Consider the following 54,242-nt stretch of genomic DNA (forward strand, 5'->3'; position numbering starts at 1 on the left):
CAAGCTTGGCGCGATCGGGAACGGTGAAGAAGACGATATGACGGATCACGGGCAGTTCCTTGTGCACGAGCGAAGGCCACGCGCGATATCACGCGCATCCGCTCAATTCAATGAAGAGGCGGGATCTCCATCGAGGCTGCGTTGTCGCAGGCCACGCGTGCCAGCGTTTCCGCTTGAGGCCACGCATGATACTCTTTCTTTATGACAGACGAGGATCTCATTGCCCTTGCCCTCAGCCTGCCGGAAGCGGCGGAAAACTCGCATTTCGGAACCCGCGATTTTCGCGTTCGCGGGAAGATCTTCATGACCCTTCCGGATCCGCACTTCTGTGTTCTCAAGCTGATGCCCGACCAGCAGCAGATGGCTTTGACAACCATGCCGGAGCACGTCGCCCCCGTGCCAGGCGGCTGGGGTCTCAAGGGCTCCACCCGGCTCTTCCATCACCGCGCCGACATCGATGCGATCAGGGTGCTTTTACGGCGCGCCTGGCGGAACGCAGCGCCGAAATCTATGACTTTACCGGAGGATTAGGCAGCATATCGTCTTCGACCGTCAGCGGCCAGTCGACGACATAATCCTCGAAGTCGTCGAGTTCGACGTCGTTTTCGCTGACCGTGCGGCCCTGCGCGGAAACGCCGGCGATATGCACCGTCTCCGGATCTCCCGAGATCAGCGGATGCCACCAATAGAGATCGCGACCGTCTTTGACGAGGCGATAGGCGCACGTCGGCGGCAGCCATTCCAGCTCCGGCACCTTCTCCGGCGTGAGCTGCACGCAGTCGGGCACGAAATCCCAGCGGTTCGGATAGCTGGTGCAGCGACAGCTTTCACCGTCCATCAGCTTGCACCGGATCGAGGTGAAGTAGACGTCGCCGGTATCCCACTCCTCGAGTTTGTTGAGACAACAGAGGCCACAGCCGTCGCAAAGGCTTTCCCATTCCGACGGGCTCATTTCCGTCAGGCTCTTGCTCTTCCAGAAGGGTATCTCGTCTGTCATCATCATCCTCGCCACCCGACAAAAGAGGGAATTCGGGCTGCGGCATGCATGTCTCTTGTTCTTTTCTCTAAATCAACCAATTATTCAATTCGCCGTCCTATGAGATAATAGGCTTTGCATGCGCCACAAGGAGACATGCAGCCGTAATATGGTCGGGAAGTAGAGCGTGGAAGACCCATCCAATCCAGAAAACGGGCCGAAGATGGAGCCCGAGACGCGGAAGGACGGCGGGGCCGAGAAGCCCCGGCGGGGGAAACGCTATTTCTTCCTGCGGCTCGATTCATGGATCGACTCCACCCTGTGGAACGCAGGTTTTCGTCTCGCCGAAGCCTGGGAAGAGATCACGATCTTCTTCCGCCGGTTCCGCGTGCGAGGCTGGAAACGCATTATCTTCGAACTGCTCGGCGAAGGTCTGACGCTCGGTGCTGCCGGCTCCGTCGTCATGCTGATGCTCGCCATGCCGGCCTTCGAGGCAACCCAGGGCGACTGGCGCAATCGCGGCAACTTCGCCGTCACCTTCCTCGACCGTTACGGCAACGTCATCGGCCATCGCGGCATCATTCATGAGAATTCCGTGCCGGTCGACCAGTTGCCGGACTATTTCGTCAAGGCAGTGCTCGCCACCGAGGACCGGCGTTTCTTCGACCATTTCGGCATCGATGTGATCGGCCTGTTCCGTGCGGTGACCGTCAATGCGCAGGCAGGCGGCGTCGTCCAAGGCGGCTCGACGCTGACGCAGCAGCTCGCCAAGAACATCTTCCTCAGCAACGAGCGCTCCATCGATCGCAAGATCAAGGAAGCCTTCCTGGCGATCTGGCTTGAGGCCAATCTCTCCAAGAAGGAGATCTTAAGCCTCTATCTCGACCGCACCTATATGGGCGGCGGCACCTTCGGTGCGGCGGCGGCGGCGCAATTCTATTTCGGCAAGAGCATCACCGACGTCAATCTGGCCGAAGCGGCGATGCTGGCCGGCCTGTTCAAGGCGCCGGCTAAATATGCGCCGCACGTCAATCTGCCGGCCGCCCGCGCCCGCGCCAACGACGTACTTTCCAACCTCGTGCAGAGTGGGCTGATGACCGAGGGGCAGGTGATCGCCGCACGGCGCAATCCCGCCTCCGTCGTCGACCGCGCCCAGATCGAATCTCCCGATTATTTCCTCGACTGGGCCTTCGATGAAGTGCAGCGGCTTGCCACGCGCTTTCCGGATCGCTCGCTGATCGTCCGATCGACCATCGACATGGGCCTGCAGAAGGCGTCGGAGGATTCGATCCAGTCCAGCCTGATGGAATATGGCGAGCGCTATCATGCCAAGCAGGGCGCGAGCGTGATGATCGAAAACGGCGGCGCCGTGCGCGCCATGGTCGGCGGCAGCGACTACGGCGAAAGCCAGTTCAATCGCGCCACCAAGGCGCTGCGCCAGCCGGGCTCCTCGTTTAAGATCTACACCTATTCCGTAGCGATGGAGAACGGTATGACGCCGACATCCACCATCGTCGACGCACCGATTACCTGGGGTAACTGGAGCCCGCACAACTACGAGAACCGCTACGAGGGCAAGATCACGCTCACCCAGGCGCTCACGCAGTCGATCAACACCATCCCGGTGCGCCTGGCCAAGGAAAAATTCGGCATTCAGCCGATCCGCGACATGGCCAAGGCCTTGGGCGTGGAAACGCCGATCCGCAACGACAAGACCATTCCGATCGGCACATCGGAAGTCACCGTGCTCGACCAGGCGACCGCCTATTCAGTATTCCCGGCGGACGGCATGCAATCAAGACGCCATGGCATCGAGCAGATCACCGGCTATGACGGCAAGGTGCTCTATGATTTCAGTCGCGACGAAACGACGGCCAAGCGCGTTCTCAGCGAGAAGGCCAATTCCTATATGACCCAGATGCTGACGCAGGTTCCGGTGATCGGCACCGGCCGCAAGGCAGCTCTGGACAACGGCATCGTCGTCGGCGGCAAGACCGGCACCACGCAAGCCTATCGCGATGCATGGTTCATCGGCTTTACCGGCAACTACACCTGCGCCGTCTGGTTCGGCAACGACGACTACACGTCGACGAACAATATGACGGGCGGGACGCTGCCGGCCATGACCTTCAAGAAGATCATGGACTACGCGCATCAGGGCATCGTGCTGAAGCCGATCCCGGGGATCAGCGATCCGTTCCCCGTGCAGAAGCCGCAGACCGCTGCGGCCAAGAAGCCGGCGGATCCGGCAAGTGCCGGCCTGCCCCCGCTCGTGCGCCCACGATCCCTATCGGTGGATTCCACCAAGATCCTTCGCGATATCGGCGAAAGGCTGAAGGCCGCAGCTCCGCTCGCAGTACAAAAACTGGCAGCGGCGGAGTAGCAATTCGCCGGTGAAGGCGGCCGGCATGCCATGCCGCCTGATCTCAGCCGGATGGATTTCCATCGATGATGCGGAGCAGCGCATCTCTCGCCGAAATTGGCTGGCCTCCGCAGAGCCTGACGGGCGCTGACATCCGGCCGTCGATCCCGACTTTGGTTCGGCTAGAAACCGTCCGCAAACTCGACCCTTCGACGCCCTGCCCTTCCCCCTGCCGTCAGAATCAGGAATAAATCGATATCGATTTGTCACGAGGACGATCCCAGGGTGTTCCGAGTTCCCCTTCTTGTTGCGCTTTCGCTGCTGATCGCCTTCGGCGGCGGGATACTGTTCACGCTCCTTGCGCTGAATGCGACATCCGGTTTCGGCGCGATCAAGCTAGGCGCCTGGCAGGCATTCCCGGAAATGCAGACGGCAGATGCGGACCCCTATGCGAAATCGCACCGTGCGCGCGCCGGGCGGTTGCTTTACGGCACGGCCGAAGGATTGGTGTTTACCGCCTCCGGCGACGATACGGGCGCGCGGCTGACGGCAAATTGCAGCTATCGCATCAGCGGCCAGACGCCGCCGGCGCGGGTCTGGACGCTTTTCACCGCCGGTAATGACGGCGCACCGCTCGCCGGGCTTCCCGGACGTCCCTCGACGATCAACTCCTGGGTCGTGCTGCGCGCCCCGGACTCAAGCTTCAGCATCACCGTCTCGCCGAGTGCCCATGCGGACAACTGGCTTGCCCTGCCCGCCACAGGTAATTTCCGGTTGGTCTGGACGCTGCTGGATTCGCCGGCGGCCAGCAATTCCGGCCTGATCGACCTCACCATGCCGAAGCTCGAGAAGATTGGGTGCGGCAATGTTTAGGTTTGTTTTCGCCATCCTGACGGGCCTATTCGGCGCAGCGCTCCTGCATATCGTCATCATCCTGTCACTGCCGCACTTCTCCGACCGCGATGCATACACCCGCGTATCGGACGAAGGTGACGAGAATCACTTCTATATGCTTGAAGACAAGGATGACGATGCAGGGCTTTCCAACACCGACCCCTACATCCGCACCGCCGTTTGCGCTTATGACATCGAAGACAAGCCGGTGCATTTGACTGCGAAGGGCAAGGTGCCGTTCTGGTCGCTTGCCGTCTACGATGCTGCCTCGAACGAAGTGTTCAGCATGAGCGACCGCACCTCGGTCGGCGGCGCGCTCGACCTGCTGCTCGCCTCCCCCGTCCAGCTGACGGGCATACGCAAGGCTCTGCCGCCGGCTCTTGCGCAATCGATCCTGGTGGAAGCGCCGCGCGCACAAGGCTATGTGGTCTTGCGTACGGTGGCGCCACAGGCAAGCTTCAACAATGCGGCTAGAGAATTTCTGTCGGAGGCTGGCTGCGACGAATTCGGCGACGACTGAGGCTTGGTCAGTGACGAAGCTTGCGCTTCCAGTCGCGAGAGGCAGGTGGGCAAAGCAAACCCGCAGCAACCTATGGACGCGGGTTTGATGCTTCTTCCAGCCGGCGGGCGTTACTTGCCCTTAGCCCGCTTGGGCCCAGTTCCGGGACGGTGGGTAGGAGTATCCAGATGCTCGTAGCGCACTCCGGTAAACAGCAGTATCCGCGCTTCTACCGGCTCCCGCTGAGCGCGCGGCGGCAGGCGCGATCGCCAGTCTGAAAGGGATATTATCTTTGCCATTCTCGTCTCCATTTACGTCTTGAGACGGATGAACCTGCGACTGATTTCACCCTGCCCGCCATCAAAGCGGGCTAGCGCTTCCCTCTCTCAGCTCTATCCTTCCAGCTAAGACGAGGGACATTCACGCCTTCTCGCGGCATTCTCCGAACGCCTTGGCATGGGTGCCGATTGCGGTTCCATGCCCTACTTGCACCTGATTAGATTCTGCCAGCGGCTGCTTTCATCGGAATTCAGACATAGTGCAGTTAACAGAATGCTAATCTTCGTCGCACGTCACCCTTGCCATAGGTGATCATATGCTAGTAACGCCGTGACCGCGGCTTTGGTTTCACGAGCAGCCGAAAATTCCCAAAAGTCGATTTCGCGACGAAATCAAGCGATATCATATAGTTAAATAAATACGCACCCCTACCGACGGGTAGATTGGCGATACATTCGTTGCAAAAAAGCGTCATGCAAATATTATTTGCGATCACGAAAAATTAACGTATTGTAAGGTCGGCAATCGAGGGCGACGCATGTTTGCGACGGGCAACTCCATCTTCTCTCCAGAGGATATCACTGTCCTGCGCCACGCGCTCGATGAATGGTGCCTGGAGAGGCGGATCGACATCAAAAGTGCCGAAGCCCAGTTTGCAGCGACGGCCGCGCTCGGCCTTTTTCAATCCGGCTACAACACCCCGGAAAAGCTCCTCGCGGCATTGCGCGAGCATCGGGGCATCTAGACTGCATCCACACCGTTTCAGCTCTCGCCGGCATTGAGAACATCTCTCCGGGCAGCCGCCAGCAAGGTAAATGGGCCTGGCATCGACGAACCCCCATAGGTTGAAATCGAAATCGAATACTCCTGCGGAAAAAGTGTTTCGCGACAGGCTCTACTCCCTAGAAGCCACATCATCCAGCAAAATTCCGGCGCTCGCTCGCGCGCAAGCTTAACGCGCAATTTTTATTCGGATTTTAATAAAGTTTTCACGAACCATTAACCGAACCAGCCTTAGTCTCACGCGAAAGCCAGACAAGGACGGTCGTGTCTATCCCCATTTCGACAATCGCCGCCAAGGACGCCCCCGTTGAGGGAAGTGTCATTCGGCGCGAACGAAAAGTGGTGCGACAATATCGGCGGTCGACGATCCGGCTCCCCGCGTTTTTGTTCTGCGTTTCTGTATGGGTGTTGGCGTGCGTGACCGGTTTCGAGACCTTGAAGAGCCTGCGACTGTCCGCAAGAAGGACGTGGTTCTGATGGCGACGATCACCAGCTTCGAAGGCATGGGCCACCCATCCAGATCCGAACTTCGGCAGTTTGCGGAACTCTTCACGCCAGTATTCCAGGCCTCCTCCGACGAAGCGAAGCGCCAGGCCGTGGCCGCCCTGTCCCAATGTGCGACAGTGCCGCAGGCCGTTGCCCTCTTCATCGGCTGCCAGCCGATCGCCATCGCCGCCCCCTTCCTCACCAGTTCGCAGGCGATCGACGACGACACCCTCATCACCATCGCCCGCACGCAGGGCGCGGCCCATGCCCGCGCGATCGTCGGCAGACCGTCGCTGTCGCCCAAGGTCATCGACGCGCTCGTCGGCCTGCATCAGGCCGAACCGGATCGTGGCATGACTGCGCCGGACGCAGCAGCGAATGCACTTCCGCCGAAGGCCGATACGGCCGAAGCGGATAGGCTGGCGCGCGAGGAATCCTTACGCCTGCAGATCAAGCAGGTTGCACATCATCTGGCTCGCGACGACAGGGATCGCCTCGGCCTGCGCAGCCTCGACGAAATGCAGGAGGCTCTGCTCGTCCGCTTCGCTCGGGAACGCGATGCACAGCAATTCGCAAAAACGCTCGCCGACGCGTTGTCCTCAAGCTATTGGCTGGCGGAGCGCATCATGCTCGATACGTCGGGGCAGCAGCTGGCCGTGACTCTGGTCAGCCTTGGCATGGGCATTGCAGACGCCGTCTATTCGCTGGAGCGTTTCTACCCGCATCTGACGGAACGGCACGGCAGCGTCAGCCGCGCATGGCTGGTGCTCGACGGCATCGATGCGGAGGAGAGTCAGACCCGCGTCGAAGCATGGCGCCGTGCCGACAGCTACACTTATCTTCCGCAGGAGAAGCCAGCAGAGCGTCCGGCCACACCATTGTTCGGCGCAAAGTCCGGTACGATCCGCGAATTGAGAGTAGCAAACCGGCGATAGGGACTGCTCAATCCAGCGGATTGGCGCGCGAACCGACCAAAGGGACGATTTCGGCCGCATCGTCAGTCTCCAGCTCAACGATCCACAAATCCGGATCGAACTTCAGCTCGCGATCGAGGACCTCGCGGATTTCCGCCGGCTCCTTGCGGTCGCTCCTGATCTCGAAGAGGCGGCCTTCGTCCCCCTCCCCATCGAAAAAACTCTGCGGCGCCGGACCATAAAGGGTTTCCAATCCGTCGCGGAAGCGTTGGCGGATGAAGATCGCTCCCGCCTGCTCCTCGCCCTTTCGCTCGACCGCAGCGAAATCGCCCCGGGCAAACAGGCGGCGGGTCATGGCGGAAACGAAGATGTCGCTACGCAATCTCATAGCCGAGCTATAGCGGCGAGCGGCGAGCGAGGCAATTGAAGCGGAGGACTAAAGCGCGCCGATATCCTGCAGTTTCTTCAGCACGGCCATGTTCGGCTCTCCGGTCTCCGGCAGGCGATAGTGCTTCTGGAACCGGCGGATGGCGGCCTTCGTCTGCTCGCCGGCGACGCCGTCGATGCTGACATTGCTATAAGCGATATTGCTCAGGCCCTTCTGGATCTGCATGACCAGATTGACCTTGGTGACCGCATCGCCCGACACAGGCTTCGGCACGACGGTACCGGTCCTCATGTTTTTTTCGGAGTTCTGAATGGCGGCAGCGACCGGATCGATGGCGTCCGCCGTGGCCGAGACATTGATTGGACGCTGTGCGGGAATGGCCGCGATGCTTGCCTTGCTGCCGACGGCCTGCGGAGAACCGGCGGCATTGCTGGCTTTCAGGGCAGCCAGAAGCTCCGGCGTCGGTGCACCTGTCTGCGGCAAGCCGGACGCCTCCTGAAAGAAGAGAATGGCGGCTGTGGTGCGCGATCCCGGCACGCCGTCTGCTGCGCCATCATAGAGGCCGTGGCGGATAAGCTCGGCCTGCACGTCGGCAATCAGCTTCGTTGGCGCAGCGGAAGGCTGCGTGCCGGATGAATTCGCCGACAGTTTGCCGGCGGCAGGCGCAGCAGCAGTCGAATCCTGTCGTTCTATGCGGAAGGTCGTGACATTGCCGGCATCGGCCTGCTGTGCGTGGAGGAACGATTTGCGGCCGGGGATCTGATAGGGAGACGCGGGATCGCGGGTGCGCAACAAGGGCGACGGATGCGCGCCCGTCTGATACCAGAGCGCATTCGCCGTGACAAAGCCGAACACCCCGAGGAAGAGAGCGATGCCGCCGGCAATCGCAGGATGCCGGCCGACCGCGCCGCCGACCAGGCCCGCAAATACGCCTGCTCCGCGCAGACCGAGACCGCCCAGCGCGGTACCGCCACGCAGGCTGAGGCTGCCCAGGGCGACCACTCCGCGAGAAGCGAACCCAGGCTGCTTGCGTTTGCCTTTGCCTCTTCCCTTAGGCGATTTTCGCTTTTGCGGCGCCATCCATCCCTTCCTCTTTTCGCCCTTCACTCATCTCCACAGTATGTTTCAGGCGCGGCGGAAAATCGACGGGGCGATTGACATCCACAGGCTGTTGCACAGCCGAGACGCCCGAACCGTCGAACGGAATAAGGATCGTGATCACCGTGCCCTCGCCTGGCGAGCTGGCTATGTTGAAGCTTCCGCCATGCAGGGAGACGAGCCCCTTGACGAGCGACAGGCCGAGACCAGTGCCGGCATAGCGGCGCGTGTAATCGTTCTGGATCTGCACGAAGGGCTGCCCCAGCGAGGCCAACCGCTCGCTGGCGATGCCGATGCCGGTATCTCCGACGGAGAGCTTCAGCATGCCGTCCGCCAATGCAGCATCGACAGTGACCGCGCCACCGGCATCCGTGAACTTGATGGCATTGCCGACGAGGTTGATCAGGATCTGCTGGATTGCGCGCTGATCGGCGACAATGTCTCCAAGGCCGCGCTGGACGCGGCTCGACAAGGTCAGTCCCTTTTCCTTGGCCTGCAGCGCCAGCATGGCTTCGCATGTGGCAATGGAATCCTCGATCGGGAAGGCTTCCATCAGCAGTTCATAGCGGCCAGCCTCGATCTTGCTCATGTCAAGCATGGTGTTGACCACCGACAGCAGATGCGCGCCGGACTGGCGGATCAGGCCGACATATTCGCGCTGACGGTTGTTTTCCAACTTGCCGAAATATTCGCCGCTGAGGATATCGGAAAAGCCGAGGATGGCATTGAGCGGCGTACGCAGCTCATGGCTGACGGCGGCAAGAAAGCGCGACTTGGCGTCATTGGCCGATTCCGCTTCGGCCGTCTTGCGCGCAGCATCCTCGCGAAGCTGCTGATCCTGCGATATGTCGCGCAACTGGCTGACGATCGCCGTCAGGCGTCCTTCGGCATCGCGTCGCGCGGTCAGTTCCACGCGAGCATGGACGAATTGCTGGTCGCTACCGATAACGGCGGAGCGCTCCAGGCGCAGGTCGACACAGAATGCGTCCCTTCCCTGGCGAAGCACATCGATGGCCTGCAGAAACACGATCCGGTCCGATACGTGGATCTGCTCGATAAGACCGCGTCCCGTCGGATCGCGCATCCAGCTCAGGAATTCCGCCCGGTCACGACCACCGACGGTGGTGACGTTCCCTTGCGGATCGAGAAGCAAGACCAGGCCGAAGGCGGCTTCCAGCATCAGGTCGCGATGCTCGACGACGACGGCTTCGGCAGATTGGGAAGCGGGCCGCTGGCGCGACAGCGCGATGCTGCCGACCGCCGAAAACAGGAAAGCGGCGCAAACCGTGGCAACACCGGCAGGCAAAGCTACGGCGGGGCTGGTAATGAAGGAAAGCCCGGCAGGAACGGCAAAAAGCGCCACCGAGGAGGCAAGCGCAAGCCGCCGCAAGATCGTCAGCTCCTGCGCCCGGACCTCGCCATTTCCGCTCGTCCCGGAGAGCCAGCTTCCGCTCACCCGGTCTACGAAGGCTACAGCCCCGACAGCCATGTCACTCAATACGCGCACACTACAACCCGTCAAAACGGTCACTTATTGGACTGCACAATAGGCCTTCGCGACTTAAGGAAAGAATAAAGAGAGAACCCGCCGACCGGCCGAAAAGGCTCCAAAATCCCGTTTTGGCGCAGAATGCGAGACCTTTGTTTTTTGTGGTTAACAGCGGGTAAGCAGCGGATTTTATTCATATTTCCGGCGTGCGTTAACTTTTGTGACGAGCCCAAACTCCGCAAAGCCCTGCATATCAACAGGATCGTGCGAGACATGCTTAACAGCAATCGCTACAATTTGATCCAAATGCGGCTCGAATTCGGAAAGCTAAAATTTGAATCAAATTTGCCGAAAAAGCCGCGGAGTTTTGAAAAGCGATGTTGTCCTCTGCCGGATAGGGTTCAAGCCACATCGGACAGACCAGTCCGAATCGGCGATCGAGCCGAACGACAGAGAAGGTGGGCAAGGACATGTGGTTTCTGATTAGAGCGGGGTTCTGGTTTTCACTGGTTCTCATGTTTCTGCCGATCTTTGCCAAGCCAGAGGGTGCCCCCCGGCCGGCCGGCGAAGCAACGCTACAGGTTTCCGATGCGATTTCCGCTGCTTCCGGCGTCGTTCAATATGTCGGCGCCATGTGCACCGAGAAGCCGGATGTTTGCGTCAAGGGCGGCGAAACACTGACGGCCCTTGGATATCAGGTCGGCGACGGCGCCCGCGTTGCCTACGACATGCTCGGTCGTCACTTTAAGGATCAGTCTTCACGCTCCTCGGCCGATGCCGCAGCGCGCGTGAGCCCGGAACAGATCGCTGCCACGACTCAGCCGATGCCGGCAAAGCGCATTCTCGGGACCGAGACTGCCGACGTGGTCGTGACCGGAACGGTCCGGCTGCCCTCCTCGGTGCCGCTGCCAATGCCACGCCCGCGGACCTGATACTTCCCAATCTTGCCTCATTCTCGCCGCGGCCCGAACAAGGCCAGCGGCGTTCTTTTTTGCCGCGGGTTCAAATTGCCTGCCGTTTCGCCTATATCCATGGTCAATGGATAATCTGGACCGATACAATGACTGCGCTTGAGAAGATCATCGACGACTTTTCCTTCTTGGACGACTGGGAGGATCGCTATCGTTATGTGATCGAACTCGGCAAGGCGCTGCCCGACCTGCCGGAAGACAAGCGGACGCTGGAAAACAAGGTGCAGGGCTGCGCGAGCCAGGTCTGGCTCGTCACACAGGCGTCCGGCGATCCTGAGAATCCGATATTGATCTTCGAGGGCGATTCGGACGCGCATATCGTGCGCGGACTGGTGGCGATCGTGCTGGCAACCTATTCCGGCAAGCCGGCCTCCGAAATCGCCGCGCTCGATGCGCTCGACGTCTTCGGAAAAATCGGGCTGGTCGAGCATCTTTCGTCGCAGCGCGCCAACGGACTACGCTCGATGATCAAGCGCATCCGCGAAGAGGCCCGCATCCGGGCCGCTGCCTGAGCAATTACCAAAAACATGAAGTAGTTTTCCGTTCGCAACCAAGCGCGAACGGGAGTTTCGGCGCGCTCACAGAGTTCCGCAACATCTCACCGATTGGAGCCGCTCGCCCGGCGGCTATAGTCAAAACCCGGCCCGAAAGCCGGGTTTTGGGAGCCTTCTAAGGTTCTTAGCGACCGCCGCGCTTGCGGCGCTGGCCGAGGCCCATTTCCTTCGCAAGCCGGGAACGTGCTTCCGCATAGGCGGGCGCCACCATCGGATAATCGGCAGCCAGATCCCACTTCTCGCGGTATTCTTCGGGCGAGAGGCCATGATGGGTCATCAGATGGCGCTTCAGCGACTTGAAGCTGCCACCGCATTCCAAGCAAGTGATCTGGTCATCCTGGACCGATTTACGGACGGATACGGCCGGCTTCTGCTTTTCAACAACGGCAACGGCGGGAGCCGGGGCCGAAGTGCTGCTCAAGGCGGAATGTACGTCGGAAATCAAATTCGGAAGGTCGCTGACCGGTACGACATGGTTGCTGACATAAGCCGCGACGATATCGGCGGTCAATTCAACCAACAACTCCTGCCCGTTGCCAAGGGCCGCATCTGACATTGTGTTCTCCTGTTCATCGGCTTGCCTGCTGCGCCGCGGCTCCTTGGAGCGCGCAAGGCACAACGTTGCTATATGATCTGCGCTGAGCCCAGAAATCTGTTGATCACCAAGTTAGCGTAGCGCCGAGCAATCCGCATAAGCGTATTGCTCGTATTCGTAGCAGCCACCGGCAAAAAACGGTGCATAACGCCATGTTTCTTACCACAAGAAATCCACCCCTAGATTTCATGCGGAGAAAACCGCCTCGTACCGTCTGATATCCGTATTAGCGATCACGAAAGGTGATCTCCAATCCTTAACCGGAAGAAAGTTTTGCTCAGCTTTTTCTTAAGGAAAGTTAAAAGCATTGAGAGCTTAAACCCGGTTGAGACTAACGCAACATCAGAACTCTACTTGAATCTGAATTAGCACTCTTTACCCAAATGTCCAGTTTTTAATCCGAACATTTCTTCGTAAAAATTTCATCTACAAAAAAGCAGGTAACTAATGAGGCGAACTACCGTTGCTTATTCTTCAATCACTGCGTTTGTTAGCCCCTCTTTCTATACCCGCGTTTCGCGATTCGCCCCTGCATTAGTAGTTCATCTCGGATCGAAGGTGGCGTCAACCGATACCCAGCCTCGTGCGCTGCGCGTGCAAGAAGGTGCGCCGCAATCGGCGCAGTCAGTACAAAGAAGACAAATCCGGCCAGCGCCCGCACCAGGATCGACAAATCCTGCGAATGAATACCGACTGCAAGTAGTAGCAGACCAGAGCCGACAGTACCGGCCTTCGATGCCGCATGCATGCGACTGTAAAGGTCAGGCAAGCGAACGATACCGATGGCGGCAATAAGCGAGAACAATGCGCCTGCCAACAGAATGACAGCCACGACGATAGCCCAAACGAGATCCATTACCGCCCTCCCTTCTGCCGTCTGCCATGCTTGCGCGTTTTCTTGTGAAGCGATTCGTTTCCTTTGCCTCCTCCATCGAGGGGCTGCTTCGAGGCATCCGATTGCGCCTGAGTGAGAACGAACCTGGCGAAGGCGACGGTGGCGAGAAAGCCGACGAGGCCGAGCGCAATGGCAATATCAATATAGAGCATGAAGCCGGTCTTGATGGCGATGACTGCGATGAAGCCGATCGCGATGGCCACGAGCATGTCGAGTGCCAAGATCCGGTCCGGCAATGTCGGACCTGCCACGACACGATAGACCGTGAGCAGAAATGCAAGGCTGAGAATACCGAGCGCTACCATGGCGGCTGCGGAGACGATGGATGCCGCGATCATCGGAAGGCCTCCATGATCCGGCGCTCGAAGCCATCAGCAATACTTCGTTTGATGGCTTCCGGGTCGGAGCAATCGAGCGCGTGGACATACAGGGTCTTGCGATCGTCGGAGACGTCGACGGACAAAGTGCCCGGCGTCAGCGTGATCAGATTGGCGAGCAGCGTGATTTCGAAATCGCGGTCGACCGTCAAGGGGAAGGCAAAGATCCCGGGTTTGATGTCCATTTTCGGGCTCATGACGGCAACGGCGACCGCCCAGGCCGACTTGGCAAGCTCGCATATGAACAGCAATAGCAGGGCAAGGATCCGGCGAGTGCGGCCGAGGTAAAGCCCGCCGCCATAGGATGACCGCACGACGGCAAGCGCGATCGCGGCAAGGACGAAGCCAAACACCAGATTGACGAAGGAAGCACTGCCCGTGATGGCGACCCAGACGACGGCAAGCAAGAGGTTGAAGACCAACAGGATCATTGCGCGCGCCCTGCCTGCGGGAAGACGGAATGCAGATAGGCGGACGGCTGCTCGAGGCCGGCGGCGGCGAGCTGCGTCAGCTGCAAAAGCCTCTCCGGAAAGACACCGAAGCCGACGACAAGTATTGTCAGCGCGATAAGCGGCACGCCCGCCTGCCACCTGATCGACTCCGGAGCAGCATTCCCCTCATCGACTGCAGGCCGCCAATAGGCCAGCAGGAAAACCCGCCCAAAGGCGATCGTGGTCAGGAAACCTGCCGACAGGATCGCCGCGGCAAGCCACCAGGCACCTGTCGCGAGCGCCGCCTTCACCAGGACTACCTTGGGCCAGAAGCCGGAAAACGGCGGCAGGCCGCTGGCGGCAAAGAACAGCACCAATGAGAGCCCGGCGAACCAGCCGCTCCGCCGGTAAAGCCCGCCGAGCGAAACGAGCGAAAAGCTGCCGCCGAGCCGGGCCGCCTGGCCGGCAAGCAGATAGAGAGCCGTCATCAGCACCATGGAGTGCAACGCGTAAAAAATCGCGCCGCTGAGGCCATCGGCACCGCGGAGCGCGACGCCTGCGAGCATCGTGCCGATGCCGGAAATGACGATATAGCCCAGTAGGCGGCGAATGTCGGTCGACCCGAGCGCGCCCAGCACCCCGGCCAGCATGGTGGCGATGGCAACGACTGTTATCATCAGGCCAAGCTCCGTGCGCTCGACCGGCAGCAGCATGACCAAGACCCTGATGAGCGCATAGACGCCGACCTTGGTGAGCAGACCTGCGAACAGGGCCGAAACGGTGATCCGCGGCGTATGATAGGAGGCCGGCAGCCAGAAATTGACGGGGAAAGCCGCCGCCTTCATGCTGAAGGCAAGCAGGAACAAGCCGGCCAGCGTCATCATCGGCGCGGTGTTGCCGCCTGCCCTCGCCTTCATGGCAATATCAGCCATGTTGAGCGTGCCGAAGACGGCATAGAGATAGCCGACGGAGACGAGAAAGAGCGTGGTGGCGATGAGGTTCAGCACGGCATATTTCAACGCGCCGTCGATCTGCTCCCGCTCCGAGCCAAGGATCAGCAGGCCGAAAGACGAAATCAGCAGTACTTCGAACCAGACATAGAGGTTGAAGATGTCTCCCGTCAGGAAGGCGCCGCTGACGCCGGCGAGCAGCAACATGAGGAACGGGAAAAAGCCGTAGCGGCGGCCGCTGGTGCCGATCTCTGCGATTGCGTAAATGCCGGCAGCAAGCGCCACGATCGCCGCCGTCAGAGCCATGGCCGCGCCGAGAAGATCGACGCTAAAGGCAATGCCGAAAGGCGGCAGCCATCGGCCCATGACCATAGTCACGGCTCCTTCACTGGCGACTTTGCAAAGCAAGGCGATATCGACCAGCACCAAGAGCATCAATCCAGGAATGGCGACCCAGGCATGCCATTCGGTGCGGTTGCGCAATATCAGGAGAATAGCGCCGAGGCCGATGCACAGGGCGACCGGCAGGATGACCAGCCAATGCCCGAGCGGCACAGGCGCTGCCACCAACGCAGCGGAGAGATCGACTGGGATATCGGTCGGTCCGGCCATATTGTCAGTACCCCAAGGGCGGCAGCGGCCGCTCGTCCGGTTCGGCCGCCAGCATCTCGCCGGTATTGTCCGTCTTGAGGTCCTGATAGGCCCGGTAGGTCAGGACAAGCAGAAAGGCGAGGAACGAGAAGGAAATGACGATCGCCGTAAGGATCAGCGCCTGCGGCAGCGGATTGGCTGCGGCCAGATCGAGGGTGCTCGCTCCTTGCGGAATGATGGGCGGCACTTCGGGCGTTATCCGACCGGCCGTAAAGAGCAGCAGATTGACGGCGTTGCCGAGGATGGCGATGCCGAGCATGATGCGGATCGAAAACTTCGACAGCATCAGATAGATCGCCGCGGCGAAGAACAGGCCGACCAGAGCGGCGAAAATGACCTCCATCAGTCCACCTCCCGCTCTTCGAGCGCAAGCGCAATCGAGGTGATCGCGCCGACGACGACCAGATAGACGCCGATATCGAAGAGCATCACTGTGGAGAGCGCCACCTCGACGCCGAGCAGATGCGGATAGACCCACAGCCCGGTCATGAACGGCACGCCGAGGAAGGCGGACAGGAAACCCGCAAGGGTCGACGCCAGCAGGCCGAAACCGGCAATCGCCAATGGATGAAAGATGATAGCGCGCCGCACCGCCGTCACGCCGCAGGCGATGCCGTAGATCGCAAAGGCGGACGCGGCGATCAGCCCACCGATGAAGCCGCCGCCGGGTTCGTTATGGCCGCGCAGGAGAATGAAGACGGAAAAGAGCAGCATCAGTGCCGTCAGAAACGGCGCGGCAGTGCGGAAGATCAGCGTATTCATGAGCGCTCGGCCTCCATCCTCACTTCGAGATCAGGCTTTTCCTCAAGTTCGGGATCGTTGGTCGCGAGTTTGCGCTCGCCGCCGGCGCGGATGCGGATTAGGGCCAGGATGGCAAGCCCGGTCATGGCGACGACGGCAATCTCGCCGAGCGTATCCGTGCCGCGGAAGTCGACGATGATGACGTTGACCACGTTGTCGCCATGGGCGATCAGCTTCGAATAGTGGTTGAAGAAGGCGGTCAGCGTCAGATCGAAGGGCGCTTGCGTCGCCTTCAGCAAGAGCAGGCCGAAGCCGACGCCGCAGGCGATCGCCAGCGCGGCATGGGCGACCATCTTCAGCGGCGGGCGATGATCCGACGGAGAAAGACGCAGCCTCGTCATCACCATGGCCAGGATGACGACGGAAAGGGTCTCGACCATGAACTGCGTGAAGGAGAGATCTGGCGCGCCGAACAGCAAGAAGATGACGGCGACGGCAAAGCCCTGGATACCGAGCGAAACAATGGCCGTCAGCCGGTCCCGCGCCATGACGACAGCGGCAAGCCCGATGATGGCGATGAGGAAAATGGTCGCCTCATGCCATTGCAAATTCGGCCAGGCAGGGATTGCCGGCAATTCGCCATGGGTGACAAGGGGAACCAGCAGCATCGCGGCAAGGCAGAGGAAGCTGACCGCCACATAGATTTCCAGGCGGCCCGGCTGCAGGATCCGCGAGATGGCATGCGACAAACGCACCAGTCCGGAGATGAAACCATCGAAACCGCGATCCGGTCCCGGCCCTAAGTGCCGCAAGATAACCGACATCAGGAAGCGAGCGCGATCAAGCTGCCAATAGACAAGGATGCCAATGAGCGCCGTTGCCAGCGAAAGCGCCAGAGGCAAACCGATATGCGGAACAAGCGAGGCCGAAATATGCAGTTCCTTGCCGCCGACGGCGCTCGCCATCGGCGAAGAGACATAGGCATGCCCCGGCCCCGACAGCAAAGCCGAAGCGAGACCGAGCAACGCAAGCAGCACCGGCCCGAGCCAGAGCAGCGGCGGCGCCTCATGCGGATGGCGCGGCGTCTCAGTCAGCGGCCCGACGAAGGGTTTTAGCGCCACGGCAAAGGCGACGGCGAACATCAGCGCATTGCCGGCCACGGCGACGACGGTCAGGATGATCGCAGCCGGCGATGCCTGTGCCAGCGCGGCATATATCTCTTCCTTGGCAAGAAAGCCGAAGGCTGGCGGCACGCCGCCCATCGAAATCGCGGCGATCAAGGCGGCGGCGAAGGTGAGCGGCATGGCCGAGCGCAGCCCGCCCAGGCGCGTGATGTCGCGCGTTCCCGTCTCATGATCGACGATGCCGGCGACCATGAACAGGGCGCCCTTGAACAACGAATGGGCCACCAGATAGAGCACCGCTGCTTCGACGGCATAGTCCGTGCCGAAGCCGGTGAGCAGCACGAGCAGGCCAAGGGAGGAAACGGTCGTGTAGGCGAGCTTTAGCTTGAGATCGGTCTGACGGATCGCCAGCAGAGTTCCGACCAGCAGCGTCGCGGCGCCGAAAATCGGAAGGATCGTCTGCCACGCAGCCGTGTCACCCATGACTGGGTTGAGCCGCATCAGGAGATAGACGCCGGCCTTCACCATGGTTGCGGAATGCAGGTAGGCCGAGACGGGGGTCGGCGCCTCCATGGCATTCGGCAGCCAGAAGTGAAACGGAAACTGCGCCGATTTGGTGAAGGCGCCACCAAGCACAAGGATCAGCGCGGTGAAATAGAGCGGGCTTGTCCGCAAGGCAGCGCCGGAGCGCAGCAATTCGGACATCGAGCCGAGGCCGGTGATCTGCCAGATGAGCAACAAGCCCGCCAGCAGCAGCAGCCCTCCTCCACCGGTAACCACCAGCGCCTGCAGTGCCGCCCGGCGCGACGCCTCACGCCGATGATCGAAGCCTATCAGCAGGAACGAGGTGATGGAGGTCAGCTCCCAGAAGACGAACAGCGTGAGGAAACTATCCGAGACGACAAGGCCGAGCATCGAGCCCATGAAGAGGAAGATGAAGGAGAAGAAGCGTCCGAGATCCGCATGCCCCTTCAGGTAGCCGCCGGTGTATAAAATGATGAGGGTGCCTATGCCGGTGACGAGCAGTGCGAAGGTGAGCGACAGCCCGTCGAGCAGCCAGGAGAAACGCAAGTCCAGGCTCGGCACCCAATCAAAGCTGCTTTGGACGACTTGCCCCGAGGCAATATCGGGCAGAAATCCTGCAAAATGGAGAAAGGCTAGCCCGGGAAGCAGCGCCAGGAGCCAGGCGGCGGAGTGCCCCAACCGCCGAACGACGACGGGCGCGATCAACGCACCCAAGAAAGGCAGACATAGAGCCAGGAATGTCAGGCCCGTGACACCGGCCATGCCTTCCCCCTGCTGAACGATCATGCGGAATCCGGCAAGGCCGGAGCTAGGGTGCAGGGATAGGCGAAAGGGTGGGCTGTCTCAAGTGCAAACGGTCGAAAACCGGGATTAAACCACTGAAATCGTTTTCCGCCCGAACAGCACCAGGTTGCCGGGATCGGCATCAAGGCCTTTGCGGGCAATGGCTTTTCCACTTCAGAACTCCGGCCTCTTGCGCGGATCGCTTGGCCGTGACAGCAAATCGTCCAATCCTGCATGGCTCGCAATGAAGCTGTAACGAATTTGAGCTATTTTTCAGCCACTCCTAGAATCGCTATGGAATTTCTGCCGAAAAATGCGCTATTCTTGATCGGTTTGCAGATCCTGCCTCCCGGAAACCGCAATGCTCGCCCGCCTGATTGCCCTCCTGCTGCTTTGCCCCGCGTCGGCGCTTGCTGCCGACTGGTGGTCTTATGACGATGCAGGCTTCGGCTATGCGATCGAGCTGCCGTCGGATTTCCATCTCTCGGCCTCTTCCGGCGATGCCAACCGTCTTTCCCTGTCGCCGGCGGATCGATCCGCCATGCTACAGGTTTTCGGCACGGCGCTCGCCAATGGTGACTTCACGGAAGAAGCGAATGTGCGCGTCGCACTCGCGCGGGATCAGGGCTGGAAGATTTCCTATTCCAAATCGAACTCGCGCGGCATCAGCTTTTCCGGCACCAAGCAGGGGCGCATCGTCTATGTGCGCGGCGTGGCGCTCTGCAACGGCGGAGCGGCCTTCTTCCAGATGGACTATTCGAAGGCCGACATGCAACGCTATGACGCCATCGTCATGCGTCTGGTGCGCAGCTTGCGCCCGACCAAGAAGTGCACTCCCACGGCGCAGGTGCTCAAAAACTTTCCGGAGACAGGCTGAAACAGGTGAGCACCGCCGAATAGTGCACGGCGGCGGCAGCGACCACGAAGCCGTGCCAGATCGCGTTCTGGAAGCGCAGCTTTTCCCATACGTGAAAGATGACGCCGAGCGAATAGATCACCCCGCCGATGACGATCAGCAGCATCGAGGTGAACGGGATATACATCGAGACCGGCTTGGCCACGATGATGCCGCTCCAACCCATGGCAAGGTAAAGCAGGATGGCCAGCCGATCGTAACGCCCCGGAAACAGGCACTTCAGTACGATGCCGAAGGTGGCGAAAACCCAGACTGCTATCAGCATAGCAAACAGCAGCGGATCCCCGGCGCCGCGTTCGAGAAACGGCGTATAGGTGGCGGCGATCAGAACGTAGATGAAGGAATGATCGAACCGCCGAAGGAACCATTTCGTCGGCGACACCGGCCAGAGATTATAGGTGAACGACATTCCGAGCGTGAGAACCAGGCCGACTCCGTAGATCCAGGCGGCGGCAATCCCACCATAGGAACTCCAGACGGTCGCGTAGAAGATCAGTACGGTTGCGCCGATCAGCGCCAACACCACGCCGACGCCGTTGACGATGCCGTCAGCGATCACCTCATATCGATCGTAAGCCCAGCGAATGCCTCGGTATTCGGCCATTTCTCTGCACGTTCCAATTCCGTGACGGCTCGATCCTTGCACCTCGCCAATGTGGAAGCAACTGTGCGAAACGGGCATTGCAATCAATCTTCATGAACGTCGCCAGGCATATCGTCAACAGCAAGAGAACGCTCAATCCGCAATTTCTGGCCTTCTGTGAACAATCGAAATCCGCCATATAGTTGATCAAGTACAGCGGGTCGAGGATATCGAAGAGGCATATCAACCGGCGAAAGCCTTCCGCCCGCCACCGACGGCTCGCTTGCCGTCCACGCGCCGGTTGCCTTTTTTAAGACTCTCAAGGTTGGAATTACCCTCATGACCGAAACTGCCCCCTCCTATGCACTGACCCGCCCTGCCTATGTCGGCCAATCGCACCTCGTCGTCACCGATCTGCCGCTGGTGTCGCGCTTCTATCAGGAGATGCTCGGCCTGAAGGTGATCGAGAAGACGGCGAGCGGCGAAGTCCTCGGCGTTGCCGGCCACCCGCTTCTGACGCTGACGACGGATCGCGCAGCGGCTCGGGCGCCGCGGACGGCAGCAGGCTTGTTCCATACCGCATTCCTGTTGCCGAGCCGTGTCGAACTCGCGCGCTGGCTCCGTCATGCCGCACACAACAACGTTGCGCTGGAGGGTGCCTCGGATCATATCGTCAGCGAAGCGATCTATCTTTCCGACCCTGAGGGTAACGGCATCGAGATCTATGCCGACCGGCCGCATGAAGAGTGGACGTTCCACGACGACGGCACGGTGGAGATGGCGACGCTCAGGCTCGATCTGCAGAAGCTCTATGAAAGTGCTCCGCAGGACCGGTGGGACGGCATGGCCGACGGCTCCGCGATCGGCCACATCCATCTGCAGGTCGGCGACGTCTCCGAAGCGAACGCCTTCTATCGCGATGTTCTCGGCATGAAAGTTATGGCTGCCCGCTATCCCGGCGCGACCTTCCTTGCGACCGGCGGCTATCACCACCATCTCGGCGCCAATACGTGGAACAGCCGCGGTGCCGGCGTGCGCTCCGAACACATGACCGGCCTCTCGGACTATACCTTGCGTTTCAACGACAAGGCCTCGCTCGACAAGGCCGTGGCGGCCCTCGATCAACACGAGATCAAGACCGAAAAGCGCGATGGTGGCATTTCGCTGCGCGACCCCTGGGGCATCGGCCTCAATCTGGTCGCCTGACATCCTCATTCGACACGCTTTTGAAGGCCCGTTTCGGAACCGGAACGGGCCTTTCGCGTTTGAGTGGTGAGGCAATCTTGCCTTCGAGGATTTGAGGGCATGGAGAGCGACAAAATCGCCGGCAAGCGGCCTGGCGGAGCGGCGGTGCCCGAACCGGACGGCAGCGCGAGGCGCGCGAGTTCTGAGGAATATCGCAACGACGCCGACGCCTCAGAGATGGTGGACTATGCGACGAGAGACAAGCTCGATGTCGCAACGTCCTGGGCGACTATCGGCATCTTCCTCACTCTGGCGCTGATGGGCGTCTCCGCAATGTCGATGATCCTCATTCCCGTGACGCTGGCCGTCGTGGTCGGCATGATCCTCGGCCTGGCGGCAGAGAAACTCAGCAAACTCGGCGTGCCGCGCGTTCTCAATGCCGTTCTCTTGTCGTCCGCGGTTGCGCTGACGATCTTTCTCGTCATCAATGCGCTCGCTGGGCCGCTCGCGAAGCTGGCTCAGGAGGCCCCTGATTTCTTCCAGCGAACCTCCGATAGGCTGATGCCCTATCTCGACCGGTTCAAATGGCTGCATATTTCGCCGGAGACGTTTCAGGGCAGCCCGATGTCGATCAGCACCCTGCTGGAAAACAGCGGCAACGTCCTGCATGTGGTGTCCAACAACCTGACGCCGGCCATCGTGCAAATCCTGATCTTCTTTGCAGCACTGCTATTGTTTCTCGCCGGCAGGGTCAGCCTGCGCAAAACGATCATCATGGCCTTTTCCAACAGGACCTCGAGGTTGACGGCGATCAGGATCATCAATGCGGTGGAGAGGGTGCTCGGCGTTTACTTCGCCACGGCCTCGCTGATCTATGCAGGCATCGGCGTCGCCATGACGGTGATTGCCTATGTCGGCGGCTTGAGCGTGCCGGTGCTCTGGGGGGTCTTCGCCTTCCTTTCCAGCTTCATCCCATTCCTTGGCGTCACGACTATGACCATCGCGCTGGCGATCGCCGGCATCGTCACCCATTCGGACCTCGTCTTCGGTTTAGCTCCCGCCGTTGTCTTCTTCGCCGTGCATCTCGCCGTGGAGAACCTGGTGTTTCCAGCTATCATGGGCCGCCAATGGGAACTTAATCCCTTCGTCGTCTTCCTCGCCATCATCTTCTGGACATGGATGTGGGGCGCCGTCGGCGCCATGCTGGCGCTGCCCTTGTCGCTAATCGTGATGACCGTGATCGATGAACTCTTCATCGAGGAGAAGGCTCAGCCGCAACTGCCGGGCTAGGCGGTTCGCACCATCAGTTCGTCGTGCCGCCATCACCCTTTTCGGGGATATCCTGCAGGCGGACGAACTGCACACCCTTTGCCTTCAGCGCCAGAATGCTCGCAGCCACCCCCTCGCCCGCGGCATGGGTCGGCTGGTTGATGTGAGAAATGATGACATCGCCGTCCTTGGCGGAAGCATATTGCTTTTCCACCAACTTGGCCGGCAGAAGCGAGCCGCTGTCACCGTTCACCGAATAGCCGGCGATCCGATAGCCCATGCCGCGGATCTGGGCGATGGCCGAAGGGCTGTATTTTGCGGTCGCGCCACGGAACCAGCGCGGCTGCGGAATGCCTGCGGCGATCATCGCATCGGCGCCGCCCTTGACCTCCTGGGCGACCGCCTGCGGCGAACCGGCAGCATCGATGCCATAGACTTTGATTGGAATATCGACGGCCGGAATATGGTTCTGGCCGTGATTTTCGAGCTCGAAAAGATCGGGATGAGCAAGGAAGACGGCGAGCGCATCAGGATTGGTGCGCAGCCAGCGCGCGGTGACGAAAATCGTCGCCGGGATGCGCTGATCGACCAGGGTGCTCAAGATGCGCGGATCGGTCTTGCCCATGCAGGCATCGAAAGTGAGCGCAATGCGCGGTGGGCCTTTGCCGGCTCGATTGACGCGCAGGTGCGGTTCCAGGAGCTTGACGGTCGATGCCGGCGCCTTCGGCGGCAGCTGTGGCCAGCCGGCCGGCGGTTGCTCCGGCTGCGCGGCGAAGGCGGCCTGTGCGGCAAGCAGGATCATGGATGTCAGCAACAGGCGTTTCATCGGGAGGCCACCGGGTGAATCAAGCAAACGAAATCTGGAGGGCGAGACGATCACCGTCCCAGCCGCAACGCTCGCCATCATCCGGCAACCCGCCGGAAATAAGGCAAACGGGCGACGACGGTGCTCATTTCACATCACAAATACGCCAGACAGGAAAGCGGCAAAGTCCGGGCTTCACCCTGACGGCGTCTGTGCTACGATTGATAAGAAGTGGCCGTGACACTATCTGGATATTTTTCCGTGCTCCTAAAGAGAGACATGTATGAGTCGCGATCCGTATGAAGTCTTAGGCGTAAAGCGGGACGCCCCGCAAAAGGATATTCAAAGCGCCTATCGCAAACTTGCCAAGAAGCTGCACCCCGATCTCAACCCCGGCGACAAACAGGCCGAGGACAAGTTCAAGGAAGTTTCGGCCGCCTATGGCATCCTCGGCGACGAGGAGAAGCGTGCGCGGTTCGACCGCGGCGAGATCGATAGCAGCGGTGCCGAGCAGGCGCCGCGCAGCTACTATCGCGATTATGCGGCGCGTGAAGGCCAGCGCGGCCCCTATCAGAATACGGGTGGTTTTGCCGATTTCGGCGATGCCGACGACATATTTTCCAGCTTCTTCTCGCGGCGCAGCCGAGGCCAATCCCAGATGCAGGGTCAAGATCGTCACTACACGATGGAGGTCGATTTTCTCGACGCCATCAACGGCGCAAAGAAGCAGATCAGCCTGCCTGAGGGGCCAGCGCTGGACGTTCAAATTCCGCCCGGCACGCGCGATGGTCAGACGCTTCGCCTGAAGGGCAAGGGTGATCCAGGCTTTAACGGCGGGAAGCCCGGCGATGCGCTGATTGCGGTGCATGTCCGTCCGCATCGCTTCTATACGCGCGACGGCGACGACATCCGGCTGGAACTGCCGATTTCGCTGGCGGAAGCGGTGCTCGGCGGCAAGGTCAGGGTTCCCACCCCCTCCGGCGATGTCACTGTGACGCTGCAGCCGAATTCCAACACCGGCAAGGTGCTGCGGCTGAAGGGCAAGGGCGTGCCGGTTCGCGGCAAGGAAAACGGCGACGCCTATATCTCCCTGAAGATCGTCCTGCCGGATGCGCCGGATCCAGAGCTCACGCGTTTCGTCTCGGAATGGGAGGCCGGCAAGACGCAAGATCCCAGAAAGACCATGGGAGGATAAACGATGAACGAGAGAGAGTTTCGACTGCACCTCGAAATCGAGACCACGGTGCTGGAAATCTGGATCTCACAGGGCTGGGTGGTGCCGGAAGTGACGGATCAAGGCCGGAACTTCCGCGAGGCCGACATTGCCCGCGGCCAGCTCATCCTCGACCTCGGCAATGCCATGGGCGTCAATGAGCCCGGCGTCGATGTGGTCATGGATCTCGTCGATCAGCTTCACAGCCTGAGGGCAACGCTGCGTGACCTCACGGAGGCCGTATGCCGGCAGCCTTCCGACGTGCAACAGCACATCCTGTCAGAACTCAGCCGCGTCGACGTTCAACGGCGACGCTAGCGGCTCACGGCAGCGCCGGATCGCTCAGTCGTAGAGATAGTGCTCCTGCCATGCGTCACGCGGCACTTTGTCGCCGATCTGGTAGCTCAGATCCCGGACATGGATGTGCTTTGGGCCGGTGATGCAATCATACGAAAGATGATACCAGTCGCCCTTGCTGCGGAAGACGGCGCCTGGCGCCTTCATTGAATCCGGGTTCATGGCGGGATCGCCGAATGTGTAGGCGATGACTTTGTCCGGCTTAAAACCCGTCTTGTCCGTGCCGATCCGCTTCATGGCCTCCGCGTCACACGCCTGTTCCATCCGCTCTGACGGATCGAGCTTTTCCAATTGCTTCTTGATGGCCGGGTCGACCGCGAAAGCAGAGTTAGCGAAAGCCGCCAATGGGATAAGGATGGCAACGAGTTTCAGCATCAAGACCGGTCCCTTTGCATTATTCTGGAATTGATTGCGTCCATTCCATCAGGGATGGCGGTTCGACCGCCTTTATGTCGACGCAATGTATATCGACTTCGATAAAGAATGTGGTCTCATCAAGGCAGCTCCCCCATCGGCTTTCCCGCAAGCTGCCCGTTCGATCAACACTAGTTGATCCGACTTGCATGAAACTTGAGAGGAGAGTTCCCTATTGAACCTCATGCGGCCTCCCTCTATTTCTCTGTTCTCTTTGCATCCGACTTTCACTCCAGAGAAAGCGCTCTCGTGTCTGTATTCAAGAACCTCCCCACCCCGCCTGCCGCCCCGAAACATCCCGTTACGGATACGCGTCACGGCATCAGCCGCAGCGACGATTATGCATGGCTGCGCGCCGACAACTGGCAGGCGATGTTCAAGGATCCATCGATCCTGGCTCCGGAAATCCGCGCCCATCTGGAAGCTGAAAATACCTATATGAACGCCGCCATGGCCGACACGAAGGACCTGCAGAAGGCTCTCTTCGGCGAGATGAAAGGCCGCATCAAGGAAGATGACAGCTCGGTGCCGGTCAAGGACGGCCCCTATGCCTACGGCACGCTTTTCGTCACCGGCGGCGAGCAGCCGCATTATTTTCGCGAAGCCCGCAACGGCGGCGCGCGCAAGCTGCTGCTGAATGGCGACAAGGAGAATCAAGGAAAGTCCTATTTCCGTCTTTCCGGCCTCGACCACTCCACCGATCACAGCCTCGGTATCTGGGGTTATGACGACAAGGGCTCCGAATATTTCACGCTGAAGGTCCGCAACCTTGAAACCGGCGAGGATCTTTCGGATGTCCTCGAGAACACCGGTGGCGGCGGCGTCTGGGCACCGGACGGCAAGAGCTTCTTCTACACACTGCAGGACGAAAACCATCGCCCGTCCAAGATCTACCATCACATCCTCGGCACGCCGCAATCGCAAGACCGGCTCGTCTACGAAGAGGAAGATGCAGGCTTCTTCATGGGCGTCGGCGGCTCGCTGCTCGACGACTACATCTTCATCGACATCCACGACCACGAGACCAGCGAATATCGCATCATCCCGACCTCCGACCTGACCGCCGAACCGAAGATCGTGGCCGTGCGCGAAACGGGGATCGAGTATGAGCTCACCGAAGGCGGCGATGTCTTCTACATCCTCACCAACGACGGCGACGCCAAGGATTTCAAGATCATGGAGACGCCGGCCAACAAGCCGGGCAAGGAAAACTGGAGCGAAGTGGTGGCCCACAAGCCAGGCACGCTGATCCTCAACCACATGGCCTATGCCCGCCACCTCGTCTGGCTGGAGCGCAAGGACGGCCTGCCGCGCATCGTCATCCGCGATCGCCGCAGCGGCGAGGAACATTCCATTGCCTTCGAAGAAGAAGCCTATTCGCTCGGTCTGCAGGGAGCTGCGGAATACGATACCGACGTCATCCGCTTCTCTTATTCCTCGATGACGACGCCGAGCCAGCTCTTCGACTACAATATGGCGACGCGCGAGCGCACCCTCTTGAAGACGCAGGAAGTGCCCTCAGGCCACAATCCGGCCGATTACGTTACCCGCCGCGTCTTCGCGCCTGCCTGGGATGGCGAAAAGGTGCCGGTGACGCTGCTTTACCGCAAGGACACGCCTCTGGACGGCTCGGCACCGTGCCTGCTCTATGGCTACGGCGCCTATGGCATCACCATTCCGGCCGGTTTCAACACCAACTGCCTGTCGCTTGCGGACCGCGGTTTCGTCTACGCCATCGCCCATATCCGCGGCGGCAAGGACAAGGGCTTTGCCTGGTACGAAGACGGCAAGATGGAAAAGAAGACCAACACGTTCAAGGACTTCATCGCGGCTGCCGACTATCTGAATCAGGAGAAGTTCACCTCTTACGCGAAGATCATCGCTGAGGGCGGTTCGGCAGGCGGCATGCTAATGGGTGCGATCGCCAACATGGCGCCGGAGAAATTCGCGGGCGTCATTGCCGCGGTGCCCTTCGTCGACGTGCTCAACACCATGCTCGACGACACCCTGCCGCTGACGCCGCCGGAATGGCCCGAATGGGGCAACCCGATCGACAGCAGGCAAGAATACGAGCAGATCGCCGCCTACAGCCCCTACGACAATGTCGGCGAAAAGCCCTACCCGCCCATTCTTGCGCTCGGGGGCCTCACCGACCCGCGAGTCACCTATTGGGAACCGGCCAAGTGGGTTGCCAAGCTGCGCGACAAGACGACGGGCGATGCGCCGATCCTCTTGAAAACAAATATGGATGCCGGGCATGGCGGCGCGTCCGGCCGTTTCCAGCGCCTGGAGGAAGTTGCCTTCGAATATTCCTTCGCCATCAAAGTCGCGGGCAAGATGTAGGCTGAGAGCCGGGAGGGAGCGGATGGCAGTCTTTGTAGCCCTGCTGCGTGCCGTCAATGTCGGCGGCACCGGCGCATTGCCGATGGCGAAGCTGAAGGCGCTCTGCGAGGAAATCGGCTTCACGGACGTGATGACCTATATCCAGAGCGGCAATGTGCTCTTTCGCTCCGAAGGGGATGAGGCGACGGTGCAGGCGCGGCTCGAACAGGCGCTGGCGCGCAAGATGGGCACATCACCCGGCGTGATTCTGCGCAGCCGCGAGGCTTTGGATAGGGTGGCTGATAATTCGCCCTTCCCGCATGCCAAGCCAAACTATCTGCTCGTCAGCTTCCTGCCGGATGCGCCGCCGAAGGATGCGCTGGACAAGCTTGTCGCGCCCGGCGGCGAAGAAGTGCATATCGCCGGCCGAGAAATCTATGTGCATTACCCCGATGGTTCCGGACGCTCGAAACTGAAGCTGCCGGCGCTGAAAGCAGGCACATCGAGAAATCTCAACACGGTACGGAAGCTTGCGGAGATGGCACGCGAGCTTGAGGAGCGCAGGGATTAGACGACGAGACGGAGGCGCGATCGATTGCGATCCGCAGCTTGCACCTCCTCTTCATGCGTCCTACTTTAGAGGCATGAGCTCTTTCCTTTCCGAAACACAGATGCTTCAGGCGCCTCCGGTTCTGTTCGACAACAGCTATGCGCGCCTGCCACCGCAATTCTTTGCGGACCAGAGGCCGACACCCGTGGCGGCACCGCAGCTCATCAAGTTCAACGAGGCGCTGGCGCGCGAGCTTGGGCTCGATGTCGAGGCGTTGAGACAGAATGCTGCGGCTATCTTTTCGGGAAACCAGCTTCTGCCGGGATCGCAACCGATCGCAATGGCCTATGCCGGTCACCAGTTCGGCAATTTCGTGCCGCAGCTCGGCGATGGCCGCGCGATCCTTCTCGGCGAAGTGAAGGATCGCAACGGCAGGCGCCGCGACATCCAGCTCAAGGGCTCTGGCCCCACTCCATTTTCCCGCCGCGGCGACGGGCGTGCCGCGCTCGGGCCGGTATTACGCGAATACATTGTCAGCGAGGCGATGTATGCCCTCGGCATCCCGACGACGCGGGCGCTGGCGGCAGTGACCACCGGGGAGCCCGTCTATCGCGAGGAAGTCCTTCCCGGCGCGATCTTTACGCGCGTGGCGGCCAGCCATATCCGCGTCGGCACCTTTCAATTCTTTGCCGCGCGCGGCGATACGGAGAGTACAAAAACGCTGGCTGACCATGTCATTGCCCGGCACTACCCCGAAATCAGAGACCGTGCGAACCCCTATCTCGCGCTGCTGGAAGCCGTGGCCGAGCGGCAGGCGGCGCTGATTGCGCGCTGGTTGCATGTCGGCTTCATCCACGGCGTGATGAACACCGACAATATGAGCGTGTCGGGCGAGACGATCGACTTCGGTCCCTGCGCCTTCATGGACGCCTACGACCCGGCGACGGTCTTCTCTTCCATCGATCGCAACGGCCGCTATGCCTATGCCAACCAGCCGGCCATAGGCCAATGGAATCTCGCGCGCCTCGGCGAAACGCTGATTCCGTTGATCGATCCGTCCGTCGATAAGGCGATCGAGCTGGCAAACATCGTTATCAAGGCCTATGGCGAGCGCTTCCAGGCGCATTGGCTCTCCGGCATGCGTGCCAAGATCGGCTTGGCCGGCGAGGAAGAAGGCGATCTCGATCTGATCCAGTCGCTACTGGCGATCATGCAGCAGCAAAGTGCGGATTTCACGCTCACCTTCCGCCGCCTTGCCGATCTTGCGGCAGACGAGAACACAACCGATTTCGCCGCGACCTTCCAGGATTCGCAAGCTATTACGCCTTGGCTTGCGCAATGGCGTGAGCGGCTCGCCCGCGATCCTCAGCAGCCTGCCGCGCGCGCGCAAACGATGCGAAAGGTCAATCCGGCGTTCATTCCCCGCAACCACCGGATAGAACAGGCAATCGAAGCTGCGGTCGAGGACGGCGATTTCTCCCTGTTCGAAGCGCTGCTGAAGGTGCTCGCCAAGCCCTACGAAGACCAGCCCGCCTTTGCGCCCTATGCCGAGCCGCCCTTGCCGGCGGAAAGGGTATTGCAGACCTTCTGCGGCACTTGAGAAAGCTGGGCGCATAAGCCCCGGGCAGGCTTGCAGAGTCATCGTCTCCCCAACCCATAGGGAGATATGACGATGAAAGTGCACCACGGCACCCACAATTATTTCAGCACCCCGATACGCAGCAAGCAGGATCAGAATTCCGACGACAGCTCGCCTTTTAGCCTGCCTGACGACAGCGAGCAGCAGGACGATTCGCAGGGACCATCGGTCTCAACGAGCGGTGTCCCCTCCTCCATTTCATCGGGCTTCTGGCTCAGCCAGATCGGCGGGGCGTCAGCATCCGGCACCAGCGACGATCAGGATGGCTCGACTGCCGCAAGCGGCAGCAGTTCGACCTCATCGACCAAGCAGTCCAATCAGGACATTCTGGACGAGTTTGCCAAATGGGCGAACATGACGCCGGCCCAGAAAATCCGGGCGCAATATCTGCAGGCGCATAGCCTGACGGAAGAATCCTTCAACGCTCTCTCCACCGACGACCAGAAGGCGATCAACGACCAGATCGCTGCCGAGATCAAGCAGAAGCTCGGCGCTGGCAACAACAAGGGTGACGACGAGAAGGAAACGGACGGCGCATCCTCGGCCTTGTCCATCGCCTGAGCAAATTGCCAGATTGCATGAAGAGGATACGATCCTGATTCACGTCTCGATCGTATCCTCTTGTTTTTACTGGCCGCATTTCGTCACTGACCAACCATTTGGACAATGATCTTGCTGACTTCGACAAAGACGGCTTCGACATCCTTCGCAGGCGCGGTTGCCTCCGCGACGAACGTCGTGACAAGGACGGGGCCACGCTCGGGCGGCCAGATCACCGCGATATCGGCATAGGAGCCATTATTGCCCGTACCGGTCTTGTCGCCGACCTTCCATTCCTTCGGCAGGCCGGCGCGCAGACGATTATTGCCGGTGGTGTTGGCGACCAGCCAATTGATCAGCTGATCCCTGGATGTTTCTGACAGCGTGTTGCCAAGCGTCAGCAGCCCGATCGTGTCCAGCATCGCATCTGGCGTCGTCGTGTCGCGCAGATCGTCCTTGACCGCCTGATTGACGTCGGGCTCATTGCGATCGAGGCGGGTTTCGGTGTCGCCGGTGACGCGCAGCCAGGAGGTCAGCGCAGCAGGACCGCCGACGCTTTCGAGCAGCAGGTTGCCGGCGGTATTGTCGCTCAGGGTGATGGCGGCGCCGCAAAGTTCGGCGACGGTCATGCCATCGGTGCCGGCATGCTTTTCCGTTTCCGGGGAATAGGTAACCACCACCTCTTTCCCATAGGTGACGCGGCGGTCGAGTTTTTCGACACCCTGATCGACACGCGCCAGGACAAAGCCGGCTGCCAGAGCCTTGTAGGTGCTGCACAGCGGGAAGCGCTCTTCCTGGCGATGGCCGAGTGAAATATTGGTTTCAGTGTCGAGGACGGAGACGCCAAGTCGCCCGCCGGTTTTCTTTTCCAGACCCGCCAACTGCTTGTCGACATCGTCGGTCAGCTGCGAATTGTCCGTCTGTGCGCCGTTATCGCCGTCCATGTCTTGTCCGTTGGCCGGCGTTGCGGAATTGTCCTGGGTGGCCGGCGCCTGCGGCGACGTAGCGACACCCTGGGCGAAGAGCGCATCCGGACCGAGCGTCAGAGCGGGGAACAGCAGCGCCGAGCCAGCCACAAGGCGGCGACGGGTGAGCAATATGGGCATGCAAAAAGCCTCCAGCAGAATCGGGCAGATTGTGGGCTATGCGACGAATATGGCAAGCCTCCGACCGGCCCGATTGCTATCGGATTTCATGCCGTCTTGTCGACCGTGACTTCAATGACCGCGTCAATAATGGGCTGATCCCGATTGTACCGTATGACTACCTGCCCTTGTAAATTTAATAGGCGATCGCATATATTGCTCTAGAGACTAGAGGTATTGGAGATCACAGATGTTGTCGATCGGCGACTTGTCCAAGCGTACCGGCGTCAAAGTACCGACGATCCGCTATTACGAGCAGATGGGACTGATCTCGGAACCCGACCGCAGCGAAGGCAATCAGCGCCGCTATACCAAAACCGATCTGGAGCGCCTGGCCTTCATCCGCCATGGCCGCGACCTCGGTCTGACGATCGACGCCATCAAGGAACTGATCTCGCTCAGCCAGCACCCGGATCGCCCCTGCGTCGGCGCCGACCGCATCGCCAAGGAACATCTGGATGACGTGCGCATCAAGATCGCGCAGCTGAAGCGGCTGGAGCATGAGCTGGAGCGCATCGTCTCGCACTGCGACGGCCACAGTATCGAAGACTGCTATGTGATCCGGGCATTGTCGGATCATGGGCTATGCGACGGAGAGCATTGAGGCCCCCATTGACAAATGCGCTGAACCGGACCATTGATGCGCTCATGATCACGCACGCGCTCCATAATTGCTCGTATTTTTGGCTGTACCTGTAAGGGGCGGCCGAGACAGATCATATTGTCAACAAGCCGCCGTCAGGCGGCTTTGTTGTATCGGCAGCGTCCTGACGGCTCATTCAAAAACAAGGACGCAAAATGCCATGCTAGACGATAGCGACATCTCACTTCTACGGCCGCCTGTTCTGACCATCCGCAATGCGCAGCCGCGCGACCTGCCGGAACTGAATGACATGATCCGGCTGCTGGCCGCCCATCACGGCGATCCTTCCGGCACAACGCCCGAGCAGCTCGAACGCGATCTGTTCGGCCCGGTCCCCTGGATCACAGCGCTGGTCGCCGAAGGCGAAGATGGGTTGCTCGGCTACGCCATCCTCGTGCCGCTCTACAAGGCGCAGGAAGGGCAGCGGGGCATGGATCTGCATCATCTCTTCGTGCGTGATGGCCATCGCAGCCATGGCATCGGGCAGCATCTCGTCGACCGCGCCCGCGATATCGCGCGCAAGGCCGGCTGCACCTACCTTTCGGTTGGCGCCGCGACAGGCAACTTCAAGGCTCACCGCTTCTACGAGCACATGGATTTCAAGCCGCGTCCGGTCACCGGTATGCGTTACCTGCAGGCACTGGCCTGATGCCGGCCTTTGACGGGATCGCCATCAGACGCCCGATGTCAGCGATCGATGGCGATCCCGCGGCCGGCAAAGAACCTATCGAACGTCTCCAGCGGCATCTCGACATTCTCGCGTGTCGCATCGATGTGACCGGAAGGATTGTGGAAGCGGATCATATCTCCGTCGATGGCCGTGACCAGCACGAGATGGCCGCCCTTGGCCGGCGGCTCGGTCTCCGGCCAGCGAATGGAATGATGTACTGACGCGATAAAAAATTCCGATTGCGTGAGGATATCGGCAATCTCCGCAATGGAAATGCCGGTGACGACCCTGGCATTCAGATCGAAGCGATCGCGGACGAAGGGAATGAAGGGCGCATAGATCAGCCCCCTGATCCGGCCATCCGGCTCCTCGACATAGCCGCCGTAATCCCTGCATCCCATGGCCAGATCCATGATCGGAACCGTTTTGCCGGTGCGGGCGGCAAGCACCATCTTCAGGCAGGCCATGCCGCAGAGATTGGCAGCCCAATGAGCATATTCCTCGATATCGCGAGCGCCGGAAGACGCCCAGAGCGGGTCCTTCAGCAAGGCGGACCGCGCGCCCTCGGCCACGACAGCCAGCGTCATGTCAGCCGTTTCCCACTGGCTGAAATAAGGAACCCTTTGCGCCACCCTTGCGTCCACGACCACCCTGTCCCGTTGCCGAATCCCGTGGCATAAGCTTTATCGGAAATGCGCTGGAAAAATGGCTGCATCCGCCAAGCGCCGGGCGCTTCGTGGACAATTTCCAGCCTATTTCGCCGGCAGCGCCTTCAGATAAGCCGCGATCGCCTCGCGGTCGGTTGCCGGCAAGTGGGCGATGTTCTGCTGGACTTCGGCCATCGAGCCGCCAGCTGAATCGTAGTTCGGGGTGAAGCCGGTTTCGAGATAGTTGGCGATGTCGCCGGCGCTCCAGCTGCCGATCGCCTTTGAACCTGGCCTGATATCCGGGATCTGGCCCTTTCCTTCCGGATTGGGCGCTCCGGCCAGCCATTGACCGCTCAGGAAGCCGCCGAGGCTATCGCGCGGCGTGTGGCATTCGCCGCAATGGCCCGGCCCTTCCACCAGATACTGCCCGCGCTTAATCTTGTCGTCAGCATTGACGAGGACGACGCGCGGCTGGTCGTTGAGATAGAGAAATTTCCAGGCACCAAGCGCCAGCCGGATGTTGAAGGGAAAGGGCAGTTCGTGCGGCGGAGCGATATTGCTGCTCTTCGGCAGCGTCTTCAGGAAGGCCCAGAGATCGTTGATGTCCTTATCGCTCATGCGGCTATAGGAGCCGTATGGGAAGGACGGATAGAGATGTTCGCCTTGTCTGCCGACGCCGCGTTTCATGGCATTGCCGAAATCTGCGAGCGTCCAGCTGCCGAGCCCTGCCTTCTCGTCCGGCGTGATATTCGGCACATGGAAGGTGCCGAAGGGGCTCTTGAGCCCCAGGCCACCCGAAAGCACGAGCTTGGCTTCCCCTTGAGCGCCTGGCGCGGCATGACAGCTGGTGCAGCCGCCGGTCCAGAACACCATCTCGCCATTCTTGACATCGGGATCGCCGAGATTGGCCCAATGGCTTGCCGGCAAGGACGTCGGCGCGGTGACGACATAGAACGCGCCGCAGCCGAGGATGATCACACCGAAAAGGCAAAGCAGCCACCGGACAAACCGCGCCATCACCACTACCCCCAAGCTCTAGCTCTAAAGCCATGAAGCTCCGCACCGCCAGCAAAACCGGTGCGGAGGCCAAAACCGATTTTCAGGCGAGGCCGACCTACCGCTCAGTCTTTCTTGATGCGGTAGGCCTGATGACAGGCGCCGCAGCTGCCACCGAGGGTCTTCAATGTTGCGCCGACGCCGGCCTTGTCATCCGGGAGCTGGGCGAGCGCCGTCTCGGCATCGGTGGAGAGCTTCGCAGCCTTGGACTTGAAGTCATCGAAGTTCTCCCAGATCTTTGGATTGACCTCGGCATCGCTCTTGTCGCTCTGCGGATTGAACTGGTTCGGGAACGCCTTGGCGGTTTCGGCGATCGTCGCCAGTGACGCCTTGACGATATCGGCGTCATAAGGTTTGTCGCCCTTTGCAATCGCTCCGAGAGCTCCGGTGGCGCCACCGATCTTCTTCATCAATCCGATGCGGGAGTCATGCGTGCCATCGGCCGCCACGACTGAACCCAGGGCGATACCGGCCAAGGCCGTTGCCGCCACAATCGCTTTCCACTTCATTTCCTTCTCCTACGTCTTCCTGATGATCAAGACCGCATGCGCGGCCAGCGCATGTTTACGGCTGACATGTTTGCCGGTTTCCTTTCCCGCAATGAAGTCACAAAGTGGTGAGAGACAAGTGAAATCAGTGTCATGCTATCGACACATTCATTCGCGGCTTCAGCTCTCACGCCAATTTGAGGCCCATACAGACCGTAAACACCGAAACCGCGACGAGCAGCAGCCCTGCCGAACGGCCCGCAAAAGCGGTTGCCCGCGGATTGGCAACCAGCAGGTTGCGGCTGCGCCCGGCAGTGATGGCTAGGCCTCCATAAACGGCAAACTGCGTTGCTATGGTCATGGCTCCCATGATGGTGGCCTGTATCCATACCGGGCCGTATTCCGGCTTCAGAAACTGCGGATACACGGCAAAGATGAAGAGATAGGCCTTCGGATTGATCAGGCAAGTGACCGCTCCCTGGCGAAAGGCTTTCCAGGTGGAGCGGCTGGCGGCGGGGCCATCATGACCGACGGTGATGGAACTGCGCATCAGCGTGTAGCCGATGAAGGCCATATAGGCGCCCCCGGCAATCAGCAGCGGATTGAAGAGAACAGGCACGAAATGCATCAGCAGACCGATGCCGACAGCGCCGTTCAGCGAGTGCACCACACCGCCGAGCATGATGCCGCCCGTCGCAGCAAGGCCGCGATTGCTGCCGCCGGTCAGGGAATTGGCGAGCACGAACAGCATGTCCATGCCCGGCACGATGATGATGCCTAAGAGAAGGAGAAAGAAAAGCCAGAGATTTTCTGCGTAACCCATGTCAGTTGCCTATCGCTCTCTCCATGGAAGCAGGAGAGGAAATGATTGATTTTCAAGTGAATAGGCGATCATATAAATCGAGCCAACTGACGGGGTGTTGTCAGTAGCCTTCGTCATTAAGGAAATAAAATGCGCAAGGCGTCGCGCCTGTTCGAGATCATCCAGATCCTGCGGCTGGCCAAAAGGCCGGTGACGGCGGCCGATATTGCCGGCCAGCTGGAGGTGACCGTGCGCTCGGTCTATCGCGACATCGCAGCGCTTCAGGCGATGCGGGTGCCGATCGAAGGCGAGCGCGGCATCGGCTATATATTGCGGCCCGGCTTCGACCTGCCGCCGCTGATGTTCTCGATCGAGGAAATGGAGGCGATCGTGCTGTCGCTGGCGCTGTTGGAGCGCACCGGCGACTCCGAACTGAAGCAAGCGGCCAAGCGCGTGAGCGCCAAGATCGCCGGCGCCGTGCCGCCACCGCTGCGCCAGACCCTCGATGCCAATGCGCTGCATGCCTGGGGTTTTGCTGCGCCTTCTGCCTCGGCGATCGACCTGGCATTGGTTCGCCGTGCCATCCGCGACGAGGAAAAACTCGATCTTGCCTATCGCGACGAACTCGGCCGGGCCACCGAGCGCCTCATCCGGCCGATCGCGCTGATCTATTACGCCGAAACAGCCAACATCGTCGCCTGGTGCGAGTTGCGCCAGGCCATCCGCAATTTCCGCAGCGACCGGATCGAGGACTGCCAGCCAACCGGCCTCTGGTTCAAGGGCGAAGGCGACCGTCTGCGGCAGATTTGGGTGAATGGCTGGCAAACGAACACCTCGGCCGCGACCGGCTGAGGTGTTGCGAGACGTCCAGGATGTGACCGGGCTTTATAGAATCATTCCGCCGCCGCCTGCGCCTCAGAAAGAGACGTTACCAAGATACGGATGGCGATCGAACGCGTATCAGCGCAGCGCCAAGGTCCTGCTGGTCTCGCGGCCGAATCCCGTAACCTCAATCCGATCCCTATAGACCGAGACGATCGCATAGGCAGTGGTGTCGTCGGTATCGACCATGCCCATGAAGTTGACGAAATAGGTTCCGTCGGACACCCCGAAATTGCCGGCGTGATTGTGGCCGTTGAGATAGGCGACGACGTGATCGTGCTCGGCCAGCAGCGCCAAAATCCGGTCGCTGTTCAAGGCATTGTGCGGATTATCCGGGAAGATCGGATAATGGTTCAGGAGAATGACCTTCTCGCCGGACGCTTTTGCCTCCCGCAGCTTCGCGGCGAGCCAGTCATATTGCGCATCGCCGATGGCCCCGTTCCAGCGATGGCCATTGAGCGCGCCGGCGCGCTCCAGCGCCTTCATCAGGTCCTTCGCCTCCTGCCGGCGCGGATCGCCTTCCGGCGGGGCGAAAACGCTGATCTCATTGCCGTCGAGCGCGATGAAGCGATAGCCGGAATGGACGAAATCATAATAGGCTGACGGCATGCCCACATGTGCTGCCACCGTGCCGAGATGTTCGGATGCCACAGCGAAATCGTGGTTGCCGAGCAGGAAATGCTTGCGATGACGCAGCGCCTCATAGGCGGGCAAGACGGTATCAAAACTCTTCCATTCGCGATCGATGATGTCGCCGAGCGTGACGACGAAGGCGAGATCGTGCCGGTTGAATTCGTCTATCGCCGCGCGAAGCTTGATGAGGCTGTTCGCCGGATAACGATTGAGAGCCAGATTGGGCTCGAGATCGGCATATTGCGGATCGGCGATGACACCGAAGCGGAAGAGCGGTGTGGACGTCATTCGGCCTCCTTGGACGGCTTCCTTGCGCCGGCGAGGCGGCACGCGGATACATCAATGACGGCCGGCGGATAAGAAAACACCCGACGCCAGTAAGGCGCCGGGTGCGAAAGCCAGCCTTTACGGCAAACCTTACTTCGTCGCGGCTTCGTAGCGCTCCAGGACGTAGTCCCAGTTGATCAGGCTGTCGATGAAGGCTTCGAGATACTTCGGACGCAGGTTGCGATAGTCGATGTAGTAGGAGTGTTCCCAGACGTCGACGCCGAGGATCGGGTCTGCACCATGAACGAGCGGGTTTTCGCCGTTCGGGGTCTTGGAGATTTCGAGCTTGCCGTTCTTGACGGAAACCCATGCCCAGCCCGAACCGAACTGCGTGGCACCGGCAGCGGCGAAATCGGCCTTGAACTTGTCATAGCCGCCGAGATCGGAATTGAAGGCTGCTTCGAGCTTGCCCGGCAGCTTGTTGCCGCCGCCGCCCTTCTTCATCCACTTCCAGAAATGGATGTGGTTGTAGTGCTGGGCAGCATTGTTGAAGAGGCCTGCATTGGTGCCGAAGGACTTCTTCACGACTTCTTCGAGCGACAGATCGGCAAGGCCAGCTTCGGCAGCGAGCTTGTTGCCATTGTCGACATAGGCCTTGTGGTGCTTGTCGTGGTGATATTCAAGCGTCTCGCGCGACATGAACGGCGAAAGGGCGTCGTAATCGTAGGGAAGTGCAGGCAATTCGAAAGCCATGGTCATATCTCCTCTTGGCAGAAAATTGCGGTCGGCAGGTGACCGGAACATAGGAGCGGTCGCCAGGAAGAGCAACCGGCGTCATGCCAAAAAAGTTGCAGACACGAGCAAAAATTGCCCTATTTTTCAAACATGTATAGCCTAGACATAGAAGTTTATCCCACAGAATACGACGACGCATGGCTTCATGGCCGAACGCGGTTCCCAAACATCGACAAAGCAAGCCGCTGCGACTAGGTTCACGGTCCTTCTGCCATGCCGAGGAATGCCCGTGACGATAGCTTGCCTGCACACCGCCGAAAGCAATATTGCCGTCTATGAGGCGACGGCGAAGGCGCTCGGGCTGCCTGATGGCATGCTCCGTCATCATGTCCGCGCCGATCTTCTTCTCGCCGCCGAAAAGGTGGGGCGACTGACGGATGAGATATCAGCAGAAACGGCTGCGCTCCTACGGCATCTGGCTGAGGATGCCGATGCCGTCGTGCTTAACTGCTCGACGCTCGGCCCGGCTACGACGGCTGTAAACGCTGGCGCGGCGGCACCGATCATCAGAGCGGATGCCACGCTTGCCGAGGAGGCCGTCAAGGCCGGCGGCAGGGTCATCGTTCTCTGCACGGTCGAAACGACCATAGTTCCGACCACAGCGCTTTTTGAGGCCGCAGCCAAAGCGACGGGCGCTGAGATCAAGGTCCGGCTGGTTCCGGGCGCATGGGCGCACTTCCGAGCGGGCGATCTGCCAGCCTATCTTGCCTCCATTGCCGATGCGGTGACGGCGGCCCATGGCGAGGGTCCTGTTACGATCGCTTTCGCACAGGCGTCCATGACCGACGCTGCACGCCTTCTTCCGGAAAGCTATCCGCAACCGATGAGCGGCCCGGCGACTGCGCTTGCAGCGGCGATGACGAAGATCGCGGGCTGACCCGCTACAAATGCCGTCCGAAATAGACATTCACCTCGGCGATCCGGTCGCCGGCAAAGCGGATCAGTTCGACATTGCGGAAGCTGCCGCCATCCATTTTCTCGGCGCGATAGCCGACGATCACGTCATTGCCATCGGCTACAAGATGTTCGATGTGAATGTCGCGGAAGGCTTTCTCCTTCGGCCAGCATTGCTCGAAATACTGTTCCCGGTTGATATGATCGTCGCGCGGGCTGGAAAAGGTGAAATCCCTGGTCAGCATCGGATCAACGAACTCGGGATGTTGCGCCACATAGGCGGCAAAGAGACGTTTGACCGTGTCGAAGCGAGCATTTTCGAGAGAGTTCATATTGTGCCTCCTCCTTTGCAATGGACGATTTTCGGCTGCCTCACTGCAAACTGATTGCGAAATGCAATCAGTTAATAACATAAGACAGGCGAACCAACAAAGCGCTTTGCGGGCTTGGCATCGTCGTGCGTGTGGTCCAAACTTCAGGATACCCCCATATCAGCAGGAAGCCATCGTCGTGTCCGAGGCTCATCACCACATATTGGAAAAGTTGCGCCGGCTGGCGGCAAAGGATAATCGCCCTACAGCCGCTCCGAACGGCGCCGGCAGCTATTCCACGCTTTTCACCTTCGTGACGCGGGAACGCGAGCGCATTGCCGGCTCGGCCTTTTCACAGGTCTCAATCGTCGCCATCCTCGAAGGTTCCAAAGAAATCGTCAGCATGGGGCGGCAGCGGCACTTTGCGGCCGGTACGGTGATCGTGCTGCCGGCCGGCTGGAGCGGCGATGTCGTCAACGATCCCGACCCGCAGACCGGCGTCTATCGGGCGATCTTCATCACCTTTCCCCAGGAGTTGACGCGCCGGGCGGCAAAGGCGTTTCCGCCCGCCCAGATCGCTTCGCAGGCGGAGTTGCCGCTCGATCCATTGCTGGCAGCGGCCATCAGCCATGCCGGTGAAGGCATTGCCGGCGGCAACATGCCGATCCCTTTGATCGAACACAGGCTTCTCGAAATCCTCATGGTGCTCGGCATGCGCGGCGCCCTGCCCGGCTCGCCTGAGACAACCGCCGAGGCGGTGCGGGCGCTGGTGCGCTGGCAGCCAGACCGCCCCTGGACGGCCGATCTCATCGCCTCCGAACTCGGCACAAGCAACGCGACCCTGCGACGGCGGCTTTCGCGCGAAGGCGCTTCCCTGCGGGATGTGCTGGCAAGCGAGCGCGTGGCGCTGGCAACGACCCTTCTTGCCGAAGACGGGCTGTCGCTGCGCGAAGCCGCCCTTGCCACCGGCTATCGCTCCCCCCGCCGCTTCGCCGATCGACTTCGCAGCGCGTGAGCGTTTCCGACCGCATTTTGAGCGTTTTCGTACGCCGGCGCTCGGCACGAATTTGTTAAACCCTGCCCTCGAAGGCTGACAGCAGCCGCAACAAGAAAGGGCAACATCATGAAAACCATGCTCAAAGTTCTGAACGCCATCATCATCGCGACAGCCGTCGCCACGCCGGCCCTATCGGCCGATCTCAAGGTGACGTTCGCAAAGAGCGACGGCCGGATGCTGCTGCCGGAAAACGCCTCCTGCATTTCGACAGGGTCCGACAAGTCTGCGCCCGGACCCAACAAGAGCTTGGCCGTGTCATGGTCGAAAGGGCCGAAGGGAACGCGCTCCTATGCGCTGACGATGGTCGACCCCGACGTTCCCACGGATTTCTCGCTGTTCAATAAGGCCGACAAGACCATTCCGAAAGACTTCAAGCGGATGGAATTCGTCCATTGGGTGCTGGCCGATATTCCTGCGGCGCGCACCAGCCTTGCCGAAGGCACGGATGGAAACAGTTCGTCATCCGGCGGCCTGCCGCTTGAGCGCACGGCCTATGGACGACGCGGCCAGAACGGCGCCGGCAGCGGCAACTTGAAGGACGGACCGCATGGCGGTTATATGGGCGCCTGCCCGCCCTGGAATGACGAGCGCGTCCATAGCTACCACGTCACCGTCTATGCGCTCGACGTCGACCAGCTGAAGCTTCCCGACCTCTTCACCCGCGCCGACCTGCTCGCCGCCGCGAAGGGTCACATCCTGGCATCGGGCAGCGAGGAACTGTTCTACACATTGAATACCAAGGCCGAGAAATGACCGAGACACGATGGGATGCGGCCGCACCGGCCGAGCCGGAAACCGCTCATTGGATGCGGAACCTGATCATCTGCCTCGTCGGATCGTTCACGACGATCGTGGCGATGACGCTGCTGCTTCCCTTCCTGCCCCTCTATGTCGAGGAGCTCGGCGTCAGCGACAAAGCCGCGATCGTGCAATGGTCAGGCATTGCCTATGGCGCCACCTTCTTTGCCGCCGCCTTCGTCGCGCCGCTCTGGGGGCGGCTCGGCGATATCTACGGCCGCAAGCTGATGCTGGTGCGCGCCAGCCTCGGCATGACGCTCGCTATTTCGCTGATGGGTATGGCCGGCAATATCTGGCAGCTGGTGGCGCTGCGCCTCTTCACCGGCCTTGCTGGCGGCTATGCCTCTGGATCGATGGTGCTGGTGGCGGCGCAGACGCCCAAGCATCGCTCGGCCTGGGCGCTGGGCACGTTGTCCGCAGGCATCATGGCAGGAAATCTCGTGGGACCGTTGATCGGCGGCGCGCTGCCGCCGCTGATCGGCATCCGCGGCACCTTCCTGCTGGCCGGCGGCGTGATCTTCTTCACCTTCCTTGCGACGACCTTCCTCATCAAGGAGGAGAAATCGACGGCAAGGAAAAAGGCCGCGAAGGCGAGCGGCAGCTGGGCCTCCATTCCGAACAAGCGTCCGGTCATCGCCATGCTGTCGCTCGGCCTGTTGCTGATGCTGGCCAACATGTCAATCGAGCCGATCATAACGGTTTATGTCGCACAGTTCGTCAGCGACGCACAGGTGACGATGGTCTCTGGCGTCGTCATGGCCGCTGCGGCGCTCGGCAGCATCCTGTCGGCCTCCTGGCTCGGCAAGCTGGCCGACCGCATAGGCCACTGGAGCGTGATCATGGCAGCTCTTGGCGTCGCGGCGCTGCTGTTGATACCGCAGGCCTTCGTGACCTCGGCCTGGCAGTTGATTGCCCTGCGCTTCCTGATGGGTGTGGCGCTCGGCGGGCTTCTGCCCTGCATCACCGCCGTCATCCGGCACAACGTTCCCGATGCGGCCACCGGCAGCATCCTCGGCCTTTCCATCTCTTCACAATATGTCGGTCAGGTGGCAGGTCCCGTCATCGGCGGCTTCGTCGGCGGCCATATCGGCATGCGCGCTGTGTTCCTCGGCACCTGCGTGCTGCTGGCGATCGGCGCCGTCTACTGCTGGTGGGTCAGCCTCAGGACAGAGGCGAAGTAGTCTCGTCAGCGAAAATCGCTAGCCGTCAGGATATAGAGGCGCCGCCGGGCATAGCCGTAGGCTTTCACCGCCACCTTCTGGATCGAGTCACGTCCGGCATCGAAGGCTGCAAGATAGCCTGCCTCGGTATTCGAGCCCGGGAAGACATCCGCATCGACGAGAAACGAAACCTCGAACATGCCGTCATGGCCGGTGAATCGGATACGCTTTGCCGAGGCATCGTAACTGCGGCTGCGGTTGGGAAAGCTCAGGCCCATCGTCGACTACCTCGTAACAACATGGACCGGCGGCCTCATGAAGGCCGGCGGTTTTAACGGCTTCCAATGTCACCAAGTCAATCCGAACAGCGCCGAGTAGATGACAAATCCAATCGCGGCGGCGACACAGAGCTGCAAGAACAGCTTGTAATAGTCGAAAAGATAGACAGAAGCAGGAAGAGAGATTTTCATGGCGGCCTCCTTAATGGTTGTGCCGACCAAATTCATAGTAGCATAAAAGCTGTCTTCGCGCCGTTTAATTTGGATTGGCCGCGCGGTTAGATATTATTGCCTGGGATCTTCACTTCTATCTCGATAGCCTTGGAGAACAACAGTGCTTCCGACCTTTGAAACCGGCCGCCTGATCCTGCGCCCGCGCACCATGGCCGACATCGAAGATTGCTTTGCCATGGATCGTGATCCGGAGGTGACGAAATTCATTCCGGGGCCGTGGAACGATCCGAAGGCGCACCGGCTATTCCTGACGAGGCGCATCCAGGCCGACTTTGGTAATGGCCTCGGCTATTGGTCTGTTTTCGCCAAGGAAAATCCGAAGCAATTTCTCGGCTGGATACTGTTGATCCCTGATGATGCGGTCGGGCCAGAAATCGAGATCGGCTGGCGCCTGAACAGATTCAGCTGGGGCAAAGGTTACACAACGGAAGCGGCAAGACCGGTTCTTGCTCATGCTTTTGCCACGCTCGGCCTCGACTGCGTTATCGCCGACATAGCACCCGGCAACATCGCCTCCATACGCGTTGCCGAAAAGCTCGGTCTGTCGCCGACGCGCGAGACAAATTATCTCGGCCAGCCCTTTGCGTCCTATCAAATAACCAGGGGCGCTTTCGAAGCAGAATAGGTGTGGGCTATACCCGACTACTCTTCGCTTGCGCTGCGGCCATGGGCCCAATTCATATAAAGTTCCAAAGCCTTGCGGGCGACCGGTCCCTCCTGGAATTCGCGATCATCCAGGCGCTTGACGCCGACGACCTTGGAATAGTTGCCGGTCGTGAAAACCTCGTCGGCCGCCTTGAACTGCTCCACAGACAGGGTTTCCTCGCGAACGTCGAACCCTTCCTGGCGCAGCAGGCCGATGACGCGGGCGCGGGTGATGCCGGCAAGGAAGGTGCGGTTGGCGATCGGCGTGTAGACGATGCCGTCCTTGACCATGAAGACGTTGGATGCGGCGGTTTCGGCGACGTTGCCGTTCATGTCGCACACCAGTGCATTATCGAAACCGCGCTTCCTGGCCTCCAGGATCATGCGGCCGCTGTTCGGATAGAGCGAACCGGCCTTGGCGTCGGTCATCGCCGTTTCCGGCGACGGGCGGCGGAAGGGCGAGACGGTGAGCGTGATGCCGCCATTGCCGCCGAGCGGCGCTTCAAACAAGCAAAGCGCGAAACGCGTCGATTCCGGATCGACGGCGACGACGCTGCCGGGCGAGCCATGCTCGCCCCAATACATGGGCTTGATGTAGATCGGCGTCTTGCCGTCGAATTTCCTGATGCCTTCCCAGGCGAGCGCTTCGATTTCCTCAGCCGTCTTGACCGGCTTCAAGCCCATGGCAACGGCGGAGCGGTTGACGCGCTGGCAGTGCAGATCGAGATCGGGCGCAATACCATCGAACCAGCGCGCGCCGTCGAACACCGTCGAGGCGAGCCACATGGCGTGAGACGTCGGCCCGATCAGCGGCGGATTGCCTTGGAGCCATTCTCCTTCGACATAGGTCCAGGTGGTAGAGCGGGGCGACGTATCGACTGCCATGGTAGCTTCCTCTCTTAATTGGCGAAGAGCAAATAACCGCACAATCTCAAGGTCAAGCAGAAACTGCGCGGCAAAATCCATTTGCAACAAAGCGCCCGATATCGCATTCATAGCGCAATTTTCATGCGCCGAAACAACAACTTGACGAATGGGTTCATCAGGAAAAATGATGAGCCGAACAGACGGCAGGCAAACAGGGAGAACTCCGATGAAAGCCATATATTACGAGTCTTTCGAGGCGACGCCCGAGATCCGTACCCTGCCCGATCCGACACCGGTCGAGGACGGCGTGGTGATCGCCGTCGGCGCGACCGGGCTCTGCCGCAGCGACTGGCATGGCTGGATGGGTCATGATCCGGATATCAAGCTGCCGCATGTGCCTGGACACGAGCTTGCCGGCAAGGTCGTCGCGGCCGGTCGCGGCGTCGTCCGCTTCAAGGTCGGCGATCGCGTCACCGTTCCCTTCGTATCGGGCTGCGGCCATTGCGCCGAGTGCCACTCAGGCAACCAGCAGGTCTGCCCCAGCCAATTCCAGCCCGGCTTCACCCATTGGGGCTCCTTTGCCGAATATGTCGCCATCGATTATGCCGACACCAATCTCGTTCACCTGCCCGAGACGGTCGACGACGCGACGGCGGCAAGCCTCGGCTGCCGTTTCGCCACCTCCTTCCGCGCCGTTGCGGATCAGGCGAAGACGCGCCCCGGCGAATGGATCGCCGTGCATGGCTGCGGCGGCGTCGGCCTGTCGGCGATCATGATCGCCAGCGCCCTAGGCGCCAATGCCATCGCCATCGATATTTCCGACGAGAAGCTGGCTTTCGCCCGCGAATGCGGCGCAGTGGCGACGATCAATGCGGCTGAGGTCGCCGATGTGGCAGAGGCGGTGCGCGAAATCACCAAGGGCGGCGCCCATGTCTCGATCGACGCGCTCGGCCATCCCACGACCTGCTTCAACTCCATCAAGAATCTGCGCCGCCGCGGCCGGCATGTGCAGGTCGGCCTCATGCTCGGCGACTATGCAACGCCGCAGATTCCGATGGCGCAGGTCATCGGCCATGAGCTCGAAATCTATGGCAGCCACGGCATGCAGGCCTGGCGCTACGATGCCATGCTCGACATGCTCGCCGCCGGCAAGATCGCGCCACAGAAGCTCATCGGCCGCAAGATCAGCCTGGACGAGGCCGTCCCCGCGCTGATGACGCTGGACAAGGCCGAGGGCAAGGGCATCAGCGTGATCACGCAATTTTGAACCATGCCGTTGAAGGGCATGAAACCTCAAGATTGACCCGCTTCGCCCGGTTCAACCGGGCGATGAAGATGTGGTTTCGAAAAACTGTCACGCAATCCGGATAGACTCATTCATCCGATGCCCTTGCGCAAATGTCATTTCGTGCCCAGATTGCCGCCCATGCCCGAAAGCGAGCCTCATAGTTCCTGCTCCAGGAAAGCCGGCCCGACAAATAGCGATCCGGATAGCGACGGCTGTACCAGCCGCGCGGTGGCATTGGCGCGCGGCATCTTACTCGACAAACAGAAGGAAAGAATTGGCAGGCCCATCGCGGCCGGCGCCAAGCTTGCACATTGATGATCTTCGACTGGCTATCCGACCCTTCCGCCTGGATCGGTCTTGCTACCCTGATCGTTCTCGAGATTGTTCTCGGTATCGACAATCTCGTCTTCATTGCGATTCTGGCCGACAAGCTGCCGCCGCACCAGCGCGACGCCGCGCGCATGATCGGCCTGGCGCTGGCCCTCATCATCCGTCTGGCGCTGCTAGCCTCCATCGCCTGGGTGGTGACGCTGACGGCGCCGCTGGTCAGCGTCTGGGGCTATGGCCTGTCCGGCCGCGACATCATCCTGATCCTCGGTGGCATGTTCCTGCTGTTCAAGGGTACGATGGAGTTGCACGAGCGGCTGGAAGGACACGAAGCACAGGGCGAAAAGAAGCTCGTCCATGCCGTCTTCTGGCAGGTGATCGTACAGATCGTCGTGCTGGATGCGATCTTCTCGCTGGACAGCGTCATCACCGCCGTCGGCATGGTGCCACAGCTTTCTATCATGATGGTTGCCGTCATCATTGCGGTCGGGGTCATGCTATTTCTGTCGAAGCCGCTGATGGCCTTCGTCTCGAAGCATCCGACCGTCGTCATCCTCTGCCTCGGCTTCCTGATGATGATCGGCTTCTCGCTTGTTGTCGAAGGCTTCGGCTTCCATGTGCCGAAGGGCTATCTCTATGCCGCGATAGGCTTCTCGATCATTATCGAGACGCTGAACCAGCTCGCCCGCCGCAATAAGGAGCGGCTGATTACGCCAAGCAATATCCGCAATCGCACGGCCGATGCAGTCCTCGGCCTTCTCGGCGCCACGCGGCCGCAAGGCGCACTTGGCGAACCGACCGAGAAGACGGCCGAAAAAACCGTCAGCGAAGAGGTATTCTCAACCGAGGAGAAGGACATGATTCATGGCGTGCTCACGCTTGCCGACCGCTCGGCGCGCTCGATCATGACGCCACGGACCGATATCGCCTGGCTGGACCTCGACAAGCCGCGCGAGGAGCAGCAACGCCGTGTCATCGAGATCGGCCATTCGCGCTTTCCGGTGGTCCGCGGCAGCCTTGACGATTTCGTTGGCATCGCCAGCGCCCGCGACGTGATGCGCGACCTGATGGAAAAGGGCGAGATCGATCTGGAGCGCTCCATCCGCCAGCCGCTCGCCGTGCATGAGAGCATCAACGTGCTCAAACTGATGGAGCGGCTGCGCCATCAGAATCAGGCCATGGCGCTGGTGCTCGACGAATACGGCGAGATCGAAGGACTGGTGACGACAACGGACCTTTTCGAGGCCATTGCCGGCGAGTTCCCCGACGAGGAGGACGAGCGCCTGACGATCGACAAGGGCGAGGACGGATCGCTGACCGTCGACGGCTGGATCGACATCCGCCATCTCTCCAAGCTTGTTGGCACCGACCTCGTCGACGAAACAGATCGCTATTCGACGCTTGCCGGTTTCATCCTGTGGGGTCTCGGCCATCTGCCGCATGAAGGTGAGAGCTTCAATTCTGGCCGACTCGCTTTCGAAGTGGTCAAACTCAATGGCCGAAATATCGACAAGGTCCGCATTCAACCGTTGGAATATGCAATCTAGAAAGAGGATAAGCTCATGGCATGGTCTGCCGGCCAATATGTGAAATTCGAGGATGAACGCACGCGCCCGGCGCGCGACCTGCTGGCGCAAGTGCCGCTGGAGCGCATCGAGCGGGCGATCGACCTCGGTTGCGGCCCCGGCAATTCGACGGAACTGATCGTCGAGCGATACGGCGCCGCGGGCGTCTCCGGCCTCGATAGCGACGACAACATGCTGGACGCCGCACGCAAGCGCATGCCCGGCACGGCCTTCGCCAACGCCGATCTCGCGACCTGGCGCCCCGAGGAGCCCGTCGACCTGCTGTTTGCCAATGCCGTCTTTCAGTGGCTGCCGAACCATCTGGATGTTCTCGACCATCTGATGGATGGCCTGAAGCCTGGCGGCGTGCTTGCCGTGCAGATGCCCGACAATCTGACCGAGCCGAGCCATCTGATGATGGAAGAAACCGGCAAGAATGGCCCCTGGAGCGAGGCCTTTGCCAAGAAGAGCGTGCGCCGCAATCCGCTCCCCGCCCCTTCGGTCTATTACAACAGGCTGATCGGCAAATCGGCTCGCGTCGATATCTGGCACACCAACTACAATCATGCGCTGGAAAATGCGGCTGCTATCGTCGAATGGGTGAAGGGTACGGGCCTGCGTCCCTATCTCGACCATGCCGGCGCCGAACATCGCGAGGCCTTCGCGGCCGAATATCTGAAACATATCGAGAAAGCCTATCCGCCGCTCGTGGACGGCAGGGTGCTGTTGCGCTTCCCGCGGCTCTTCCTGGTCGCAGTGAAGAAATAGGCGCGTTATCCCTCCTTAAAAAGTCTGACGATGGCGGTGCGTCGATCCCATCGACAACCGGCGTCGGCCCGCGCTAGAACACAAGCAGCCAAAGCTGAAACAGCAATAGCTCCGAGGAGATAGTCGATGTCGTCCAGAAGCCCCCTCTATGGCCGCCACAAGGAGAAGTGCTCATGACCACCCCCGACGTCGCACCCGCCCCACCGCTGACTTTCGTGATCTTTGGTGCCACGGGCGATCTCACCCGCCGTCTTCTTATTCCAACTCTGATCAACATGACTCGCAGTGGGCTTGTGGGGGAGGATCTGCATATCCTTGGCGTCGGCATCGAGACTGGCGGTGTCGATATGCTGCTGGAGCGTCTGGACGCATTTTTGAAAACGTCCGGCGACATCGACGATCTGGAGCGGCGAGACGCATGGCAAAGCCTGCGGAAGCGCGTCAGCTACATCTCGGGCGACTTCACCCAGAACGCCGTCTATAGGGAAATCGCGAATTACCTTTCGCATGCACAAAGCGCCAACGCGGCCTTCTATTTCGCCGTGCCGCCAAGTTTCTTCGGAGATATCGCCGAAAAGCTGTCAGAGAATGGCCTGACAGATGAAACGACGGGCGCCTTCCGCCGCATCGCGATTGAAAAGCCCTTCGGCCGCGATCTTGCCTCGGCGCAGGCGTTGAACGCGCGACTGCTGAATCATGCCGATGAAAGCCAGATTTATCGCATCGATCACTTCCTCGGCAAGGAAACCGTCCAGAACATCATGACGACGCGCTTTGCGAACATGATGATCGAGGCGCTCTGGAACAACAACTATATCGACCATGTCCAGATCACCGCGGCCGAACTAGTGGATGTTGGCCTTCGCGGCAAATTCTACGATGCGACCGGCGCCTTGCGCGACATGGTGCCTAATCATCTCTTCCAGCTCCTCGCGATGGTGGCCATGGAGCCGCCGAACAGCTTCGACGCGGAATCGATCCGCAACGAAAAAGCCAAGGTCCTAAAGGCACTGCGGCATTATTCGCAGGAAGAAGCTGCCAAGAACGGGGTACGCGGCGCCTATACGGCGGGCCCGCTAAATGGCAGAGATCTGCATGCTTACACTCAGACTGCCGACGTCGCGCCCGACAGCGATACGGAAACCTTCGTGGCGCTGAAGCTCTTCGTCGATACGTGGCGCTGGGCCGGCGTGCCCTTCTACCTGCGCACCGGCAAGGCGATGAAGGCGCGCGATACGGAAGTGGTCATCACCTTCCGGCAGGTGCCTTTCGCGCAGTTCCCCCGCCAGGGCTCGAGCCCGGAACTGCCGCCGAACAGGCTCATCATCCAGGTGCAGCCCGACGAGGGTCTGGACATGGAGATTTCGATCAAGTCACCGGGGTTGGTGCTGAAAACCGCGCCGGTTTCGCTCGACTTCCGCTATGCCGACAATTTCGACATCGGCAAGCAGACCGGCTACGAGAGCCTGTTCTACGAACTCTTCGTCGGCGACCAGACCCTCTTCCAGCGCGCCGACGGCATCGAAGCCGGCTGGGCGGCCGTGCAACCCTTCCTCGATCTTTGGGCCGAAGGCGGCAAGCCCGACCCTTATGCACCCGGCAGCACCGGCCCGGCCTGTGCCGACGAACTCATCGGACGCGACGGCCGCAAATGGCACCAGATCGATGGGACGTCAAGCGGCAGGAGGGTTTGAGGTTGAAACGGGCCGGTATCGGTGGATACCGATGCCGGCCGATCTACTTCTACTCGATCTTACTGCCAAAGGCCTGTTTTGGCCGTTGAGGCTACGGAATTTCCGCCGAGCTATTGGACCCGATCGGCTTCAAGCGCCTCAACCGCTGGCCTCATTGTCGACTTCAGGACAACAATTTTATTGTTTTGGCGTTTTCGACTTTCCACAATCGACGGCGGCAATAGTGGAATTATCCGAATTTTGTACAGACTCTCGAAGGACGGAACAGCCGCTGGCTTTCTCTATCGCCTTTACATTCCCCGCATAGATAGTCGGGTTGATAATCAGGAGAGATGATCCCGTCGGGCGAGTCAAGCCAGCCTGCCATGAGTTCTTTGCTGAAAGTGGCCGGGCCATATATTCGGTGCCGTCAATAGTTACGACCTTCGAATCTGGAAAATAGCCCGACACAGTAGAGCACCCTGCCAGCACAACAAACGCAAAGACTTTTAAGAACTGCTTCATATTCGCCCCAATCCCTCACGAAGACGCCTGCACGACTCGCGTCGAAGTTTCACACATTGGACGGAATATACGTTTTACGTGTTGCAGCAAGAGCATTCTCAGCTTGAGATTGAGCCGCAACGAGGACGCCGGGATGGCTTGAGGCTTTCTGCTCCTGCACTTGCGTCCTCAACAAAAAGCCCCACGGCATCACCGCGGGGCTTTTTACTATCGGCGGTAATACGGATTAGATGAACTGGCTCAGGCCCGGAACGGAATTCACGACTTCGTCGACGACTTCGTTGCCGGCATATTGCCGGGCGGTTGCGACCGTTTCCTTTGCAAGCGAGGTAATGTCGCCCATGCCGAGGCCGGTGCTCATCAGCTGCTGGCCGAGGCCCATGATGCCGCCGCCGGCGCCGACCGCGCTCAACAGACCGCCGAGAAGGCCACCGCCGCCCGAGCCCTGATCGCCGCCATACTGTGCGACGAGATCGGTTGCGCCGGGAAAGGCTTCAATCATCTTGGTAACGGGGCCATCCGGCGCTTCGCGCTGCAGGAAGCTGAGAATCATTCCGACAGCCTTCTCCGCGAGGTCGGGAGCGATACCGGCTTTGGTCGCGATCTGGTCAATAACTTCGTTCACTGTGGCCTCCTGCCTTTACGACGTTAACGTCAACGTAACTGAATGAAGCAACCGACACAAGCCGCGCCGGAGGCCGTCATTCTACCAGAAGCGGAACCCAACGCGAATGGTTGTCCCTCTTCATGCGAGTTCTTATAACAGTGTCAGGACAAATCGATGAATGGCCCTGGCAGCTTGCAAAAGCTGCTGTGCCGCCGCCCAAAGGGAGACGACACCATGCCGCAGCTGGATGGACAGATTTTCGTCGGCGCGAGCCGCAATCCGGATGAAAGCATCAACAAGGATGAGTTCCTGACGCTGAAATTCGGCAACCGCCACGGCCTCGTCACTGGCGCCACTGGCACCGGCAAGACGGTGACGCTGCAGGTTCTGGCTGAGGGCTTTTCCAAGGCCGGCGTGCCGGTGTTCTGCGCCGATATCAAGGGCGATCTCTCCGGCATCGCCGTCAAGGGCGAGGCCAAGGATTTCCTGCTCAAGCGCGCCGAGGAAATCGGCCTGTCGCCCTACGAATTCGATCAGTTCCCGGTCATCTTCTGGGATCTTTACGGCGAAAAGGGCCATCGGGTGCGCACGACCATCGCCGAGATGGGGCCGCTGCTGCTAGCGCGGTTGATGGACGCTTCCGAGGCGCAGGAGGGCGTACTCAACATCGCCTTCAAGATCGCCGATGAAAGCGGCTGGGCGCTGCTCGACCTCAAGGATCTGCAGGCGCTGCTGAACTATATGGGCGACAATGCCAGCGAGCTTTCCAGCAAATACGGACTGATCTCGAAATCCTCCGTCGGTTCGATCCAGCGTGCGATGCTTGTCCTGGAGCAGCAGGGTGCGGAAAACTTCTTCGGCGAGCCGGCGCTGAAGATTTCCGACATCATGCGGGTCAGCAATGATGGCTATGGCCAGGTTTCGGTGCTTGCAGCCGACAAGCTGATGATGAATCCGCGCCTCTATGCGACCTTCCTGCTGTGGCTGCTGTCGGAATTGTTCGAGGAACTGCCCGAAGTGGGCGATCCGGAAAAGCCGAAGCTCGTCTTCTTTTTCGATGAAGCACACCTGCTCTTCAACGATGCACCGAAGGTGTTGATCGAGCGTGTCGAGCAGGTGGTGCGCCTGATCCGCTCCAAGGGTGTCGGCGTCTATTTCGTCACGCAAAATCCGCTCGATGTGCCGGAAACCGTGCTGGCGCAGCTCGGCAACCGTGTGCAGCATGCGCTGCGCGCCTATACGCCGCGCGAGCAGAAGGCCGTGCAGACGGCGGCGACCACCTTCCGGCCCAACCCCGCCTTCGATTGCGCCGAGGTCATTACCACGCTCGGCACCGGGGAAGCATTGGTGTCGATGCTGGAGGGCAAGGGCGCACCGTCGATCGTCGAGCGCACGCTGATCCGCCCGCCAGCCGGCCGCATCGGTCCGGTGAACGATGTCGAGCGTCAGGCCATCATCCATGCCAGCCCGGTTGCCGGCGTCTACGACCAGACGATCGACCGCGAATCAGCCTATGAAATCCTGACGGAACGCGCGCGCAAGGCTGCCGCGCCGCAAAATGAGAGCGCTGGCGATGGCTGGACGCTGCCAGGCTTCGGTGGCGACAGCAACAAGTCGTCCGGCCGCCGCTCCGGCTATCAGCGCGAGACGATCATGGAAGCGGCGCTGAAGAGCGTGGCGCGCACGGTCGCCACACAGGTCGGACGCGCATTGGTCCGCGGCATTCTCGGCAGCTTGAAACGGTAGAAAGTTACCCTCCCCTTGAGGGTCAGAGCAAAGCTTCGGGAGGGGTGATCCTTCGAACCAGGAAATCACCCCCACCCGCCGCTTTGCGGCTACCTCCCCTCAAGGGAGGTGTTATTTTAGCGCACCGGCGCGACCAGCGAGAAGAACGCTCCCTGCGGGTCGGTGGCCTGAACGATCCAGCTGCCGCCGGGGACCTCCATCGGGCCGTTGGTAATCTTGCCACCGCCTTCGGTGATGCGGATGATTGCCGCATCGATCGCCGGGACATTGATGTAGAAGTTCCAGGCCGGCACCGGCATTTCCGCCGGCTTGGTCATGATGCCGCCGAAGTCGCGATCGCCGATCTTGAAGATTTTGTACACGCCCATCGGCCCCATGTCGAAATCGGAACTCGATTCCCAGCCGAACATCTCGCAATAGAAATCGAAGGCCTTCGGGCCGTCGCCGGCATAAAGTTCGTGCCAGCCGAAGTAGCCGGGAGTGGCAGGGGCCGCCGGCTCCCAATCCTGGCCCGGCAGCGGCGTGAAGAGGCAGAAGGCAGCGCCATAGGGATCGGTGACGACGGAGAAGCGGCCGACACCCGGAATATCAGTCGGTTCACGGTAGATCTTGCCGCCTTTGCCGGCGACCGTCTTGGTTGCTTCGTCGACATTGGGAACACCGATATAGCCAGTCCAGCAGGGCGGCGTGCCCATGGCCTTCGCCTCTGCCGGCAGTATCATCAATCCGGCAACGGGGCCGGCGCCGGCGCTAAACAGCGTATAGTCCATTCCGACATCAGGCATGCCGGCATCCGCCGCATCCCAGCCGACGACCTTGGTATAGAAAGCTTCGGCCGCCTTCATGTCGGTGGTCATCAGCTCGTACCAGACGAAATATCCCTTATCAGCCATTGTATCTCTCCCCATTGTGA

The 54,242-nt window shown here is 60.3% G+C and carries 60 protein-coding genes (1 of these 60 only partly in view); 30 read left to right on the plus strand and 30 right to left on the minus strand.

All coding sequences use genetic code 11. The features are described 5' to 3' along the window. Positions 1-49, minus strand: the 5' portion of a protein-coding gene (locus GA0061102_RS08220) for a Dabb family protein (protein WP_092845759.1). It extends 260 nt beyond the left edge of the window; 49 of the gene's 309 nt are visible here — the first part of the coding sequence; its start codon is at positions 47-49; its stop codon lies off the left edge, out of view. A gap of 152 nt (positions 50-201) precedes the next feature. On the opposite strand from GA0061102_RS08220, the gene GA0061102_RS08225 reads away from it, so the two are divergent. Continuing rightward, positions 202-531, plus strand: a complete 330-nt coding sequence (locus GA0061102_RS08225) for an MmcQ/YjbR family DNA-binding protein (protein WP_092845761.1) — start codon at positions 202-204, stop codon at positions 529-531. Here GA0061102_RS08225 and GA0061102_RS08230 read toward each other — a convergent pair. Further along, positions 509-997, minus strand: coding sequence for a YcgN family cysteine cluster protein (locus GA0061102_RS08230; RefSeq protein ID WP_092846010.1), 489 nt, complete (start codon positions 995-997; stop codon positions 509-511). The two genes, GA0061102_RS08225 and GA0061102_RS08230, sit on opposite strands and share 23 nt — an antisense overlap. 166 nt (positions 998-1,163) lie before the next feature. Between GA0061102_RS08230 and GA0061102_RS08235 the strand changes: the two genes are divergently transcribed. From GA0061102_RS08235 to GA0061102_RS08255, 5 genes are all read left to right on the plus strand, one after another. Next, on the plus strand, positions 1,164-3,359 hold the full coding sequence (locus GA0061102_RS08235; RefSeq protein ID WP_092845763.1) for a transglycosylase domain-containing protein: 2,196 nt from the start codon (positions 1,164-1,166) through the stop codon (positions 3,357-3,359). Positions 3,360-3,623: 264 nt separating this feature from the next. Next, positions 3,624-4,211 (plus strand): DUF1214 domain-containing protein, encoded by a 588-nt coding sequence (locus tag GA0061102_RS08240; protein ID WP_092845765.1) that lies wholly within the window; start codon positions 3,624-3,626, stop codon positions 4,209-4,211. Beyond that, positions 4,204-4,752 (plus strand): DUF1254 domain-containing protein, encoded by a 549-nt coding sequence (locus GA0061102_RS08245; protein ID WP_092845767.1) that lies wholly within the window; start codon positions 4,204-4,206, stop codon positions 4,750-4,752. Before GA0061102_RS08240 ends, GA0061102_RS08245 begins: the two co-directional genes overlap by 8 nt. A 796-nt stretch (positions 4,753-5,548) precedes the next feature. Next, complete coding sequence (locus GA0061102_RS08250) at positions 5,549-5,755, plus strand: hypothetical protein (protein WP_092845769.1); 207 nt, start codon at positions 5,549-5,551, stop codon at positions 5,753-5,755. A 451-nt stretch (positions 5,756-6,206) separates the two neighbouring features. After that, a complete protein-coding gene (locus GA0061102_RS08255) occupies positions 6,207-7,214 on the plus strand; it encodes a DUF2336 domain-containing protein (protein ID WP_208858618.1) in 1,008 nt (335 codons plus the stop codon). A gap of 7 nt (positions 7,215-7,221) precedes the next feature. Here the strand turns inward: GA0061102_RS08255 and GA0061102_RS08260 are convergent, their stop codons facing one another. From GA0061102_RS08260 to GA0061102_RS08270, 3 genes are read right to left on the minus strand one after another with little or no spacing between them, the layout of a single operon-like run. Next, positions 7,222-7,581 (minus strand): DUF1491 family protein, encoded by a 360-nt coding sequence (locus tag GA0061102_RS08260; RefSeq protein WP_092845773.1) that lies wholly within the window; start codon positions 7,579-7,581, stop codon positions 7,222-7,224. Positions 7,582-7,629: 48 nt separating this feature from the next. Then, on the minus strand, positions 7,630-8,661 hold the full coding sequence (locus GA0061102_RS08265; RefSeq protein WP_092845775.1) for a peptidoglycan-binding domain-containing protein: 1,032 nt from the start codon (positions 8,659-8,661) through the stop codon (positions 7,630-7,632). Further along, positions 8,633-10,168: a sensor histidine kinase gene (locus tag GA0061102_RS08270; RefSeq protein ID WP_208858619.1), complete on the minus strand. Its 1,536-nt coding sequence runs from the start codon at positions 10,166-10,168 to the stop codon at positions 8,633-8,635. Before GA0061102_RS08270 ends, GA0061102_RS08265 begins: the two co-directional genes overlap by 29 nt. 470 nt (positions 10,169-10,638) lie before the next feature. Between GA0061102_RS08270 and GA0061102_RS08275 the strand changes: the two genes are divergently transcribed. Next, on the plus strand, positions 10,639-11,100 hold the full coding sequence (locus tag GA0061102_RS08275; RefSeq protein ID WP_092845779.1) for a DUF5330 domain-containing protein: 462 nt from the start codon (positions 10,639-10,641) through the stop codon (positions 11,098-11,100). A gap of 128 nt (positions 11,101-11,228) precedes the next feature. Continuing rightward, entirely contained in the window at positions 11,229-11,651 is a 423-nt protein-coding gene (locus tag GA0061102_RS08280; RefSeq protein WP_092845781.1) for a SufE family protein, read from the plus strand. Between the two features lie 166 nt (positions 11,652-11,817). Here GA0061102_RS08280 and GA0061102_RS08285 read toward each other — a convergent pair whose 3' ends face one another. The 8 genes from GA0061102_RS08285 to GA0061102_RS08320 all read right to left on the minus strand — a co-directional run bounded on the left by GA0061102_RS08285 (position 11,818) and on the right by GA0061102_RS08320 (position 18,744). Continuing rightward, entirely contained in the window at positions 11,818-12,249 is a 432-nt protein-coding gene (locus GA0061102_RS08285) for a Ros/MucR family transcriptional regulator (protein ID WP_004121588.1), read from the minus strand. Positions 12,250-12,778: 529 nt separating this feature from the next. Next, on the minus strand, positions 12,779-13,144 hold the full coding sequence (gene mnhG, locus GA0061102_RS08290; RefSeq protein WP_092845783.1) for a monovalent cation/H(+) antiporter subunit G: 366 nt from the start codon (positions 13,142-13,144) through the stop codon (positions 12,779-12,781). Then, complete coding sequence (locus GA0061102_RS08295; RefSeq protein WP_092845785.1) at positions 13,144-13,521, minus strand: cation:proton antiporter; 378 nt, start codon at positions 13,519-13,521, stop codon at positions 13,144-13,146. The genes mnhG and GA0061102_RS08295 overlap by 1 nt, the downstream gene beginning before the upstream one ends. After that, complete coding sequence (locus GA0061102_RS08300) at positions 13,518-13,991, minus strand: Na+/H+ antiporter subunit E (protein WP_092845787.1); 474 nt, start codon at positions 13,989-13,991, stop codon at positions 13,518-13,520. The genes GA0061102_RS08295 and GA0061102_RS08300 overlap by 4 nt, the downstream gene beginning before the upstream one ends. Next, on the minus strand, positions 13,988-15,553 hold the full coding sequence (locus GA0061102_RS08305) for a Na+/H+ antiporter subunit D (RefSeq protein WP_092845789.1): 1,566 nt from the start codon (positions 15,551-15,553) through the stop codon (positions 13,988-13,990). Before GA0061102_RS08305 ends, GA0061102_RS08300 begins: the two co-directional genes overlap by 4 nt. A 4-nt stretch (positions 15,554-15,557) precedes the next feature. Then, positions 15,558-15,935: a Na+/H+ antiporter subunit C gene (locus GA0061102_RS08310; RefSeq protein ID WP_092845791.1), complete on the minus strand. Its 378-nt coding sequence runs from the start codon at positions 15,933-15,935 to the stop codon at positions 15,558-15,560. Continuing rightward, positions 15,935-16,354: a Na+/H+ antiporter subunit B gene (locus GA0061102_RS08315; protein WP_092845793.1), complete on the minus strand. Its 420-nt coding sequence runs from the start codon at positions 16,352-16,354 to the stop codon at positions 15,935-15,937. The genes GA0061102_RS08310 and GA0061102_RS08315 overlap by 1 nt, the downstream gene beginning before the upstream one ends. Further along, complete coding sequence (locus GA0061102_RS08320; protein WP_092846012.1) at positions 16,351-18,744, minus strand: putative monovalent cation/H+ antiporter subunit A; 2,394 nt, start codon at positions 18,742-18,744, stop codon at positions 16,351-16,353. Before GA0061102_RS08320 ends, GA0061102_RS08315 begins: the two co-directional genes overlap by 4 nt. Positions 18,745-19,126: 382 nt before the next feature. Between GA0061102_RS08320 and GA0061102_RS08325 the strand changes: the two genes are divergently transcribed. Then, on the plus strand, positions 19,127-19,642 hold the full coding sequence (locus GA0061102_RS08325; protein ID WP_092845795.1) for a hypothetical protein: 516 nt from the start codon (positions 19,127-19,129) through the stop codon (positions 19,640-19,642). On the opposite strand, the gene trhA is transcribed toward GA0061102_RS08325, so the two are convergent. Beyond that, positions 19,617-20,285: a PAQR family membrane homeostasis protein TrhA gene (trhA, locus tag GA0061102_RS08330; RefSeq protein ID WP_092845797.1), complete on the minus strand. Its 669-nt coding sequence runs from the start codon at positions 20,283-20,285 to the stop codon at positions 19,617-19,619. The genes GA0061102_RS08325 and trhA overlap by 26 nt on opposite strands. Positions 20,286-20,603: 318 nt before the next feature. On the opposite strand from trhA, the gene GA0061102_RS08335 reads away from it, so the two are divergent. After that, positions 20,604-21,470: a VOC family protein gene (locus GA0061102_RS08335; RefSeq protein WP_092845799.1), complete on the plus strand. Its 867-nt coding sequence runs from the start codon at positions 20,604-20,606 to the stop codon at positions 21,468-21,470. A 99-nt stretch (positions 21,471-21,569) separates the two neighbouring features. Continuing rightward, complete coding sequence (locus tag GA0061102_RS08340) at positions 21,570-22,739, plus strand: AI-2E family transporter (protein WP_245297946.1); 1,170 nt, start codon at positions 21,570-21,572, stop codon at positions 22,737-22,739. 13 nt (positions 22,740-22,752) lie between these two features. On the opposite strand, the gene GA0061102_RS08345 is transcribed toward GA0061102_RS08340, so the two are convergent. Next, positions 22,753-23,544: a polysaccharide deacetylase family protein gene (locus tag GA0061102_RS08345; RefSeq protein ID WP_092846014.1), complete on the minus strand. Its 792-nt coding sequence runs from the start codon at positions 23,542-23,544 to the stop codon at positions 22,753-22,755. 262 nt (positions 23,545-23,806) lie between these two features. Here GA0061102_RS08345 and GA0061102_RS08350 point away from each other — a divergent pair, with 262 nt between their 5' ends. Together GA0061102_RS08350 and GA0061102_RS08355 are read left to right on the plus strand one after the other, a co-directional pair. Beyond that, a complete protein-coding gene (locus GA0061102_RS08350; RefSeq protein WP_092845803.1) occupies positions 23,807-24,718 on the plus strand; it encodes a DnaJ C-terminal domain-containing protein in 912 nt (303 codons plus the stop codon). Between the two features lie 3 nt (positions 24,719-24,721). After that, positions 24,722-25,054, plus strand: a complete 333-nt coding sequence (locus GA0061102_RS08355; protein ID WP_092845805.1) for a chaperone modulator CbpM — start codon at positions 24,722-24,724, stop codon at positions 25,052-25,054. 24 nt (positions 25,055-25,078) lie between these two features. Here the strand turns inward: GA0061102_RS08355 and GA0061102_RS08360 are convergent, their stop codons facing one another. After that, the gene (locus GA0061102_RS08360; protein ID WP_092845807.1) at positions 25,079-25,468 is read right to left on the minus strand and encodes a DUF930 domain-containing protein; all 390 of its coding nucleotides are present in this window, start codon (positions 25,466-25,468) and stop codon (positions 25,079-25,081) included. 288 nt (positions 25,469-25,756) lie between these two features. Here GA0061102_RS08360 and GA0061102_RS08365 point away from each other — a divergent pair, with 288 nt between their 5' ends. From GA0061102_RS08365 to GA0061102_RS08380, 4 genes are all read left to right on the plus strand, one after another. Further along, positions 25,757-27,850, plus strand: coding sequence for a S9 family peptidase (locus tag GA0061102_RS08365; protein ID WP_092845809.1), 2,094 nt, complete (start codon positions 25,757-25,759; stop codon positions 27,848-27,850). A 22-nt stretch (positions 27,851-27,872) separates the two neighbouring features. Further along, the gene (locus GA0061102_RS08370; RefSeq protein ID WP_092845811.1) at positions 27,873-28,400 is read left to right on the plus strand and encodes a DUF1697 domain-containing protein; all 528 of its coding nucleotides are present in this window, start codon (positions 27,873-27,875) and stop codon (positions 28,398-28,400) included. 100 nt (positions 28,401-28,500) lie between these two features. Then, positions 28,501-29,979 carry a protein adenylyltransferase SelO gene (locus tag GA0061102_RS08375; RefSeq protein ID WP_245297947.1) on the plus strand — a complete coding sequence of 493 codons (1,479 nt, stop codon included), beginning with the start codon at positions 28,501-28,503 and terminating at the stop codon, positions 29,977-29,979. Positions 29,980-30,051: 72 nt separating this feature from the next. Then, positions 30,052-30,579, plus strand: coding sequence for a hypothetical protein (locus GA0061102_RS08380; protein ID WP_092846016.1), 528 nt, complete (start codon positions 30,052-30,054; stop codon positions 30,577-30,579). Positions 30,580-30,662: 83 nt separating this feature from the next. Here the strand turns inward: GA0061102_RS08380 and bla are convergent, their stop codons facing one another. After that, positions 30,663-31,664 (minus strand): class A beta-lactamase, encoded by a 1,002-nt coding sequence (gene bla / locus GA0061102_RS08385; RefSeq protein WP_092845815.1) that lies wholly within the window; start codon positions 31,662-31,664, stop codon positions 30,663-30,665. A gap of 229 nt (positions 31,665-31,893) precedes the next feature. Here bla and GA0061102_RS08390 point away from each other — a divergent pair, with 229 nt between their 5' ends. Together GA0061102_RS08390 and GA0061102_RS08395 are read left to right on the plus strand one after the other, a co-directional pair. Then, the gene (locus GA0061102_RS08390) at positions 31,894-32,307 is read left to right on the plus strand and encodes a MerR family transcriptional regulator (RefSeq protein ID WP_092845817.1); all 414 of its coding nucleotides are present in this window, start codon (positions 31,894-31,896) and stop codon (positions 32,305-32,307) included. 199 nt (positions 32,308-32,506) lie between these two features. Then, a complete protein-coding gene (locus GA0061102_RS08395; protein ID WP_092845819.1) occupies positions 32,507-32,995 on the plus strand; it encodes a GNAT family N-acetyltransferase in 489 nt (162 codons plus the stop codon). Between the two features lie 38 nt (positions 32,996-33,033). On the opposite strand, the gene GA0061102_RS08400 is transcribed toward GA0061102_RS08395, so the two are convergent. The 4 genes from GA0061102_RS08400 to GA0061102_RS08415 form a co-directional block, all read right to left on the minus strand. Next, entirely contained in the window at positions 33,034-33,684 is a 651-nt protein-coding gene (locus tag GA0061102_RS08400; protein ID WP_092845821.1) for a C39 family peptidase, read from the minus strand. Positions 33,685-33,768: 84 nt separating this feature from the next. After that, complete coding sequence (locus GA0061102_RS08405; RefSeq protein WP_092846018.1) at positions 33,769-34,683, minus strand: cytochrome c; 915 nt, start codon at positions 34,681-34,683, stop codon at positions 33,769-33,771. Positions 34,684-34,784: 101 nt separating this feature from the next. Further along, positions 34,785-35,228: a c-type cytochrome gene (locus tag GA0061102_RS08410; protein WP_092845823.1), complete on the minus strand. Its 444-nt coding sequence runs from the start codon at positions 35,226-35,228 to the stop codon at positions 34,785-34,787. Between the two features lie 166 nt (positions 35,229-35,394). Next, the gene (locus GA0061102_RS08415; RefSeq protein ID WP_092845825.1) at positions 35,395-36,030 is read right to left on the minus strand and encodes a LysE family translocator; all 636 of its coding nucleotides are present in this window, start codon (positions 36,028-36,030) and stop codon (positions 35,395-35,397) included. A 129-nt stretch (positions 36,031-36,159) separates the two neighbouring features. Between GA0061102_RS08415 and GA0061102_RS08420 the strand changes: the two genes are divergently transcribed. Beyond that, positions 36,160-36,861: a helix-turn-helix transcriptional regulator gene (locus GA0061102_RS08420; RefSeq protein ID WP_092845827.1), complete on the plus strand. Its 702-nt coding sequence runs from the start codon at positions 36,160-36,162 to the stop codon at positions 36,859-36,861. A gap of 108 nt (positions 36,862-36,969) precedes the next feature. Here the strand turns inward: GA0061102_RS08420 and GA0061102_RS08425 are convergent, their stop codons facing one another. After that, complete coding sequence (locus tag GA0061102_RS08425; protein ID WP_092845829.1) at positions 36,970-37,812, minus strand: metallophosphoesterase; 843 nt, start codon at positions 37,810-37,812, stop codon at positions 36,970-36,972. A gap of 129 nt (positions 37,813-37,941) precedes the next feature. Further along, a complete protein-coding gene (locus tag GA0061102_RS08430) occupies positions 37,942-38,544 on the minus strand; it encodes a superoxide dismutase (protein ID WP_092845831.1) in 603 nt (200 codons plus the stop codon). 271 nt (positions 38,545-38,815) lie between these two features. On the opposite strand from GA0061102_RS08430, the gene GA0061102_RS08435 reads away from it, so the two are divergent. Further along, positions 38,816-39,463, plus strand: a complete 648-nt coding sequence (locus GA0061102_RS08435) for an aspartate/glutamate racemase family protein (RefSeq protein WP_092845833.1) — start codon at positions 38,816-38,818, stop codon at positions 39,461-39,463. A 4-nt stretch (positions 39,464-39,467) separates the two neighbouring features. Here GA0061102_RS08435 and GA0061102_RS08440 read toward each other — a convergent pair whose 3' ends face one another. Beyond that, positions 39,468-39,812, minus strand: coding sequence for a nuclear transport factor 2 family protein (locus GA0061102_RS08440; RefSeq protein ID WP_092845835.1), 345 nt, complete (start codon positions 39,810-39,812; stop codon positions 39,468-39,470). Between the two features lie 178 nt (positions 39,813-39,990). Here GA0061102_RS08440 and GA0061102_RS08445 point away from each other — a divergent pair, with 178 nt between their 5' ends. The 3 genes from GA0061102_RS08445 (at position 39,991) to GA0061102_RS08455 (ending at position 42,827) form a co-directional block, all read left to right on the plus strand. Next, positions 39,991-40,806 (plus strand): helix-turn-helix domain-containing protein, encoded by an 816-nt coding sequence (locus tag GA0061102_RS08445; protein WP_092845837.1) that lies wholly within the window; start codon positions 39,991-39,993, stop codon positions 40,804-40,806. 108 nt (positions 40,807-40,914) lie between these two features. Then, entirely contained in the window at positions 40,915-41,601 is a 687-nt protein-coding gene (locus GA0061102_RS08450; RefSeq protein ID WP_092845839.1) for a YbhB/YbcL family Raf kinase inhibitor-like protein, read from the plus strand. After that, positions 41,598-42,827, plus strand: a complete 1,230-nt coding sequence (locus GA0061102_RS08455; RefSeq protein ID WP_092845841.1) for an MFS transporter — start codon at positions 41,598-41,600, stop codon at positions 42,825-42,827. The genes GA0061102_RS08450 and GA0061102_RS08455 overlap by 4 nt, the downstream gene beginning before the upstream one ends. A 5-nt stretch (positions 42,828-42,832) precedes the next feature. Here GA0061102_RS08455 and GA0061102_RS08460 read toward each other — a convergent pair whose 3' ends face one another. Further along, the gene (locus tag GA0061102_RS08460; RefSeq protein ID WP_092845843.1) at positions 42,833-43,084 is read right to left on the minus strand and encodes a DUF1488 family protein; all 252 of its coding nucleotides are present in this window, start codon (positions 43,082-43,084) and stop codon (positions 42,833-42,835) included. A 69-nt stretch (positions 43,085-43,153) separates the two neighbouring features. Then, positions 43,154-43,276, minus strand: coding sequence for a hypothetical protein (locus GA0061102_RS33855; protein ID WP_280949814.1), 123 nt, complete (start codon positions 43,274-43,276; stop codon positions 43,154-43,156). Between the two features lie 142 nt (positions 43,277-43,418). On the opposite strand from GA0061102_RS33855, the gene GA0061102_RS08465 reads away from it, so the two are divergent. After that, positions 43,419-43,943: a GNAT family N-acetyltransferase gene (locus GA0061102_RS08465; RefSeq protein WP_092845845.1), complete on the plus strand. Its 525-nt coding sequence runs from the start codon at positions 43,419-43,421 to the stop codon at positions 43,941-43,943. Positions 43,944-43,960: 17 nt separating this feature from the next. On the opposite strand, the gene GA0061102_RS08470 is transcribed toward GA0061102_RS08465, so the two are convergent. After that, positions 43,961-44,848 carry a branched-chain amino acid aminotransferase gene (locus GA0061102_RS08470; protein WP_092845847.1) on the minus strand — a complete coding sequence of 296 codons (888 nt, stop codon included), beginning with the start codon at positions 44,846-44,848 and terminating at the stop codon, positions 43,961-43,963. 208 nt (positions 44,849-45,056) lie between these two features. On the opposite strand from GA0061102_RS08470, the gene GA0061102_RS08475 reads away from it, so the two are divergent. The 4 genes from GA0061102_RS08475 to zwf all read left to right on the plus strand — a co-directional run bounded on the left by GA0061102_RS08475 (position 45,057) and on the right by zwf (position 50,472). After that, complete coding sequence (locus tag GA0061102_RS08475; protein WP_092845849.1) at positions 45,057-46,097, plus strand: zinc-dependent alcohol dehydrogenase family protein; 1,041 nt, start codon at positions 45,057-45,059, stop codon at positions 46,095-46,097. 335 nt (positions 46,098-46,432) lie between these two features. Next, positions 46,433-47,992 (plus strand): TerC family protein, encoded by a 1,560-nt coding sequence (locus tag GA0061102_RS08485; protein ID WP_092845853.1) that lies wholly within the window; start codon positions 46,433-46,435, stop codon positions 47,990-47,992. A 15-nt stretch (positions 47,993-48,007) separates the two neighbouring features. Beyond that, positions 48,008-48,778 carry a trans-aconitate 2-methyltransferase gene (tam, locus tag GA0061102_RS08490; RefSeq protein ID WP_092845855.1) on the plus strand — a complete coding sequence of 257 codons (771 nt, stop codon included), beginning with the start codon at positions 48,008-48,010 and terminating at the stop codon, positions 48,776-48,778. A 173-nt stretch (positions 48,779-48,951) separates the two neighbouring features. Beyond that, complete coding sequence (gene zwf, locus GA0061102_RS08495; protein WP_092845857.1) at positions 48,952-50,472, plus strand: glucose-6-phosphate dehydrogenase; 1,521 nt, start codon at positions 48,952-48,954, stop codon at positions 50,470-50,472. A 177-nt stretch (positions 50,473-50,649) separates the two neighbouring features. Here zwf and GA0061102_RS32540 read toward each other — a convergent pair whose 3' ends face one another. Beyond that, a complete protein-coding gene (locus GA0061102_RS32540) occupies positions 50,650-50,976 on the minus strand; it encodes a hypothetical protein (protein ID WP_139115039.1) in 327 nt (108 codons plus the stop codon). Between the two features lie 226 nt (positions 50,977-51,202). Next, positions 51,203-51,601 (minus strand): hypothetical protein, encoded by a 399-nt coding sequence (locus GA0061102_RS08500; RefSeq protein WP_092845859.1) that lies wholly within the window; start codon positions 51,599-51,601, stop codon positions 51,203-51,205. Between the two features lie 216 nt (positions 51,602-51,817). Between GA0061102_RS08500 and GA0061102_RS08505 the strand changes: the two genes are divergently transcribed. After that, positions 51,818-53,329, plus strand: a complete 1,512-nt coding sequence (locus GA0061102_RS08505; RefSeq protein WP_092846020.1) for a helicase HerA-like C-terminal domain-containing protein — start codon at positions 51,818-51,820, stop codon at positions 53,327-53,329. 116 nt (positions 53,330-53,445) lie between these two features. Here the strand turns inward: GA0061102_RS08505 and GA0061102_RS08510 are convergent, their stop codons facing one another. Beyond that, positions 53,446-54,222: a VOC family protein gene (locus GA0061102_RS08510; RefSeq protein WP_092845861.1), complete on the minus strand. Its 777-nt coding sequence runs from the start codon at positions 54,220-54,222 to the stop codon at positions 53,446-53,448. Positions 54,223-54,242 lie beyond the last annotated feature (20 nt).

The sequence above is a fragment of the Martinezella miluonensis genome (assembly GCF_900094545.1).
Classification (GTDB): Bacteria; Pseudomonadota; Alphaproteobacteria; order Rhizobiales; family Rhizobiaceae; genus Rhizobium; species Rhizobium miluonense.

What these genes read in the sequence shown, in the direction of transcription:
- GA0061102_RS08225 (WP_092845761.1), top strand. Translation starts at nt 202, where the DNA reads ATGACAGACGAGGATCTCATTGCCCTTGCCCTCAGCCTGCCGGAAGCG.
- GA0061102_RS08230 (WP_092846010.1), bottom strand. Translation starts at nt 997, where the DNA reads ATGACAGACGAGATACCCTTCTGGAAGAGCAAGAGCCTGACGGAAATG.
- GA0061102_RS08245 (WP_092845767.1), top strand. Translation starts at nt 4,204, where the DNA reads ATGTTTAGGTTTGTTTTCGCCATCCTGACGGGCCTATTCGGCGCAGCG.
- GA0061102_RS08250 (WP_092845769.1), top strand. Translation starts at nt 5,549, where the DNA reads ATGTTTGCGACGGGCAACTCCATCTTCTCTCCAGAGGATATCACTGTC.
- GA0061102_RS08260 (WP_092845773.1), bottom strand. Translation starts at nt 7,581, where the DNA reads ATGAGATTGCGTAGCGACATCTTCGTTTCCGCCATGACCCGCCGCCTG.
- GA0061102_RS08265 (WP_092845775.1), bottom strand. Translation starts at nt 8,661, where the DNA reads ATGGCGCCGCAAAAGCGAAAATCGCCTAAGGGAAGAGGCAAAGGCAAA.
- GA0061102_RS08270 (WP_208858619.1), bottom strand. Translation starts at nt 10,168, where the DNA reads ATGGCTGTCGGGGCTGTAGCCTTCGTAGACCGGGTGAGCGGAAGCTGG.
- GA0061102_RS08275 (WP_092845779.1), top strand. Translation starts at nt 10,639, where the DNA reads ATGTGGTTTCTGATTAGAGCGGGGTTCTGGTTTTCACTGGTTCTCATG.
- GA0061102_RS08280 (WP_092845781.1), top strand. Translation starts at nt 11,229, where the DNA reads ATGACTGCGCTTGAGAAGATCATCGACGACTTTTCCTTCTTGGACGAC.
- GA0061102_RS08285 (WP_004121588.1), bottom strand. Translation starts at nt 12,249, where the DNA reads ATGTCAGATGCGGCCCTTGGCAACGGGCAGGAGTTGTTGGTTGAATTG.
- mnhG (WP_092845783.1), bottom strand. Translation starts at nt 13,144, where the DNA reads ATGGATCTCGTTTGGGCTATCGTCGTGGCTGTCATTCTGTTGGCAGGC.
- GA0061102_RS08295 (WP_092845785.1), bottom strand. Translation starts at nt 13,521, where the DNA reads ATGATCGCGGCATCCATCGTCTCCGCAGCCGCCATGGTAGCGCTCGGT.
- GA0061102_RS08300 (WP_092845787.1), bottom strand. Translation starts at nt 13,991, where the DNA reads ATGATCCTGTTGGTCTTCAACCTCTTGCTTGCCGTCGTCTGGGTCGCC.
- GA0061102_RS08305 (WP_092845789.1), bottom strand. Translation starts at nt 15,553, where the DNA reads ATGGCCGGACCGACCGATATCCCAGTCGATCTCTCCGCTGCGTTGGTG.
- GA0061102_RS08310 (WP_092845791.1), bottom strand. Translation starts at nt 15,935, where the DNA reads ATGGAGGTCATTTTCGCCGCTCTGGTCGGCCTGTTCTTCGCCGCGGCG.
- GA0061102_RS08315 (WP_092845793.1), bottom strand. Translation starts at nt 16,354, where the DNA reads ATGAATACGCTGATCTTCCGCACTGCCGCGCCGTTTCTGACGGCACTG.
- GA0061102_RS08320 (WP_092846012.1), bottom strand. Translation starts at nt 18,744, where the DNA reads ATGGCCGGTGTCACGGGCCTGACATTCCTGGCTCTATGTCTGCCTTTC.
- GA0061102_RS08325 (WP_092845795.1), top strand. Translation starts at nt 19,127, where the DNA reads ATGCTCGCCCGCCTGATTGCCCTCCTGCTGCTTTGCCCCGCGTCGGCG.
- trhA (WP_092845797.1), bottom strand. Translation starts at nt 20,285, where the DNA reads ATGGCCGAATACCGAGGCATTCGCTGGGCTTACGATCGATATGAGGTG.
- GA0061102_RS08335 (WP_092845799.1), top strand. Translation starts at nt 20,604, where the DNA reads ATGACCGAAACTGCCCCCTCCTATGCACTGACCCGCCCTGCCTATGTC.
- GA0061102_RS08340 (WP_245297946.1), top strand. Translation starts at nt 21,570, where the DNA reads ATGGAGAGCGACAAAATCGCCGGCAAGCGGCCTGGCGGAGCGGCGGTG.
- GA0061102_RS08345 (WP_092846014.1), bottom strand. Translation starts at nt 23,544, where the DNA reads ATGAAACGCCTGTTGCTGACATCCATGATCCTGCTTGCCGCACAGGCC.
- GA0061102_RS08350 (WP_092845803.1), top strand. Translation starts at nt 23,807, where the DNA reads ATGAGTCGCGATCCGTATGAAGTCTTAGGCGTAAAGCGGGACGCCCCG.
- GA0061102_RS08355 (WP_092845805.1), top strand. Translation starts at nt 24,722, where the DNA reads ATGAACGAGAGAGAGTTTCGACTGCACCTCGAAATCGAGACCACGGTG.
- GA0061102_RS08360 (WP_092845807.1), bottom strand. Translation starts at nt 25,468, where the DNA reads ATGCTGAAACTCGTTGCCATCCTTATCCCATTGGCGGCTTTCGCTAAC.
- GA0061102_RS08370 (WP_092845811.1), top strand. Translation starts at nt 27,873, where the DNA reads ATGGCAGTCTTTGTAGCCCTGCTGCGTGCCGTCAATGTCGGCGGCACC.
- GA0061102_RS08375 (WP_245297947.1), top strand. Translation starts at nt 28,501, where the DNA reads ATGCTTCAGGCGCCTCCGGTTCTGTTCGACAACAGCTATGCGCGCCTG.
- GA0061102_RS08380 (WP_092846016.1), top strand. Translation starts at nt 30,052, where the DNA reads ATGAAAGTGCACCACGGCACCCACAATTATTTCAGCACCCCGATACGC.
- bla (WP_092845815.1), bottom strand. Translation starts at nt 31,664, where the DNA reads ATGCCCATATTGCTCACCCGTCGCCGCCTTGTGGCTGGCTCGGCGCTG.
- GA0061102_RS08390 (WP_092845817.1), top strand. Translation starts at nt 31,894, where the DNA reads ATGTTGTCGATCGGCGACTTGTCCAAGCGTACCGGCGTCAAAGTACCG.
- GA0061102_RS08395 (WP_092845819.1), top strand. Translation starts at nt 32,507, where the DNA reads ATGCTAGACGATAGCGACATCTCACTTCTACGGCCGCCTGTTCTGACC.
- GA0061102_RS08410 (WP_092845823.1), bottom strand. Translation starts at nt 35,228, where the DNA reads ATGAAGTGGAAAGCGATTGTGGCGGCAACGGCCTTGGCCGGTATCGCC.
- GA0061102_RS08415 (WP_092845825.1), bottom strand. Translation starts at nt 36,030, where the DNA reads ATGGGTTACGCAGAAAATCTCTGGCTTTTCTTTCTCCTTCTCTTAGGC.
- GA0061102_RS08420 (WP_092845827.1), top strand. Translation starts at nt 36,160, where the DNA reads ATGCGCAAGGCGTCGCGCCTGTTCGAGATCATCCAGATCCTGCGGCTG.
- GA0061102_RS08425 (WP_092845829.1), bottom strand. Translation starts at nt 37,812, where the DNA reads ATGACGTCCACACCGCTCTTCCGCTTCGGTGTCATCGCCGATCCGCAA.
- GA0061102_RS08430 (WP_092845831.1), bottom strand. Translation starts at nt 38,544, where the DNA reads ATGGCTTTCGAATTGCCTGCACTTCCCTACGATTACGACGCCCTTTCG.
- GA0061102_RS08440 (WP_092845835.1), bottom strand. Translation starts at nt 39,812, where the DNA reads ATGAACTCTCTCGAAAATGCTCGCTTCGACACGGTCAAACGTCTCTTT.
- GA0061102_RS08450 (WP_092845839.1), top strand. Translation starts at nt 40,915, where the DNA reads ATGAAAACCATGCTCAAAGTTCTGAACGCCATCATCATCGCGACAGCC.
- GA0061102_RS08455 (WP_092845841.1), top strand. Translation starts at nt 41,598, where the DNA reads ATGACCGAGACACGATGGGATGCGGCCGCACCGGCCGAGCCGGAAACC.
- GA0061102_RS08460 (WP_092845843.1), bottom strand. Translation starts at nt 43,084, where the DNA reads ATGGGCCTGAGCTTTCCCAACCGCAGCCGCAGTTACGATGCCTCGGCA.
- GA0061102_RS33855 (WP_280949814.1), bottom strand. Translation starts at nt 43,276, where the DNA reads ATGAAAATCTCTCTTCCTGCTTCTGTCTATCTTTTCGACTATTACAAG.
- GA0061102_RS08470 (WP_092845847.1), bottom strand. Translation starts at nt 44,848, where the DNA reads ATGGCAGTCGATACGTCGCCCCGCTCTACCACCTGGACCTATGTCGAA.
- GA0061102_RS08475 (WP_092845849.1), top strand. Translation starts at nt 45,057, where the DNA reads ATGAAAGCCATATATTACGAGTCTTTCGAGGCGACGCCCGAGATCCGT.
- GA0061102_RS08485 (WP_092845853.1), top strand. Translation starts at nt 46,433, where the DNA reads ATGATCTTCGACTGGCTATCCGACCCTTCCGCCTGGATCGGTCTTGCT.
- tam (WP_092845855.1), top strand. Translation starts at nt 48,008, where the DNA reads ATGGCATGGTCTGCCGGCCAATATGTGAAATTCGAGGATGAACGCACG.
- zwf (WP_092845857.1), top strand. Translation starts at nt 48,952, where the DNA reads ATGACCACCCCCGACGTCGCACCCGCCCCACCGCTGACTTTCGTGATC.
- GA0061102_RS32540 (WP_139115039.1), bottom strand. Translation starts at nt 50,976, where the DNA reads ATGAAGCAGTTCTTAAAAGTCTTTGCGTTTGTTGTGCTGGCAGGGTGC.
- GA0061102_RS08505 (WP_092846020.1), top strand. Translation starts at nt 51,818, where the DNA reads ATGCCGCAGCTGGATGGACAGATTTTCGTCGGCGCGAGCCGCAATCCG.
- GA0061102_RS08510 (WP_092845861.1), bottom strand. Translation starts at nt 54,222, where the DNA reads ATGGCTGATAAGGGATATTTCGTCTGGTACGAGCTGATGACCACCGAC.